General features: G+C 68.7%; 52 protein-coding genes, 1 other RNA gene, 1 pseudogene and 1 riboswitch (1 of these 55 running past the window's edge). Of the genes and pseudogenes, 26 read left to right on the forward strand and 28 right to left on the reverse strand.

Annotated elements, in window-relative coordinates; translation table 11 throughout:
* A pseudogene (locus tag E8D38_RS28865) lies at positions 1-121 on the forward strand (IS481 family transposase); the annotation flags it as partial.
* Here E8D38_RS28865 and E8D38_RS09605 read toward each other — a convergent pair.
* The 4 genes from E8D38_RS09605 to E8D38_RS09620 form a co-directional block, all read right to left on the reverse strand.
* Entirely contained in the window at positions 118-1,149 is a 1,032-nt protein-coding gene (locus E8D38_RS09605; protein WP_140628478.1) for a VWA domain-containing protein, read from the reverse strand. The pseudogene E8D38_RS28865 and the gene E8D38_RS09605 sit on opposite strands and share 4 nt — an antisense overlap.
* Positions 1,150-1,222: 73 nt before the next feature.
* Positions 1,223-2,185 (reverse strand): DUF58 domain-containing protein, encoded by a 963-nt coding sequence (locus E8D38_RS09610; RefSeq protein WP_140628483.1) that lies wholly within the window; start codon positions 2,183-2,185, stop codon positions 1,223-1,225.
* On the reverse strand, positions 2,157-3,185 hold the full coding sequence (locus tag E8D38_RS09615) for an AAA family ATPase (RefSeq protein WP_140628486.1): 1,029 nt from the start codon (positions 3,183-3,185) through the stop codon (positions 2,157-2,159). Before E8D38_RS09615 ends, E8D38_RS09610 begins: the two co-directional genes overlap by 29 nt.
* Positions 3,186-3,230: 45 nt before the next feature.
* A complete protein-coding gene (locus E8D38_RS09620) occupies positions 3,231-4,229 on the reverse strand; it encodes a S1C family serine protease (RefSeq protein WP_140628489.1) in 999 nt (332 codons plus the stop codon).
* A gap of 142 nt (positions 4,230-4,371) precedes the next feature.
* Here E8D38_RS09620 and E8D38_RS09625 point away from each other — a divergent pair, with 142 nt between their 5' ends.
* From E8D38_RS09625 to E8D38_RS09675, 11 genes are all read left to right on the forward strand, one after another.
* Positions 4,372-5,190, forward strand: coding sequence for a TatD family hydrolase (locus E8D38_RS09625; RefSeq protein ID WP_140628491.1), 819 nt, complete (start codon positions 4,372-4,374; stop codon positions 5,188-5,190).
* Positions 5,187-5,687, forward strand: coding sequence for a DNA-deoxyinosine glycosylase (locus E8D38_RS09630; protein WP_140628494.1), 501 nt, complete (start codon positions 5,187-5,189; stop codon positions 5,685-5,687). Before E8D38_RS09625 ends, E8D38_RS09630 begins: the two co-directional genes overlap by 4 nt.
* 65 nt (positions 5,688-5,752) lie before the next feature.
* On the forward strand, positions 5,753-6,553 hold the full coding sequence (locus E8D38_RS09635) for a spermine/spermidine synthase domain-containing protein (RefSeq protein ID WP_140628496.1): 801 nt from the start codon (positions 5,753-5,755) through the stop codon (positions 6,551-6,553).
* Positions 6,550-8,340, forward strand: coding sequence for a type IV pilus assembly ATPase TfpB (tfpB, locus tag E8D38_RS09640; protein WP_140628498.1), 1,791 nt, complete (start codon positions 6,550-6,552; stop codon positions 8,338-8,340). Before E8D38_RS09635 ends, tfpB begins: the two co-directional genes overlap by 4 nt.
* Positions 8,341-8,458: 118 nt before the next feature.
* Positions 8,459-8,938 carry a tripartite tricarboxylate transporter TctB family protein gene (locus E8D38_RS09645; protein ID WP_140628500.1) on the forward strand — a complete coding sequence of 160 codons (480 nt, stop codon included), beginning with the start codon at positions 8,459-8,461 and terminating at the stop codon, positions 8,936-8,938.
* Positions 8,939-8,957: 19 nt separating this feature from the next.
* Positions 8,958-10,466, forward strand: a complete 1,509-nt coding sequence (locus E8D38_RS09650) for a tripartite tricarboxylate transporter permease (protein ID WP_140628503.1) — start codon at positions 8,958-8,960, stop codon at positions 10,464-10,466.
* A gap of 70 nt (positions 10,467-10,536) precedes the next feature.
* Positions 10,537-12,120 (forward strand): MFS transporter, encoded by a 1,584-nt coding sequence (locus tag E8D38_RS09655; protein WP_140628505.1) that lies wholly within the window; start codon positions 10,537-10,539, stop codon positions 12,118-12,120.
* 88 nt (positions 12,121-12,208) lie between these two features.
* The gene (locus E8D38_RS09660; RefSeq protein ID WP_140628508.1) at positions 12,209-13,831 is read left to right on the forward strand and encodes a gamma-glutamyltransferase family protein; all 1,623 of its coding nucleotides are present in this window, start codon (positions 12,209-12,211) and stop codon (positions 13,829-13,831) included.
* Complete coding sequence (locus E8D38_RS09665) at positions 13,831-14,742, forward strand: DMT family transporter (RefSeq protein WP_140628510.1); 912 nt, start codon at positions 13,831-13,833, stop codon at positions 14,740-14,742. The genes E8D38_RS09660 and E8D38_RS09665 overlap by 1 nt, the downstream gene beginning before the upstream one ends.
* A gap of 2 nt (positions 14,743-14,744) precedes the next feature.
* The gene (locus tag E8D38_RS09670) at positions 14,745-15,524 is read left to right on the forward strand and encodes an SDR family oxidoreductase (protein ID WP_140628512.1); all 780 of its coding nucleotides are present in this window, start codon (positions 14,745-14,747) and stop codon (positions 15,522-15,524) included.
* 19 nt (positions 15,525-15,543) lie between these two features.
* A complete protein-coding gene (locus E8D38_RS09675; RefSeq protein WP_140628514.1) occupies positions 15,544-16,191 on the forward strand; it encodes a glutathione S-transferase family protein in 648 nt (215 codons plus the stop codon).
* 6 nt (positions 16,192-16,197) lie between these two features.
* On the opposite strand, the gene E8D38_RS28870 is transcribed toward E8D38_RS09675, so the two are convergent.
* The 3 genes from E8D38_RS28870 to E8D38_RS09690 form a co-directional block, all read right to left on the reverse strand.
* Positions 16,198-16,836 (reverse strand): PEP-CTERM sorting domain-containing protein, encoded by a 639-nt coding sequence (locus tag E8D38_RS28870; RefSeq protein WP_246099418.1) that lies wholly within the window; start codon positions 16,834-16,836, stop codon positions 16,198-16,200.
* 103 nt (positions 16,837-16,939) lie between these two features.
* Entirely contained in the window at positions 16,940-17,857 is a 918-nt protein-coding gene (locus tag E8D38_RS09685; protein ID WP_140628516.1) for a DMT family transporter, read from the reverse strand.
* Between the two features lie 10 nt (positions 17,858-17,867).
* Entirely contained in the window at positions 17,868-18,176 is a 309-nt protein-coding gene (locus tag E8D38_RS09690) for a putative signal transducing protein (RefSeq protein WP_140628519.1), read from the reverse strand.
* 66 nt (positions 18,177-18,242) lie between these two features.
* On the opposite strand from E8D38_RS09690, the gene E8D38_RS09695 reads away from it, so the two are divergent.
* Both E8D38_RS09695 and cysE read left to right on the forward strand, forming a co-directional pair.
* Positions 18,243-19,235 (forward strand): quinone oxidoreductase family protein, encoded by a 993-nt coding sequence (locus E8D38_RS09695; RefSeq protein WP_140628521.1) that lies wholly within the window; start codon positions 18,243-18,245, stop codon positions 19,233-19,235.
* A gap of 177 nt (positions 19,236-19,412) precedes the next feature.
* On the forward strand, positions 19,413-20,216 hold the full coding sequence (gene cysE, locus E8D38_RS09700) for a serine O-acetyltransferase (protein ID WP_281286097.1): 804 nt from the start codon (positions 19,413-19,415) through the stop codon (positions 20,214-20,216).
* A gap of 54 nt (positions 20,217-20,270) precedes the next feature.
* On the opposite strand, the gene mog is transcribed toward cysE, so the two are convergent.
* Together mog and yjgA are read right to left on the reverse strand one after the other, a co-directional pair.
* Positions 20,271-20,849, reverse strand: coding sequence for a molybdopterin adenylyltransferase (mog, locus tag E8D38_RS09705; RefSeq protein WP_140628525.1), 579 nt, complete (start codon positions 20,847-20,849; stop codon positions 20,271-20,273).
* Positions 20,842-21,396: a ribosome biogenesis factor YjgA gene (gene yjgA / locus E8D38_RS09710; RefSeq protein WP_246099419.1), complete on the reverse strand. Its 555-nt coding sequence runs from the start codon at positions 21,394-21,396 to the stop codon at positions 20,842-20,844. Before yjgA ends, mog begins: the two co-directional genes overlap by 8 nt.
* Positions 21,397-21,481: 85 nt before the next feature.
* On the opposite strand from yjgA, the gene pmbA reads away from it, so the two are divergent.
* Positions 21,482-22,849, forward strand: coding sequence for a metalloprotease PmbA (gene pmbA, locus E8D38_RS09715; RefSeq protein ID WP_140628527.1), 1,368 nt, complete (start codon positions 21,482-21,484; stop codon positions 22,847-22,849).
* A gap of 187 nt (positions 22,850-23,036) precedes the next feature.
* Positions 23,037-24,119: a TRAP transporter substrate-binding protein gene (locus E8D38_RS09720; RefSeq protein WP_140628530.1), complete on the forward strand. Its 1,083-nt coding sequence runs from the start codon at positions 23,037-23,039 to the stop codon at positions 24,117-24,119.
* Between the two features lie 133 nt (positions 24,120-24,252).
* Here E8D38_RS09720 and E8D38_RS09725 read toward each other — a convergent pair whose 3' ends face one another.
* The 7 genes from E8D38_RS09725 to E8D38_RS09755 form a co-directional block, all read right to left on the reverse strand.
* The gene (locus E8D38_RS09725) at positions 24,253-25,803 is read right to left on the reverse strand and encodes a TRAP transporter large permease (protein ID WP_140628845.1); all 1,551 of its coding nucleotides are present in this window, start codon (positions 25,801-25,803) and stop codon (positions 24,253-24,255) included.
* Positions 25,803-26,312 (reverse strand): TRAP transporter small permease subunit, encoded by a 510-nt coding sequence (locus E8D38_RS09730; RefSeq protein ID WP_140628848.1) that lies wholly within the window; start codon positions 26,310-26,312, stop codon positions 25,803-25,805. Before E8D38_RS09730 ends, E8D38_RS09725 begins: the two co-directional genes overlap by 1 nt.
* 195 nt (positions 26,313-26,507) lie before the next feature.
* Entirely contained in the window at positions 26,508-26,858 is a 351-nt protein-coding gene (locus E8D38_RS09735) for a protein tyrosine phosphatase family protein (protein WP_140628532.1), read from the reverse strand.
* A 17-nt stretch (positions 26,859-26,875) separates the two neighbouring features.
* Positions 26,876-27,322: a GatB/YqeY domain-containing protein gene (locus E8D38_RS09740; RefSeq protein ID WP_140628535.1), complete on the reverse strand. Its 447-nt coding sequence runs from the start codon at positions 27,320-27,322 to the stop codon at positions 26,876-26,878.
* Between the two features lie 104 nt (positions 27,323-27,426).
* On the reverse strand, positions 27,427-27,639 hold the full coding sequence (gene rpsU / locus E8D38_RS09745; RefSeq protein WP_104301834.1) for a 30S ribosomal protein S21: 213 nt from the start codon (positions 27,637-27,639) through the stop codon (positions 27,427-27,429).
* A gap of 136 nt (positions 27,640-27,775) precedes the next feature.
* Positions 27,776-29,002, reverse strand: a complete 1,227-nt coding sequence (locus tag E8D38_RS09750; RefSeq protein WP_140628537.1) for a BaiN/RdsA family NAD(P)/FAD-dependent oxidoreductase — start codon at positions 29,000-29,002, stop codon at positions 27,776-27,778.
* Positions 29,002-30,129: a sterol desaturase family protein gene (locus E8D38_RS09755; RefSeq protein ID WP_425462762.1), complete on the reverse strand. Its 1,128-nt coding sequence runs from the start codon at positions 30,127-30,129 to the stop codon at positions 29,002-29,004. The genes E8D38_RS09750 and E8D38_RS09755 overlap by 1 nt, the downstream gene beginning before the upstream one ends.
* A gap of 87 nt (positions 30,130-30,216) precedes the next feature.
* Here E8D38_RS09755 and E8D38_RS09760 point away from each other — a divergent pair, with 87 nt between their 5' ends.
* Both E8D38_RS09760 and E8D38_RS09765 read left to right on the forward strand, forming a co-directional pair.
* Positions 30,217-31,347 (forward strand): MFS transporter, encoded by a 1,131-nt coding sequence (locus E8D38_RS09760; protein WP_140628541.1) that lies wholly within the window; start codon positions 30,217-30,219, stop codon positions 31,345-31,347.
* 243 nt (positions 31,348-31,590) lie between these two features.
* Positions 31,591-34,191: an RICIN domain-containing protein gene (locus E8D38_RS09765; RefSeq protein WP_181179014.1), complete on the forward strand. Its 2,601-nt coding sequence runs from the start codon at positions 31,591-31,593 to the stop codon at positions 34,189-34,191.
* Positions 34,192-34,347: 156 nt separating this feature from the next.
* Here E8D38_RS09765 and ybiB read toward each other — a convergent pair whose 3' ends face one another.
* From ybiB to nirB, 6 genes are all read right to left on the reverse strand, one after another.
* Complete coding sequence (ybiB, locus tag E8D38_RS09770) at positions 34,348-35,322, reverse strand: DNA-binding protein YbiB (RefSeq protein WP_140628543.1); 975 nt, start codon at positions 35,320-35,322, stop codon at positions 34,348-34,350.
* Positions 35,323-35,398: 76 nt separating this feature from the next.
* Complete coding sequence (locus E8D38_RS09775; protein ID WP_140628545.1) at positions 35,399-36,520, reverse strand: glycoside hydrolase family 5 protein; 1,122 nt, start codon at positions 36,518-36,520, stop codon at positions 35,399-35,401.
* 47 nt (positions 36,521-36,567) lie between these two features.
* Positions 36,568-39,363 (reverse strand): nitrate reductase, encoded by a 2,796-nt coding sequence (locus E8D38_RS09780; RefSeq protein ID WP_140628548.1) that lies wholly within the window; start codon positions 39,361-39,363, stop codon positions 36,568-36,570.
* Between the two features lie 33 nt (positions 39,364-39,396).
* The gene (nirD, locus tag E8D38_RS09785) at positions 39,397-39,777 is read right to left on the reverse strand and encodes a nitrite reductase small subunit NirD (RefSeq protein WP_140628550.1); all 381 of its coding nucleotides are present in this window, start codon (positions 39,775-39,777) and stop codon (positions 39,397-39,399) included.
* A 27-nt stretch (positions 39,778-39,804) separates the two neighbouring features.
* Positions 39,805-40,629 carry a type IV pili methyl-accepting chemotaxis transducer N-terminal domain-containing protein gene (locus E8D38_RS09790; RefSeq protein ID WP_140628552.1) on the reverse strand — a complete coding sequence of 275 codons (825 nt, stop codon included), beginning with the start codon at positions 40,627-40,629 and terminating at the stop codon, positions 39,805-39,807.
* A gap of 6 nt (positions 40,630-40,635) precedes the next feature.
* Positions 40,636-43,098 (reverse strand): nitrite reductase large subunit NirB, encoded by a 2,463-nt coding sequence (gene nirB / locus E8D38_RS09795; RefSeq protein WP_140628554.1) that lies wholly within the window; start codon positions 43,096-43,098, stop codon positions 40,636-40,638.
* A 187-nt stretch (positions 43,099-43,285) separates the two neighbouring features.
* Between nirB and E8D38_RS09800 the strand changes: the two genes are divergently transcribed.
* Complete coding sequence (locus E8D38_RS09800; protein WP_140628556.1) at positions 43,286-45,046, forward strand: bifunctional protein-serine/threonine kinase/phosphatase; 1,761 nt, start codon at positions 43,286-43,288, stop codon at positions 45,044-45,046.
* A gap of 155 nt (positions 45,047-45,201) precedes the next feature.
* On the opposite strand, the gene E8D38_RS09805 is transcribed toward E8D38_RS09800, so the two are convergent.
* Positions 45,202-46,467, reverse strand: a complete 1,266-nt coding sequence (locus E8D38_RS09805; RefSeq protein WP_140628559.1) for an MFS transporter — start codon at positions 46,465-46,467, stop codon at positions 45,202-45,204.
* 251 nt (positions 46,468-46,718) lie between these two features.
* Here E8D38_RS09805 and E8D38_RS09810 point away from each other — a divergent pair, with 251 nt between their 5' ends.
* From E8D38_RS09810 to E8D38_RS09830, 5 genes are all read left to right on the forward strand, one after another.
* Entirely contained in the window at positions 46,719-47,993 is a 1,275-nt protein-coding gene (locus E8D38_RS09810; protein ID WP_140628561.1) for a type IV pili methyl-accepting chemotaxis transducer N-terminal domain-containing protein, read from the forward strand.
* A 175-nt stretch (positions 47,994-48,168) separates the two neighbouring features.
* A complete protein-coding gene (locus E8D38_RS09815) occupies positions 48,169-48,591 on the forward strand; it encodes a rubrerythrin family protein (protein ID WP_140628563.1) in 423 nt (140 codons plus the stop codon).
* A 140-nt stretch (positions 48,592-48,731) separates the two neighbouring features.
* Positions 48,732-50,096, forward strand: a complete 1,365-nt coding sequence (locus E8D38_RS09820) for a (Fe-S)-binding protein (RefSeq protein ID WP_140628565.1) — start codon at positions 48,732-48,734, stop codon at positions 50,094-50,096.
* Positions 50,097-50,111: 15 nt separating this feature from the next.
* On the forward strand, positions 50,112-50,696 hold the full coding sequence (locus tag E8D38_RS09825) for a DUF3501 family protein (protein WP_140628567.1): 585 nt from the start codon (positions 50,112-50,114) through the stop codon (positions 50,694-50,696).
* Between the two features lie 187 nt (positions 50,697-50,883).
* A complete protein-coding gene (locus E8D38_RS09830; protein WP_140628569.1) occupies positions 50,884-51,891 on the forward strand; it encodes a sensor domain-containing diguanylate cyclase in 1,008 nt (335 codons plus the stop codon).
* A 31-nt stretch (positions 51,892-51,922) separates the two neighbouring features.
* Here the strand turns inward: E8D38_RS09830 and E8D38_RS09835 are convergent, their stop codons facing one another.
* From E8D38_RS09835 to E8D38_RS09850, 5 genes are all read right to left on the reverse strand, one after another.
* Entirely contained in the window at positions 51,923-52,735 is an 813-nt protein-coding gene (locus E8D38_RS09835) for a sulfite exporter TauE/SafE family protein (RefSeq protein ID WP_246099420.1), read from the reverse strand.
* On the reverse strand, positions 52,732-53,202 hold the full coding sequence (locus E8D38_RS09840; protein WP_140628575.1) for an EVE domain-containing protein: 471 nt from the start codon (positions 53,200-53,202) through the stop codon (positions 52,732-52,734). Before E8D38_RS09840 ends, E8D38_RS09835 begins: the two co-directional genes overlap by 4 nt.
* Positions 53,203-53,240: 38 nt before the next feature.
* A non-coding RNA gene (gene ssrS, locus E8D38_RS29475) (6S RNA) lies at positions 53,241-53,424 on the reverse strand.
* A gap of 69 nt (positions 53,425-53,493) precedes the next feature.
* Positions 53,494-53,823, reverse strand: a complete 330-nt coding sequence (locus E8D38_RS09845) for a cell division protein ZapA (protein WP_140628578.1) — start codon at positions 53,821-53,823, stop codon at positions 53,494-53,496.
* An 18-nt stretch (positions 53,824-53,841) separates the two neighbouring features.
* Positions 53,842-54,054 carry a DUF904 domain-containing protein gene (locus E8D38_RS09850; RefSeq protein WP_140628581.1) on the reverse strand — a complete coding sequence of 71 codons (213 nt, stop codon included), beginning with the start codon at positions 54,052-54,054 and terminating at the stop codon, positions 53,842-53,844.
* Positions 54,055-54,111: 57 nt separating this feature from the next.
* Positions 54,112-54,347: riboswitch (cobalamin riboswitch) on the forward strand.
* Positions 54,348-54,419: 72 nt separating this feature from the next.
* Here E8D38_RS09850 and E8D38_RS09855 point away from each other — a divergent pair.
* Positions 54,420-56,336: a TonB-dependent receptor domain-containing protein gene (locus tag E8D38_RS09855; protein WP_181179015.1), complete on the forward strand. Its 1,917-nt coding sequence runs from the start codon at positions 54,420-54,422 to the stop codon at positions 56,334-56,336.
* A gap of 14 nt (positions 56,337-56,350) precedes the next feature.
* Positions 56,351-56,372 carry the 5' end (the start) of a FecCD family ABC transporter permease gene (locus E8D38_RS09860; RefSeq protein ID WP_140628586.1) on the forward strand. Its footprint extends 965 nt past the window's final position, so the window shows 22 of its 987 coding nt (coding positions 1-22); it begins with the start codon at positions 56,351-56,353; the stop codon falls past the right edge of the window.

Raw genomic sequence — 56,372 nt, forward strand, 5'->3', positions numbered from 1 at the left:
GGCCGCCTTGCAGCCCTTCCTGCATCGCTACAACTGGCATCGGCCACACTCCGCGCTCAACCGCCAGCCACCCATGAGCCGCATACCGGCTGTGACCAACCTCTTGGAACTCAACACCTAGGCCACCCGGCCGAACCACCACAGCGACAGGCCGGCGGCCAGCACCGCGAACAGTGCTCCGGCGGCCGCGAACAGCGCGGTGATCTCGGTCTCCTTGCGCTCGAACACGAGGCGCGAGGTGAGGGTGTCGTAGACCTTCTTCAGGTCGGTGGCGCTGCCGGCGTAGAAGTACTCGGCATGGGTGAGGTTGGCCACGTTCTTGAGCGTCTCCTCGTCGAGCCGCACCCGCATCGACCAGCCTTCGAAGCCGATGATCTCGCCGTTGGTGGTGCCGAAGCCGACGGTGTAGACCTTCACGCCGCGCTCCGAGGCCATCTTGGCCGCGTCCATCGGGTCGGGGCCGGTGGTGCGCTGCCCGTCGGTGAGCAGGATCACCGCAGCCGACGTGTAGGAACCTGGTGGCACCGGCGTGAAGGGTTTCGGATCCTTCTTCTCGCCCAGGGCCTGCGGCATGTTGCGCTGCCCGGTGATCTGCGACAGGTCGATGCCGGCGTCGGGAAAGAGCGTGGCCAGCGCCAGCACGATGCCGCTGCCGATGGCGGTGCCGCGCTGCAGCTGGAAGCGGTCGATCGCGGCCACCACGTCCTCGCGGCTGTGCGTGGGCGCCTGCACCACCGCAGCGGTGCCGGCGAACGACACCACGCCCACCCGCACGTGCCGCGGCAGCTCGCCGACGAAGGCCTTGGCGGCAATCTGGGAGGCGACCAGCCGGTTGGGCTGCACGTCTTCGGCGCGCATGCTGCCCGACACGTCCATGGCCAGGATGATGGTTTCCTGTTGCAGCGGCAGCGTGATGATGGCTGCCGGCCGCGAGATGGCCAGCAGCAGCGCCGCGATCGCGACCAGCAGCAGCAGCGGGGGCACGTGGCGGCGCCAGCCCGGACCGCCGCCCATGGCCGCCTTCACGAGGCCAAGGCTGGCATACCGCACCGCGCTCCTCTTGCGGCGACGCAGGAGCCACCAATACGTCAACACCAGCAGGGGCAGGAGCCCCAGCACCCAGAGAAACTGCGGCCACAGGAATGTCATGTGGACCCCCAACGCGCTTCACGCGAGCCCCGCGGAGGGGCGGAAACCGTCTCGAGGCGGCACGGCGACGGCTTCATGCGGCCTCCTTGCTGCTGTCACGCGATGCTTTCAGATGCTCCGGCAAACCGCCTCCGGCCGCAAGCCTGGCGCGCTGCTTTCGCAGGTCGGCAAACCGCAGGATGGCATCCACCAGGTCGTCATCGGTCGCCAGCTCCAGCGTGTCGACGCCGGCATTCGCCAGGCTGGCCAGCAGCGTCTGTTCCCGCTCTTCCGCGAGCCGGGCGAAGCGCCGCCGAAAGCCCTTGTCGTGCGTGTCCACCAGCAGCTGTTCGCCGGTCTCGGCATCGCGCATCAGGATGAGGCCGATGTCCGGCAGCACCCGCTCGAGCGGGTCGTGCAGCCGCACCGCCACCACCTCGTGCCGCTGCACCAGCCGGGCCAGCGGTGCGTCCCAGCCGGGCTGGCTGAAGAAGTCCGACACCACGAAAACGGTCGAGCGCCGCTTCACCATACGCTCCGCGGCGACCAGCAGCTCCGACAGGTCGGTGGGCTTGCTGCCGGCGGGCTCGGGCCGCTGCTGCATGCGCTGCAGCAGGTGCAGCACCTGGATGCGCCCGCCGCGCGCCGGGATCACCGCCTCGACACCGTCTCCGTACAGGATGGCGCCGACGCGGTTGCCGTGGCGAGTCAGCAGGCGTGCCAGCGCCGCGACGAATTCGGCGGCCACCTGCTGCTTCTTCACGTCTTCGGAGCCGAAATCGACCGACGGGCTCAGGTCGAGCAGGAACCACACGCTGATCTCGCGTTCCTCGTGGAACTCCCGCACGAAGGGCGTCTGCAGACGGGCGGTGACGTTCCAGTCGATGTGGCGCACGTCGTCGTGGTGCTGGTACTCGCGCAGGTCGGCCAGGTCGAGGCCGCTGCCGCGCATCAATGTGCGGTAGTCGCCCTGCAGCAGGCCGTCGAGCCGGCGGATCACCGTCCACTCGAGCCGGCGCAGGATGGCGTCAGGCGTTTGCTGCGGCTTGCGCGACATGATGGGCCATCGGTTTTTCGGGCGCCGGCACCTTCTGCACGATGCGCTGGATCAGCTGGTCGGCGGTCAGCCCGTCCGACAGGGCTTCGTAGGTCAGCACCAGGCGATGGCGCAGCACGTCGGGCACGAGGTCGAGCACGTCCTCGGGCAGCACATAGGGCCGCCCGCGCAGGAAGGCCAGGCCGCGCGCGCCCTCGATCAGGTGGATGGTGGCCCGCGGGCTGGCGCCGAAGTTGATGTACTTCTGGCTGTCGGCCAGGCCGTAGCGCGCCGGCTGCCGCGTGGCCGAGACCAGTCGCACCGCGTACTGCATCAGCGACGGGTCCACGTAGACCTTGCGGCATTCCTGCTGCAGTGCACCCAGCTGCTCTGTGGTGGCCACCGCGTTCACATGGACCGGCTCGCCGGTCACGCGCTCGACGATCACGAACTCCTCTTCCTCGGTCGGATAGCCCACCAGCACCTTCATCATGAAGCGGTCGACCTGGGCTTCCGGCAGCGCGTAGGTGCCTTCGGTCTCGATCGGGTTCTGCGTCGCCATCACCAGGAAGGGTTCGGGCACCACGTGGGTTTCGCCGGCGATGGTGACCTGGCGTTCCTGCATCACCTCCAGCAGTGCGCTCTGCACCTTGGCCGGCGCTCGGTTGATCTCGTCGGCCAGCAGCAGGTGGGTGAACACCGGCCCCAGCGAGGTGCTGAAGTCACCGGTCTTCTGGTTGTAGATGCGGGTGCCCACCAAATCGGCCGGCACCAGGTCGGGCGTGAACTGGATGCGCTTGAAGCTGCCGCGCATGGTGGCCGCCAGCGTCTTCACGGTGAGCGTCTTGGCCAGTCCGGGCACGCCTTCGACCAGCAGGTGGCCCTGCGCCAGCATGGCGATCAGCACGCGTTCGAGGAAGCGGTCCTGGCCGACCACCACCCGCTTGACCTCGTAGAGGATGCGTTCCATCAGCGAGGCGACCTCGCCGGGGTTGGATGCGCCGTTCGATCCGTTGAGCATGGCTTGCCTCGCCGAGTTTGTGTAATGGACGCCGCTGTGAGCCGGTCAGAACGGCGGCATGCCGACCGCCGTGGCCGCGTTCTCGATCGGCACGGCAAAACCGATGCCGATGAAGGTGCGCTGGTCCGACGGGTTGAGGATGGCGGTCACGATGCCCACCACCGCACCATCGTTGGTGACCAGCGGGCCGCCCGAGTTGCCGGGGTTGGCCGCGGCGTCGAACTGGATCAGGTTGGTCAGCACCCGCTGGCCTTCGTCGGAGCGGAACTCGCGCTTGAGGCCCGACACGACGCCCGACGACACCGAGGGGCCGATGCCGAACGGGTGGCCCACCGCGATCACCTCGTCGCCGGGCGCCAGGTCGCTGGTCGAGCGCAGGGTGGCGGCCACCATGTCGTCGGGCACCTTGGAGGCCTGCAGCACCGCGAGGTCGTTCTCGGGTTGCACCGAGATCACCGACGCGTCGGCCTCCATGCCGTTGAAGAACTCCACCTTGATCTGCTTGGCGCCCAGCACGACGTGCAGGTTGGTGAGGATGATGCCCTTGTCGACGATCACCACGCCGGTGCCCACGCCACGATGCACCTTCGGGTCGGCGGGCGCGCCGCCCTTGCCGGGCGAGCCGTCCCCGCCGGCGGGCGGGGCGGCCTTGCCGGCACGCGGCTTGGCGGCCGCGGGCTTCGGAGGCGCCTCGGTTTCGTCGCCCATGTAGCCCACCACGCGCACCACCGAGGGAGCAATGGCCTGGTAGGCCTTGGCCGCCTTCGAGGGCAGCGGCTTGGCTTCGAGCGAATGCCGCACGGCGGCGTCGATGTCCTGCTGCGTCAGCGACCTGGGCATCTGCGACGCCACGGCCCACAGAGCCGCTGCCAGGCCGGCCAGCAGGCCGAACATCAGCGACCAGCCGAGCCAGGGCCTGCGGGCCAGCATGTTCGCCGGGCGAGGGGCGACAGCGGCGCTTGCCTGCGCGGAACCTGCGGACGGGGCGGCGGGTTGCGGCGGCGGTACCCGGTGAGAGCGGCTGTACAGAGCGGTGCGTCGCATGGTGCGGCCCCTTACTGCTGAGGCCGCCTCCAATGACGGCCGACGGCGCAACGGTAACACCAAGCCGCGGCACCTGCCAACGAAGTTGGACCATGTCCCGCCGGAATTGGCGGCACTCGTTCACGGGGCATCATTGCGGCCGATGCAGACCTGCTGGACCGACACCCATTGCCACCTCGATGCCGGGGAGTTCGACGCCGACCGCGATGCGGTGGTCGAACGCTCGCGGGCGGCCGGGGTGGCGCGGGTGGTGATCCCCGGCGTGTGCAGCGCCAACCTGCAGACCGTGCGCGACATGGCCCACCGCTACGGCCTGCACTACGCGCTGGGGCTGCACCCCCTCTACGTGGAGCGCGACGCGCCCGACGCGCTGCAGCGCCTGCGGGCTGCGCTGGAAACACATGGCAACGATCCGCGCCTGGTGGCGGTGGGCGAGATCGGCCTGGACCTGTTCGTCAAAGGCCTCGATGTTTCCATCCAGGAGCGCTTTTACGTCGCGCAACTCGAGCTGGCGCAAGAGTTCGGACTGCCGGTGGTGCTGCATGTGCGGCGCTCGGCCGACCAGCTGCTCAAGCACCTGCGGCGCATCCGGGTGACCGGCATCGCCCATGCCTTCAACGGCAGCGAGCAGCAGGCGCAGACCTTCGTCGACCTGGGCTTCAGGCTCGGTTTCGGCGGCGCGATGACCTTCGACCGCGCGCTGCAGATCCGCCGGCTCGCGAAGGAGCTGCCCATCGAGGCCATCGTGCTGGAAACCGACGCGCCGGACATCCCGCCGCACTGGCTCTACAAGACCGCCGAGCAACGCGCCGCCGGCGAGCGCTCGCGCAACGAACCGGCCGAGCTGCCGCGCATCGCCCGGGAGCTGGCACAGTTGCGCGGCATGGACATCGACACCCTCGCGCGGCAGACCGAGCGCAATGCCCTGGCGGCGCTGCCCCGCCTCGCTTCCCAGCCATGAAGGCGCCGCCCTTGTCGGGGCTGGCGCCCGTCATCGGGCCGGCCACGCGGCTGGTCGTGCTCGGCAGCTTTCCGAGCGAGGCGTCGCTGGCGGCGCAGCAGTACTACGCGCATCCGCGCAACCATTTCTGGCCCATCCTGGGGGCGCTGTGGCAGGTGGACCTGCGGCAGCTGCCCTACGCCGAGCGCATCGAGCTGGTGCGCGAGCGCGGCCTGGGCATCTGGGACGTCTACGCGAGCTGCCGCCGCGAAGGCAGCCTCGACAGCGCCATCGAGGACGCGCTGCCCAATGACCTGGCCAGCCTGCTGCTGCGCGCGCCGCGGCTCGCCGCGATCGCCCACAACGGCGGTGAATCGGCCCGTTCGATGCGGGTGACGCGCGCACTCGGCCTGGCGGTGCACCGCCTGCCGTCCACCAGCCCGGCCAACGCGTCGTGGAGCTTCGAGCGCAAGCTCGCCGCCTGGCGCGAGGTGTTCGCGCTGTACGGCCTGGCCTGACACTTCCTTACCTCTGTTCGCACAAACGGCTTCGCGCCGGTGTTGCGGTGAAATCGGCAGCTTCCATGACCACCAAGAAAAGAAAGCCAGTACCGGTGCAGCAGACGCTCGAACCGGCCACCGTGTCCGAGGGCGGCGGCGTGCGCTACCTGCACCTGGGCACTCCCTGGATCCAGGGCGCGATGCGGGTGCGCAAGCCGCAGTCCATCGAGCTCGAGTACGTGCAGCGCATGATGGCCTGGATGCTCCTGCGGCCGAGCGATCAGCTCACCGAAGGCCACGCGGTTCAGCTCGGCCTGGGCGCGGCCGCCATCACCAAGTTCTGCCACGGGCAGTTGCGCATGCGGACCACCGCGGTCGAGCTCAACGACACGGTCATCAGCGCCTGTCGCCTGTGGTTCCACCTGCCGCCCGACGACGAGCGGCTGTCGGTGCTGCACGAGGATGCCGCGCGCTACGTGGAGGCGGTGCAGTACATCGGCACGGCCGACGTGCTGTGCGTGGACCTCTACGACCACGAGGCCGCGGCACCGGTGCTCGACGACGATGCCTTCTACCGGGGCTGCCACCGGCTGCTGGCCGACGGCGGCGTGATGTCGGTCAACCTGTTCGGCCGCGATGCGAGTTTCGAGCGCAGCGCGGCACGCATCGAGGCGGCGTTCGGCCCCGGGCGCTTGGCCACGCTCAAGCCCACCAAGGAGGGCAACACCATCGTGCTGGCCTGGAAGGGCTTCGACCTGCCCGAGCGCAGCGTGCTTGCCGCCCGTGCTGAAAACATCGACACTCGTTTCAAGCTGCCGGCCACCAAGTGGCTGCGCCTCCTGGCCCCCTTCGTCTCCTCCCCGTCCAAGTCCCCCAAGTCATGACCGCAGCTGCCGCCGCTTCGCCTTCACGTGCCAGCCCGTTCAAGGGGCGTCTCGAATGGCGGGTGCTGCTGCGGTGGCTGCGCGACGACGGTGTGCTCCCGGCGGCCGAGGCCGACAAGCTCGCGCAACGCTTTGCCGCGGGCGACAGCGCCCAGCATCCGCTGGTGCGACTGGGCGCCGCCGGCCTGGCCGACGCCAGGACCGGCGCCGTGCTCGACGTGGAGGCGCTCACCGAGTGGCTGGCGAAGCGCTGCAGCCTGCCCTACCTGCGCATCGACCCGCTGAAGGTCGACGTGGCGCGGGTGGCCGACGTCATGTCGATCAACTACGCCGAGCGCAGGCGCTCGCTGCCGGTGGGCGTGACGCCCGGCGAGGTGACGATCGCCACCTGCGAACCGTTCGACCTCGACTGGATCCCCGAGATCGAGGCGCACACCAAGCGGCGCATCAAGCTGGTGGTCGCGAGTCCCCTGGAGCTCGCGCACTACACGACCGAGTTCTACACGCTGGCCCGCTCGGTGCGGCAGGCGCAGAAGAACGGCCAGGTCAGCGCGCCGGCCAACTTCGAGCAGCTGGTCGAGCTGGGCAAGGCCAAGCAGCTCGATGCCAACGACCAGGGCGTGGTGCAGGTGGTCGACTGGTTGTGGCAGTACGCCTTCGACCAGCGCGCCTCCGACATCCATCTCGAGCCGCGGCGCGACATGGGCGCCATCCGCTTCCGCATCGACGGCGTGATGCACACCGTCTACCAGCTGCCGCTCACCGTGATGGGCGCCATGACCGCCCGCATCAAGCTGCTGGGCCGCATGGACGTCGTCGAGAAGCGCCGCCCGCTCGACGGGCGCATCAAGGTGCGAAACCCGAGCGGCGACGAAGTCGAGATGCGCCTGTCCACGCTGCCCACCGCCTTCGGCGAAAAGATGGTGATGCGCATCTTCGACCCGGACACCACGGTGAAGAACCTCGATGCGCTGGGCTTCGCTGCGCATGACGCGCAGCGCTGGGAAACGCTCACCGGCCAGGCGCACGGCATCATCCTGGTGACCGGCCCCACCGGCTCGGGCAAGACCACCACGCTGTATTCCACGCTGCGGCGCCTGGCCACCGACGAGGTGAACGTCTGCACGATCGAGGACCCGATCGAGATGATCCAGCCGGCCTTCAACCAGACGCAGGTGCAGCAGGCCATCGACCTCGGGTTTGCCGAGGGCCTGCGCGCCCTGATGCGCCAGGACCCGGACATCATCATGGTGGGTGAGATCCGCGACCTCGAAACCGCCGAGATGGCGATCCAGGCAGCGCTCACCGGCCACCTGGTGTTCAGCACCCTGCACACCAACGATGCGGCCTCCGCCGTCACGCGGCTCACCGACATCGGCGTGCCGCCGTACCTCATCGGCGCCACGCTGATCGGCGTGCTGGCGCAACGGCTGGTGCGCACGCTGTGCCCTGCCTGCAAGCAGCCCGACGAGCACATGTCGCGCGACACGCTGGCAGAAGCGATCAAGCCTTGGCGCATGTCCGGCAGCTTCAAGCCCTACAAGCCGGTGGGCTGCCTCGAATGCCGCATGACCGGCTACCGCGGCCGCAGCGGCCTGTACGAGCTGCTCACCATCAGCGAAGCCCTGCAGCCGGCCATCCACCCAACGCCCGACATCTCCCGGCTGCGCCAGCTGGCGCTCCAGGAAAACCTGCGCCCCCTGCGCCTGTCGGGGGCGATGAAGGTCGCCGAAGGCCTGACGACCCTCGACGAAGTCCTGCGCTCGACGCCGCGCTGGGAGGGCTGATCCCTGATCCCCGCGTGCGTGTGTGCGCGTGGCGCGCGGCGCTACGTGTAATCCACAGAACTTGGCAGGGTGGGGCCTTCCTAGAATCCTGCCCAGTCACAAGAACGAGGAGTCAAGCGTGAATATCAAGAGTCAGAAGGACTTCTGGTCCGGGCTGATGTTCGTGGTCGTGGGCATCGTCTTCGCCTGGGGCGCCACCAGCTACAGCTTCGGCGAGTCGGCCCGCCCCGGTCCCGGCTACTTTCCGTTCGGCCTGGGCGTCCTGCTGGCCATCCTGGGCGCCGTCGTGCTGTTCAAGGCGCTCACCATCGAAACCGAGGGCGGCGACAAGATCGGCGCCATCGCCTGGAAGCCGCTGCTCATCATCACCGCTGCCGTGCTCGTCTTCGGCCTGGCGCTGCCCCGCCTGGGCATGGTGATCTCGCTGCCGCTGCTGATCGTCATCAGCTGCACCGCCAGCGACGAGTTCCACTGGAAGGACGCCCTGATCAGCTGCGTGGTGCTCACCCTCGGGTCGTGGGCCATCTTCATCAAGGGCCTGAACCTGGTGATCCCGATGTGGCCCACGTTCATGACCGCCACCCAGGCCGCCGGCTGATCCCAGGAGCAACAACAACATGGACCTGATCACCAACCTCAGCCTGGGCTTCCAGACGGCGCTCACGCTGCAGAACCTGGCCTATGGCTTCCTCGGCTGCCTGCTGGGCACCCTGATCGGCGTGCTGCCGGGCCTGGGCCCGGTGGCCACCATCGCGATGCTGCTGCCGTCTATCTATGCGCTCGACGCGGTGCCGGCCCTCATCATGCTGGCCGGCATCTACTACGGCGCGCAGTACGGCGGCTCCACCACCGCCATCCTGATCAACGTGCCGGGCGAGTCCTCGTCGGTGGTGACCGCCATCGACGGCTATGCGATGGCTCGTCAGGGCCGCGCCGGTCCGGCGCTGGCGGCTGCCGGCCTGGGCTCCTTCTTCGCCGGCTGCGTGGGCACCGTCGTGATCGCCGCGTTCGCGCCGCCGCTCACCGAAATGGCCTTCAAGTTCGGCCCGGCCGAATATTTCTCGCTGATGGTGCTGGGCCTGATCGGCGCCGTGGTGCTGGCCTCGGGCTCGCTGGTCAAGGCCATCGCGATGATCATCCTGGGCCTGCTGCTGGGCCAGGTCAACACCGACGTCATCTCCGGCGTGCCGCGCTACAGCTTCGACATCCCGGAGCTGACCGACGGCATCCAGTTCGTCACCATCGCCATGGGTGTCTTCGGCTTCGGCGAGATCATCGCCAACCTGGGCCGTCCATCCGAGCATCGGGAGGTGTTCACCAAGGAAGTGCACGGCCTGTGGCCGACCAAGGACGACTTCAAGAAGGCCGCGCCCGCAGTGCTGCGCGGTACGGCGCTGGGTTCCATCCTGGGTGTGCTGCCCGGCGGCGGTGCGCTGCTTTCGGCCTTTGCCGCCTACACGCTCGAGAAGAAGGTCGCCAAGGACCCGAGCAAGTTCGGCAAGGGCGACATCCGCGGCGTGGCGGGCCCCGAGTCGGCCAACAACGCCGGTGCGCAGACCAGCTTCATCCCGATGCTCACGCTGGGCATTCCGCCCAATGCGGTGATGGCGCTGATGGTGGGTGCCATGACCATCAAGGGCATCCAGCCCGGCCCGCAGGTGATGACCAGCAACCCCGAGCTCTTCTGGGGCCTGATCGCCTCGATGTGGATCGGCAACCTGATGCTGATCATCCTGAACCTGCCGCTCATCGGCATCTGGATCAAGCTGCTCACGGTGCCGTACCGCTTCCTGTACCCCGCCATCCTGACCTTCTGCTGCATCGGCCTGTACACGCTGAACAACAACAACTTCGACGTCTACATGGCGGCGGCATTCGGCATCGTCGGCTACGCCTTCTACAAGCTGGGCTGCGAACCCGCGCCGCTGCTGCTGGGCTTCATCCTGGGGCCGATGATGGAAGAGAACCTGCGCCGCGCGCTGCTGCTGTCGCGCGGCGACTGGAGCACCTTCGTCACCCGGCCGCTGTCGGCCAGCCTGCTGGCCGCCGCGGCGCTGATGGTCATCATCGTGCTGCTGCCCTCGGTGAAGGCGCGCCGCGAAGAAGCCTTCCAGGACGCTGACTGAGCGATCTCGGCACCACCCGGAACAAGCCCCGCCTCCCGCGGGGCTTTGTTCTTCAGGCAACGTGAGCCCGATGAAAGAAACGCCCACCGCATTGCTGCCGCTGCAGGGCCCGGTGTTCCGCATGCTGTGGCTGGCCTGGCTGGCCGCCAACGTCAGCATGTGGATGAACGACGTGGCCGCGGCCTGGCTGATGACCTCGCTGACCGACAGCCCGGTGATGGTGGCGCTGGTGCAGGCCGCGGCCACGCTGCCGGTGTTCCTGCTCGGGCTGCCCAGCGGGGCCATGGCCGACATCGTGGACCGCCGCAAGTATTTCGCCGCCACGCAGCTGTGGGTGGCGGTCAACGCGGTGATGCTGTGCCTGTGCGCCCTGGCCGACGTGCTGAGCGCGCAGCTGCTGCTCACGCTGACCTTCGTCAACGGCATCGGCCTGGCGATGCGCTGGCCGGTGTTCGCCGCCATCGTGCCCGACATCGTGCCCAAGCCGCAGCTGCCGGCGGCCCTGGCGCTCAACGGCGTGGCAATGAACATGTCGCGCGTCATCGGCCCCATCGTCGCGGGCGCGCTGCTGGCCAGCGTGGGCAGCGCCTGGGTGTTCGCGCTCAATGCCGTGCTGTCGGTGGCGGCCTTCGTGCTGATCGTGCGCTGGCGCAGCGAGCAGAAGGCCAGCGCGCTGCCGGGCGAGCGGTTCGTCGGCGCCATGCGGGTCGGCCTGCAGCACGTGCTGCAGTCGCCGCGCATGAAGGCGGTGCTGGTGCGCATCTTCATGTTCTTCCTGCAGTCCACCTCGCTCACCGCCTTGCTGCCGCTGATGGCCAAGCGCATGGACGGCGGCGGTGCCGGCACCTTCACCGTGCTGCTGGCGGCGGTGGGGGCAGGGGCCATCGTCGCGGCGCTGTTCCTGCCGGGCCTGCGCGAGCGCTTCGGGCGCGACGAGTTCGTGCGCTACGGCACGCTCACCCATGCCGCCATGTCGGTGGCCGTGGCCTTCTCGCCCAACGTGTGGCTGGCGCTGCCGGCCATGTTCGTGGCCGGCATGGCCTGGATCTCCACCGCCAATTCGCTCACCGTGGCGGCCCAGATGTCGCTGCCCAACTGGGTGCGGGCACGCGGCATGGCGGTCTACCAGATGGCGCTGATGGGCGGCAGCGCGGCCGGCGCCGCGCTGTGGGGCCAGGTGGCCGGCTGGACCGACGTGCCCACCAGCATCGTGATCGCATCGATCGCCGGCCCGCTGGTGCTGCTGCTGACGCGCGGCCTCACCCTGCAGGGCGGCGCCGACGAAGACTTCAGCCCGGCAAGGCCGGCCAACGACCCCATGCCGGCCATCGACGTGCGCGCCGACGACGGGCCGGTGCTCATCACCATCGAATACCGCATCGACCCGGCCAATGCCGAAGCCTTTGCCGCGGTGATGCAGGAGACCCGCCGTGCGCGGCTGCGCCAGGGCGCGCTGTCATGGGGGTTGTTCCACGACACCGAAGTGCCGGGCCGCTACGTCGAGACGCTGGTCGACGAGTCCTGGGTCGAGCACCTGCGCCGGCTCGAGCGCTTCACCGCGGCCGACGTGGGCCTGCGCGAGCGCCGCTGGGCTTTCCACGTCGGCGACGGGCCGCCGATGGTCAAGCGCTACGTGTCCCAGGCCATGGGCTGAGGTGGCGCGGAGGGGCGCGGCAATCCCGCTTCGCGGCACGCGAAAGCGGCGCGGCACACAATGCGCCTCTCACCCGAGAGGCCTCCCGATGACGCAAGCCTTGTTCGACTACACCGCCCCCTACACCAGCACGCGACTGCCGCTGTTCGCGCGCAACGTCGTCTCCACCTCGCACCCGCTGGCCGCGCAGGCCGGCTTGCGCATGCTGCTGGCCGGCGGCAATGCGGTCGATGCCGCCATCGCGGCGGCCGCCGCCATCACCGTCACAGAGCCGGTCAGCAACGGCCTGGGGTCGGACGCCTTCTGCATCCTCTGGGACGGCAAGGCCCTGCACGGCCTCAATGCTTCGGGCCGTGCCCCGGCCGCCTGGACCACTTCCTACTTCCGCGCCCGCTACGGCGCCGATGCCAAGACGCCGCCCAAGCGCGGCTGGGATGCGGTCACCGTGCCGGGCGCGGTGGCCGGCTGGGTCGCCTTGAGCGAACGTTTCGGCAAGCTGCCCTTCGGTGACCTCATGCAGCCGGCCATCGAGATCGCCGAGCGGGGCTATGCGGTGCCGGTGGTGGTGCAGCAGAAGTGGGCCGCGGCGGCCGGCGAACTGGCCGGCCAGCCGGGTTTTCGCGAGACCTTCCTGCCCTGGGGCCGTGCGCCGCAGGTCGGCGAACGTTTCGTGTTCGCCGGCGCGGCACGCGCGTTGCGAGCCATTGCTGCGAGCAAGGGGGAGGCCTACTACCGCGGCGAGATTGCGGCGGCCGCGGTGAAACACGCGCAGGCGCATGGCGGCGCCGTCACGCTCGACGACTTCGCCGCGTACCAGCCCGAGTGGGTGCAGCCCATCGGCCAAGCCTACCGGGGCTACACGCTGCACGAGATCCCGCCCAATGGCCAGGGCATCGCGGCCCTCATCGCATTGGGCATCCTGTCGAACTTCGACCTGGCCTCGCTGCCGGCCGACGGCGTGGAGTCGCAGCACCTGCAGATCGAGGCGATGAAGCTCGCCTTCGCCGACGTGTACCGCTACGTGGCCGAGCCGGCCAGCATGGAAGTCACGCCGGCCCAGATGCTCGATGCGGCCTACCTGAAGAGCCGCGCGGCGCTCATCGATCCGAAGCGGGCGCAGGACTTCGGCGCCGGCAATCCGGTGAAGGGCGGCACCATCTACCTCACCGCGGCCGACGAGAGCGGCATGATGGTGAGCTTCATCCAGAGCAACTACATGGGCTTCGGCTCCGGCGTCGTGGTGCCCGAATACGGCCTGTCGATGCAGAACCGCGGCCACGCGTTTTCGCTCGACGCGAGGAACCCCAACGTGGTGGCGCCGCGCAAGCGCCCGTTCCACACCATCATCCCGGCCTTCCTCACGAAAGACGGGCAGCCGGTCATGAGCTACGGCGTCATGGGCGCCAACATGCAGCCGCAGGGCCACATGCAGACGCTGGTGCGCATGCTCGACTATCGCCAGAACCCGCAGGCGGCCTGCGACGCGCCGCGCTGGCGCTACAACGCCGGCCTCGAGATCAACGTCGAGAGCGCGATGAACCCGGCGCTGGTACAGGGCCTGCTCGAGCGCGGCCACCGTACCGAGGTCATCCGCGACAGCTACCAGGACTTCGGTGCCGGCCAGTTCATCTGGCGCCTGGGCGACCCGGCGGTGGAGGGCTACGTGGCGGCCAGCGACCCGCGGCGCGACGGCCAGGCCGTGGGCTTCTGATGACGGCAGTCTCCACGGCCGGCGCCGGCGCGCGCCCCTCGGTGCTGCCCGGCCTCGCGCTCGCGCTGGCCGGCTCGATCGCCTTCTCCGGCAAGGCCATCATCGTGAAGCTGGCCTACCGCTACGGGGTCGATGCGGTCACGCTCATCATGTACCGCATGCTGTTCGCGGCGCCGCTGTTCGCGTTGATCGCATGGTGGTCCGGCCGCGGCAAGCCGGCGCTCTCGAAGCGCGACTGGCTGGGCATCCTGGGCCTGGGCGTGAGCGGCTACTACCTGGCGAGCTTCCTCGACTTCCTGGGCCTGCAGTACGTCACCGCCAGCCTCGAGCGGCTCATCCTCTACCTCAACCCGACCATCGTGCTGGTGCTCGGCATGCTGTTCTTCAAGAAGAAGGTCACGCTGCGCCAGCTGCTGGCCATCGGGGTCAGCTATGCGGGCGTGCTGGTGGTGTTCGGCCATGAGGTGAGCTTCGAGAGCCGCAACGTGCCGCTGGGCACGGCGCTGGTGTTCGCAAGCGCGGTGTCGTATGCGGTCTACCTCGTCTACAGCGGCGAACTCGTGCAGCGGCTGGGCTCGTTGCGGCTGGTGGGCTGGGCCAGCCTCGTGGCGTGCGCCTTCTGCATCGGCCAGTTCCTCGTGCTGCGGCCGGTGTCGGCGGCGGTGGTGGCCCCGGAGGTGATCTGGCTGTCGGTGCTCAACGCCACCTTGTGCACGGTGGCACCGGTGCTGATGGTCATGATGGCGATCGAGCGCGTCGGCGCCACCCTGGCCGCGCAGACCGGCATGGTGGGGCCCTTGTCCACGCTGCTGATGGGGGTGGCGATCCTGGGCGAGCCTTTCACCCCCTGGATCGCCGCCGGCACGGCGCTGGTGCTGGCAGGTGTGTGGCTTCTGGCCAAGTGGAGATGACGATGGATCTGGGTATTGAAGGCAAGTGGGCGCTGGTGTGCGCCGCCAGCAAGGGGCTGGGCAAGGGCTGCGCGCAGGCGCTGGTGGCCGAAGGCGTGAACGTGGTGGTCACCGCGCGCGGGGCCGAGGCGCTGGAGGCCACGGCGGCCGAGCTGCGCGCGCTGAGGCGCGCGCAGGTGCTGGCGGTGGCGGGCGACATCACCACGCCCGAGGGCCGGGCCGCCGCGCTGGCCGCCTGCCCGCAGGTGGACATCCTCGTCAACAACGCCGGCGGCCCGCCGCCGGGCGATTTCCGCGACTGGGATCGCGACGCGTGGATCAAGGCGCTGGACGCCAACATGCTCACCCCCATCGAGCTGATGAAGGCGGTGGTGGACCCGATGATGTCGCGCGGCTTCGGGCGCATTGTGAACATCACCTCCGGCGCTGTGAAGGCGCCGATCGACGTGCTGGGCCTGTCCAACGGCGCCCGTTCGGGCCTCACCGGCTTCGTGGCGGGCCTCGCCCGCAAGACGGTGGCGAAGAACGTGACCATCAACAACCTGCTGCCCGGCCCGTTCGACACCGACCGCCTGGCCGCCACGATGGCCGGCGCGGCCAAGGCAAGCGGCCAGCCGCTGGAGGCGGTGATGGAGCAGCGCCGCAAGCAGAACCCGGCCGGCCGCTTCGGCACCGCGGCCGAGTTCGGCGCCGCCTGCGCCTTCCTGTGCAGCGTGCATGCGGGTTTCATCACCGGCCAGAACCTGCTGATGGACGGCGGTGCCTACCCGGGCACCTTCTGAACGAACAAGGCGGCGGGCGATGGCTGGCGGCGGCTACATCCTCTACGGCGCGCAGGGTTCGGGCTCCGCGGCCGTCGAGGTGGCGCTCTGCTGGTGCGGCCTGCCGTTCCGGGTGGTCGAGGCGGCCACCTGGGAGCCGGGCTCGGCGCTCGACGAGCTGCGCGGCGTCAACCCGCTGTGCCAGATCCCCACGCTGGTGCTGCCCGACGGCACCGTGCTGACCGAAAGCGCCGCCATCCTCATCCACCTGGGGCTCGCCCACCCGCGCAGCGGCCTGCTGCCCGAGGAGGCCTCGGCACGGGCGCGCGTGGTGCGCGGCCTCGTCTACGTGGCGGCCAACTGCTATGCGGCCGTGGGCATCAGCGACTATCCGGAGCGCTGGCTTCAGCAGCCCGACGAGGCGGCAGTGGAGAACCTGCGCAAGGGGACCCGGCAGCGGCTGGCCGCGTTGTGGAACGTGTTCGCCGACAGCTTCGAGGCCGCGCCGTGGCTCGGCGGCGCCGAGCCGGATGCGCTCGACCTCCATGCCGCCACCATCTCGAAGTGGTCAGGCGCGCGGGCGCATCTCAAGAAAGCCCGGCCGGCGTTTCATGCGCTGATGCTGAAGGTCGAGGCGCATCCGAAGGTGGCGCCGGTGTTCGAGCGGCACTGGCCTTCGCAGCCTTGAGCCGGGTCAAGCGGCGGGGGCGATCTGCCTGGCGGCCTTGCGGCGCCGTGCGGCCCAGCCCACCGCTCCGAGGCCGAGCGCCATCATGGCGTAGGTTTCGGGTTCCGGCACGGCTGCTGCAACGGTGAGCGAGCCATAGGCGGCGGTGCGGCCGTCGTAGGCGAGGAAGCTGTTGCGCGGCACCGAGATGCTGTTGTGCATGTCGATGAACGGAATGTCGGCGCTGCCGTACACGCCGCCCACCAGGTCGACCACCTGGCCGCCTTGGATCAGGAAGCCGGGGGCCGAGGCGAAGCCGGAGCCGTTGCGAAAGCCGGCCAGGGTGACGTTTTCGGTGCCGGTGGCGTATTGCGACCGGCCGAAGGGCAGGAAGAAGTCGAAGATGCTCGCGGTGTTGTTGAGGCCGTCGGTGGCGAGGATGGCGCTGTCGACCGAGAAGCCGCCGGTGAAGGTGTCGCCCACGCTCAGGCAGCCGAAGGTGTAGTAGCCGCTGAGGGCGTTGTTGCAGGCCGAGTACTGCTCGATGCGGTCGATGGTGAGCGTGATGCTGTAGGCGGTGGTCTGCGACGCTGCCTGGGCCGCGCCGGCCAGCACCGAGCCGACCATGATCGCGATGGCGGCCAGTGCCTTTGTGATCGGGGACATGAACCTCTCCTGTGTTCGGGCGGCCGTGGATGTGCGGCCTGCCGCTGGGCACTGTCTGGCGTCGGCCGTCAAGCCTCAACCCCCGAGACAGGTGCCTTACACCTTATGGAGCGGAACGTCGCGACGACACCACGATGCCCGCCACGATCAGCGCGAACGCGGCGCCGTGGTACCAGCGCGGCGGCTCGCCCAGCAGCGCGGCCGACAGTACCGCCGCGAACACCGGCGTGAGGTTGCCGAAGAAGGCGGCCACCGTCGGCCCGGCGGTGGCCACGCCCAGGCCCCAGCAGCGGTAGGCCACGATGGAGGGGCCGACCGCCACGTACACCAGCGCTGCCACCACCCAGCCGTTCCAGCGGATGGGCGCGGCCCCGGCCAGCCCTTCGCCGAGGGCCGCGCCGCCCGCCCCGAGCAGCCCGAAGATCACCTGCACCAGCAGCACCTCGGCCCAGCCCCACGGCGGCCTCCGGTCGCCCTGCATGTGCGCCGGCGGGCGCGCCAGCAGCCAGCTGTAGACCGCCCAGGCGATGATGGCCGCGACGATGTAGAAGTCGCCCGCGACCAGCTGCACGCGCGCCAGCGCCGTGAAGTCGCCGCGGGCGATCACCAGCAGCACCCCCGCACCGGAGAGCACCGCGCCCACCAGTTGGCGGCGTGTTGGGTGCACGCCATAGAAGAGCGAGCCCACCACCAGCATCCACAAGGGCATGCTGGCCGCGATGAGGGTCACGTTGATCGGCGTGGACGTGACCAGCGCCAGGTACTGCAGCGCGTTGTAGCTGCCCACGCCGAGCAGCCCCAGCCACAGCAGGTAGGGCCAGCGCGACGCGATGTCGCCGGGCGCGCGCAAGGCGCGCCAGCCCAGTGCCAGCAGCAGCGCACCCGCCAGCACCCAGCGCAGGAAGTTCAGCATCAGCGGCGGCACGCTGCCCACCAGCAGCCGGCCGACCACCGCGTTGCCCGCCCACAGCAGCGGCGGCAGGCTCATGAGCAGGGCGGTCCTGGGAGTGATCTTGTGCATCGGCAGGGGGTCAGGTCGCGGGCATCAGCGTGCCGCAGTTCCAGCATTGCTCGAAGGGGCCGTCGATGCGCTCGTGGCAGGCCGGGCACACCCAGTGGCGCACCGGCGCATGGCGCAGCTCGTCGAGCAGCAGCCGCGCACGCTCGAGCTGGTCGTCGTCCTCGACCCAGATCTCGGGCAGGCACTGGTCGGGCGGCATCTCGCCGGCAATGCTGCTGGCGTAGGCGCGTTGCACGCGCGCTTCGATGCCGGCCTGCGTGAGCATGTCGGCCCACAGCGTGGCAATGGCGAGGTTCGGGGCAGGGATGAGGCGGCGCATCGGGCGGTCAACGGCTGAGGCTGGCACGATAGCGGACTTCCAAGGCAGTCGAGGACGGAGCAGAACATGACCGAGACGGTGAAGGCCATCCAGGCCAAGGCAGCTGGTGGCCCCGAGGTGCTGCAGCTCGTGCAGTTGCAGGTGGGCGAGCCGGGTCCGGGCGAGATCCGCATCCGGCACCATGCGGTGGGCCTGAACTACATCGACGTGTACCACCGCACCGGGCTGTATGCCTTGCCCTTCCCGCTGACGCTCGGCATGGAAGGCGCGGGCATCGTCGAGGCGGTAGGCGAGGGCGTCACCCACCTGAAGCCGGGCGACCGCGCCGCCTATGCGAGCCAGCCGCCCGGCGCCTACAGCGAGGCGCGCGTGATGCCGGCCCGCTGCGTGGTGAAGCTGCCGCAATCCGTGAGCTTCGAACAGGGCGCCGCGATGATGCTCAAGGGGCTGACGGCGCAGTACCTGCTGCGCAAGACCCTGCCCCAGGGCGGATTGAACCCGGGCGACTTCGTGCTGTTCCATGCCGCCGCCGGCGGCGTGGGCCTGATTGCCTGCCAATGGGCGCGGGCGCTCGGGCTGCAGCTGATCGGCACGGCCGGCAGCGACGAGAAGTGCGTGCTGGCGAAGGCCAACGGGGCCGCCTTCGCGATCAACTACAACCGCGAGGACTTCGTCGCCCGCGTGAAGGAGATCACGGCCGGCCGCGGCGTGAAGGCGGTGTACGACTCGGTGGGCAAGGACACCTTCGAGCGCTCGCTCGACTGCCTGCAGCCCTTCGGCCTGCTCGCGAGTTTCGGCAATGCGTCGGGCCCGGTGTCGCCCATCAACATCGGCCTTCTGGCGGCCAAGGGTTCGCTCTACGTGAGCCGGCCGACGCTGTTCACCCACCTGGCCACCCGTGAATCGACCCAGGCCATGGCCGACGAGCTGTTCGCGGTCGTGGAGAGCGGGCAGGTCAGGATCGCGGTGGAGCAGCGCTACGGCCTGGCCGATGCGGCGCAGGCGCACCGCGACCTCGAAGCCCGCAAGACCATCGGGTCCAGCGTGCTGCTGCCCTGAGCGGCACAATGGCGGGGTTTTCATCGCCCGACACCATGTCGCCATTGAGTCAAGTCAAGGACCGTCCGCACGACAAGCACGCCGCCTGGCGCTGTTGCTGTTGTCGCTGACGACTTCGCCTGCCGGGCGGACGCACAGCCCTTGCCACAGCCCTTGCAAGTGCGCCGCCCCACGTCCTTGACTTCGGGAAGACCCACCATGTTCGAGCGCATCAAAGAAGACATCGCCTGCATCCTGGAACGCGACCCCGCCGCGCGGTCGCGCTGGGAGGTGGTGACCTGCTACCCCGGCTTCCATGCCCTGGTGATGCACCGCTGGGCGCATGCCTGCTGGCACAACGGCTGGCATGTCACCGCCCGCTTCATCTCGCACGTGGCCCGCTTCCTCACCGGCATCGAGATCCACCCGGGCGCGGTGATCGGCCGGCGGGTGTTCATCGACCATGGCATGGGCATCGTCATCGGCGAGACGGCCGAGGTGGGCGACGAATGCACCATCTACCAGGGCGTCACGCTGGGCGGCACCTCGCTGCACCGGGGGGCCAAGCGCCACCCGACACTGGGTCGCGGCGTCATCGTCGGAGCCAACTCCCAGGTGCTGGGCGGGTTCACCGTAGGCGACGGTGCGCGCATCGGCTCGGGGGCGGTGGTGGTGAAGCCGGTGCCGCCGGGGGCCACCGCAGTGGGCAACCCGGCCCGCATCATCGTGGCCGACAGCGATGCCAGCCGCGAAGAGGCCGCCGCCCGCATGGGCTTCTCGGCCTATGGCGTGACGCAGGGCGACGACCCGGTGGCCCAGGCGATGAAGGGCCTGATCGACAACGCCTCCAGCCACGAGCACCAGATTGCGTTGCTGTGGCAGGCCATCGAGAAGCTCTCGTCCGGCGGCGCACGGGAGATCCCGGCCTCCGACTGCGTGCCGCAGGACGCGCAGAAGGACGAGCACTTCGACGCCGAACGCCTCAACAGGCTTGTGAAGTAGTGACTGGTGATTGGTGACTGGTGAATTCACAAGTCACCGGTCACGGGTCACAAGTCACTTCTTGCGGGGCCGGAAGGCGGCGCAGACCGCGGGGTCCGTCTCGATGTACGGGCCGCCGATGAGGTCGATGCAGTAGGGCACTGCGGCGAAGATGCCGTGCACGCGGGGCTTGCCGTCGTCGCCTTTCAGGCCTTCGAGGGTTTCGGCGATCGACTTCGGCTGCCCTGGCAGGTTGATGATGAGCGCCTTGCCGCGGATCACCGCCACCTGTCGCGACAGGATGGCGGTGGGCACGAAATTGAGGCTGATCTGGCGCATCTGCTCGCCGAAGCCGGGCATCACCTTGTCGGCCACGGCCAGCGTGGCCTCGGGGGTCACGTCGCGCGGCGCCGGGCCGGTGCCGCCGGTGGTGAGCACGAGGTCGCAGCGTTCGGCATCGACCAGCTCGCGCAGCGTGGCGCTGATGCCGGCCTCTTCATCGGGGATGAGCCGGGTGACCCAGTCGATCGGGTTGCGCACCGCGCGCTGCAGCCAGTCCTGCAGCGAGGGCAGGCCCTTGTCTTCATAGACACCGGCCGAGGCGCGGTCGCTCACCGAAACGAGGCCGATCCTCACGCGGTCGAGTTCACTCATGGTCCTGCGGCTCCTGGTCTTCCGGGCTGCCGTCGTCGAGCGCCTGTCGCACGAACTGGAACAGCTCGCGGTAGGCCCGGCCGCTGCGCTGCTCGGGCACGGCGGCTGCGTCCTTGCGGGCCGCGCGGATCAGGCTGCGCAAGGCCTGCACGTCGGTGCCGGCATGCTGGTCCATCCAGCGGGTGAGCGCCTCGTCGCTTTCGATCAGCTCGGCGCGCCAGCGCTCGGCTCGGTGCAGCGTGAGCGTGTCCCGCGCGCGGCCGAGCTGGGCGGCGGCGACGGCTTCACGGATCGGCTCGACCTCGGCATTGCGCATCAGCTTGCCCACGTACTGCAGCTGGCGCCGCCGGCCCTCGTGCGAGCGGGTGCGCTTGAGCTCACGCACCGCCTCGCGCAGCGATTCCGGCATCGGGATGCCATCGAGCCGGTCGTCGGGCAGGGCGACCAGCGCCTCGCCGAGATCCTGCAGCTCGTGCATCTGCTTCTTGAGCTGGGTCTTGCTCGGGCGCTGTTGCTGCGGGTCGTCGTCTTCGCGGTCGTGGGCCAAGGTGATGCAGCCGGGTTCGAAAAAGGGCAACTATCATAAGCCGGCCCCTACCCGCGGCCTCCCTCAGCCAACCCACCGAGCCAACATGCCCCAAGACAACCACGGCTTTGCCTATTCGCGCGAACAGTTCCAGCAACTGGTGGAAGACACGCTGTCCATCGCGAGGCAGCTCGGCGGCAGCGACGCCGCGGTCGAGGTGTCCGAAGGCGCGGGCCTTTCGGTGTCGGTGCGCAAGGGCCAGGTCGAGAACGTCGAGCGCAACCGCGACAAGTCCATCGGCGTCACCGTCTACATCGGCCAGCGCCGCGGCAATGCCAGCACCTCCGACTTCTCCCGCACGGCACTGGAACAGACGGTGCGCGCCGCCTACGACATCGCGCGCTTCACCGCCGAAGACCCGGCGGCCGGCCTGCCCGACGACGCCGACATCGCGCGGGGCGACGAGGTGACCCGCGACCTCGACCTGTTCCACCCGTGGGACATCGACGCCGAGCGCGCGGTGGAACTCGCGAAGGTGTGCGAAGCCGCGGCGCTGTCCACCGACCGCCGCATCACCAATTCCGAGGGCGCCGGCGTGTCGGCGCAGCAGTCGCACTTCTGGGCCGGCAACAGCCGCGGCTTCCGCGGCGGCTATGCGAGCTCGCGCCATTCGTTGTCGGTCGCGCCCATCGCAGGCAAGGGCGACGACATGCAGCGCGACGCGTGGTATTCGTCGATGCGCGACCCGAACGAACTCGCGGCACCCGAGGCGGTGGGCCGCTATGCCGCCGAACGGGCGCTGTCACGCCTGCGCAGCCGCAAGATCGCCACCTGCGAGGTGCCGGTGCTGTTCGAGTCCACGCTCGCCGCCGGGCTCGTGGGCGCCTATGTGCAGGCCACCAGCGGCGGCGCGCTGTACCGCAAGGCCAGCTTCCTGCCCGACAGCCTGGGCCAGCAGGTCTTTCCCGAGCACATCGACCTCGTGGAGGACCCGCACCAGCCCAAGGGCAAGGGCAGCGCCCCGTTCGACGACGAGGGCGTGGTGACGCGTGCGCGGCACGTGGTGCAAGGCGGGCGGGTGCAGGGCTACTTCCTGTCGAGCTATTCCGCACGCAAGCTCGGCATGCGCACCACCGGCCACGCCGGCGGCTCCCAGAACCTCACGCTGAAGAGCGCGCTCACGCAAGCCGGCGACGACCTCGAGGCGATGCTGCGCAAGCTGGGGCGGGGCCTGTTCGTCATCGAGCTGATGGGCCAAGGCGTGAACTACGTGACCGGCGACTACTCGCGCGGCGCGGCCGGCTTCTGGGTCGAGGGCGGGCGCATGGTGCATCCGGTGCACGAGATCACCATCGCGGGCAACCTGCGCGATATGTTCCGCAACATTGCCGCCGTGGGCGCCGATGCCTACACGCTGGGCACCAAGACGGTGGGCTCGGTGCTGATCGAGCGCATGAAGATCGCAGGCCTCTAGGGTTCTCGATAGGGCCTGCGGGCCACATCGTTCAGGGACTTTTCAGCAGGCGCCTGTCTACTCGTCGAGCCTCGCTGCGAACGTCTTGGCAGCGGGTTTGCGCACGGGGAAAACCCCTGTGAGACCCCTGAGGTGGACTCCTAGAATCCGCCCGACTCAACCCCTTGTTTCCTGCAGGAGAGAGACCATGGAACGTCGTTCATTCATACAGCACGCCGGCATTGCCGGCGTGCTCGCCGCAGGTGCTGCCCCCGCGGTGGTGCATGCGCAGGCCAACATCCGCTGGCGCCTGGCGTCCAGCTTCCCGAAGTCGCTCGACACCATCTACGGCGCAGCCGAAGTCTTCTCCAAGAAGGTCAAGGAGATGTCGGGTGGCAAGTTCGAGATCTCGGTGCATGCCGCCGGCGAACTGATGCCCGCCTTCGGCGTGGTGGACGGCGTGCAGAACGCCACCGTCGAGATGGCCCACACCGCCCCGTACTACTTCTTCGGCAAGGACGAGACCTTCGCGCTGGGTTGCGCCATTCCCTTCGGCCTCAACTCGCGCCAGATGACCGCCTGGCAGTACGAAGGCAACGGCCTGAAGCTGATGCGCGAGTTCTATGCCAAGTTCAACATCATCCACTTCCCGATGGGCAACACCGGGGCGCAGATGGGCGGCTGGTATCGCAAGGAGATCAAGACGGTCGCCGACGTGAAGGGCCTGAAGATGCGCATCGGCGGCTTCGCCGGCAAGGTGCTCGAGCGCATGGGCGGCGTGCCGCAGAACATCCCCGGCGGCGAGATCTACCAGTCGCTCGAGAAGGGCACCATCGACGCGGCCGAATGGGTGGGACCCTACGACGACCAGAAGCTGGGCTTCAACAAGGTGGCGCCGTTCTACCACTACCCCGGCTGGTGGGAAGGCGGCCCGCAGCTCGACCTGTACGTCAACACCAAGGCCTATGAAGGCCTGTCGGCCGAGTACAAGGCCATCATCGAGTGCGCCGCGGCCTTTGCGCACACCGAGATGCAGTCGAAGTACGACGCCAAGAACCCCGCCGCGCTGAAGCAGCTGGTGGCCAGCAAGACGAAGCTGGTGGCCTTCCCGAAGCCCGTGCTCGACCTGGCCTTCAAGGAATCCATGGCCGTGTACAGCGAACTGTCGGCCAAGAATCCGAACTGGAAGAAGGTCTACGACGACTACGCCAAGTTCCGCGCCGAACAGAACCTGTGGTTCCGCTTCACCGAAGCCCGCTTCGACAGCTACATGCAGACTGCCAAGCTCTGACGCGCTGAACGATCCGAACGAGAGCGGCAGGCCGAAAGGCCTGCCGCTTTTTTGTTGTCGTTGGCGCTTCTCAGGCACCAAAATGCAAAGGCCCCGCATCGCGGGGCCTTTGCATTCGAGCGAGTGCAGGAGGCTATTTCTTCTCGGCTTCCTGCTTCACTGCTTCTTCAAGCGCCTTCATTGCGTCGTCTTCTTCTTCTGTGGAAGCCGCTTCCGGCTCCGAGGCGGCGTCGTCGGGCATGGGGGCCGCCTCGTCGGGCGCGCTGGCTGCGTCAGGCATCTCCTGCATCTGGTTGATCATCTCGGCGGCCTTGTCGAGATCGAGCGCCTCTTCCTTCTCGAGCCAGTAGGTCACCGACTCGGGCCAGAAGATCACCACAGCCACCAGGATCAGCTGCATCACGACCCACGGAATGGCGCCGAGATAGATGTCCTTCGACAGGATGGGCCGCTCGATCGACTTGTTCTTGTAGATCTGGTCGGCGATGCCGCGCAGGTAGAACAGTGCAAAGCCGAACGGCGGGTGCATGAACGAGGTCTGCATGTTCACGCACAGCAGCACGCCGAACCAGATGAGGTCGATGCCCATCTTGTCGGCCACCGGCGCCAGCAGCGGCACGATGATGAACGCGATCTCGAAGAAGTCGAGGAAGAACGCGAGGAAGAACACGAAGATGTTCACCGCGATCAGGAAGCCCACCTGCCCGCCCGGCAGGCCGGCCAGCATGTGCTCGACCCACTTGTGGCCGTCCACGCCCTGGAACACCAGCGAGAAGACGGTGGAGCCGATGAGGATGAAGAGCACCATCGCCGACACGCGCATGGTGGAGTCCATGCCTTGCCACACGAGCTTCCACGTGAGGCGGCGATGCAGCGCCGCGAGGATCACCGCACCCATCGCGCCCAGCGCGCCGGCTTCGGTGGGGGTGGCCAGGCCCATGAAGATGGTGCCCAGCACCAGGAAGATCAGCACGATCGAGGGCACCATGCCCCACAGCACCTTCTTCCACAGCTCCCAGCCGCGCTGCATGCGGGCCTCGGGCGGCAGCGGCGGCACCCACTGCGGGCGCAGCAGCGCCACGCCGAGCGTGAAGAGCAGGAAGATGCCGACCTGCATCAGCGAGGGGCCGATGGCGCCACGGTACATGTCGCCCACCGAGCGGCCCATCTGGTCGGCCAGCACCACGAGCACCAGCGACGGCGGGATGAGCTGCGTGATGGTGCCCGAAGCCGCGATCACGCCGGTGGCGTAACGCATGTTGTAGCCGTAGCGCATCATGATGGGCAGCGAGATCACGCCCATCGCGATGACCGACGCGGCCACCGTGCCGGTGATGGCGCCCAGGATGGCGCCGACGATGATGACCGCGAAGCCCAGGCCGCCGGGCACGCCGCCGAACAGCTGGCCGGTGCCTTCGAGCAGGTCCTCAGCCAGGCCGCAGCGTTCGAGGATCGCGCCCATGAAGGTGAAAAACGGGATCGCGAGCAGCAGCTCGTTCGACATGATCCCGAAGATGCGCAAGGGCAGGTTGGCCATGAAGGCTTCGGGAAAGAAGCCCAGCCAGATCGACAGGTAGCCGAAGCCCAGACCCAGGGCCGCCAGCGAGAAGGCGACCGGAAAACCGACCAGCATCACCACCACAAGGGAGGCGAACATGACCGGTGCCATGTACTCCATCTGGATCATTGCAGCGGCCTTTCGTAGTGCGTATCCATGTTGTAGGTGCCCGTGAGGAATCCGATGCGCTTGGCGATCTCGGCCACGCCCTGCAGCGTGAGCAGGCCGAAGCCCAGCGGGATGAGCAGCTTGACCGGCCAGCGCAGCAGGCCGCCTGCGCTGTAGGACATCTCGTTCTGCACGTAGGAGTCGTGCACGAAGGTCAGCGACAGCAGCACCATCGCAATGCACACCGGCATGTAGAAGACGATGAAGCCGAAGAGGTCGATCCAGGCCTTGGTCTTGCCCGAGCGGCCGCCGTAGATCACGTCCACGCGAACGTGCTCGTTGAGCTTGAGTAGCATGGGCGCGCCGAAGAACACCGTCACGGCGAACAGGTACCACTGCGCTTCGAGCCAGGCGTTCGAGCCGATGTTGAACGCATAACGCACGAGTGCGTTCACGGCACTGATGGTGCAGGCGAACAGCACCATCCAGCTGGCGATCTTGCCCAGCCTGTCCGATATCCAGTCCATCCCGTGGATGAACCCGAGAACTGCTTTGTTCACGAATTTGTCTCCATCACGCTTGTGAGATGCCTTGTGCCATGGCTGCGTGCAGGCATGTGCGTGCGGCCCATTGCAGGCTGCCTCGGCAGTGTAGAAAGCCTGCCCTGAGAAACCGCTGAAACTAGGGTATCTCCCAGGGCCGGCCGGTGGGTCCGCTCGCACTCAGCGAGAGCTGACGGCCGCGTTGTAGAGCTTGGTGCTGCGTGCGCCGCTGCGGCAGAACGCCAGCACCGGGCGCGGCAACTCTTCGAGGAGTTTTGCGAAGGCGGCGATCTCTTCGGGTGACTGGTACGCGCCGCTCACGGGCAGGAACCGGTACTCGAGACCTGCTGCGCGCGCCGCGGCTTCGATCTGTGCGCTGGTGGGCTGGTCCGGCCCGCCTTCGAAGTCGGGCCGGTTGTTGACCACGCTGCGGAATCCCGCGCGCGCGGCCTCGGCCATGGCGGCCGGCTCGAGCTGCGGGGCCACGCACACATCGGGTGCGATCTGCTTCAGGGGAAGGGAGGCGCTCATGGCGGCAGCTTACTGCTTCACTTGGCGAGTGCCTGCTTGACCGCGCTAGACACCAGTCCCATGTCGGCTTGGCCGCCGAGGCGCTGCTTGGCCGCGCCCATGACCTTGCCCATGTCGCCCGGGCCGCTGGCGCCCAGCTCGGCCACGATCTTGGCCACCTCGGCGGCAACCGCTTCCGCGCTCAGTCGAGCCGGCAGATAGGCCTCGAGCACGGCGAGTTCGGCGGTTTCCTTGTCGGCGAGATCGGTGCGGCCGGCCTGCGTGAACTGCGCAATCGAATCCTTGCGCTGCTTGATCAGCTTGTCGACGATGCCGATGACGGCGGTGTCGTCGAGCTCGACGCGCTCGTCCACTTCCTTCTGCTTCATGGCGGCCAGCAGCATGCGAATGGTCGACAGGCGCTCGGCTTCCTTCGCACGCATCGCGGCCTTCATGTCTTCGGTGATCTTGTCTTTCAGGCTCATCTTTCTTCCTCCAGAAACGCACAAGCCCGCAGCGGCGTCCCGTGCGGGCTTGTTCTTGAACCGTTGCGACCCCCTGCAACCATGGCGCAGGGCGATCAGCGGAATCAGTACAGCTTCTTCGGCAGCTGCATGCTGCGGACGCGCTTGAAGTGGCGCTTCACGGCGGCGGCCTTCTTGCGCTTGCGCTCGGCGGTCGGCTTTTCGTAGAACTCGCGGGCGCGCAGTTCGGTCAGCAAGCCCAGCTTTTCGATGGTGCGCTTGAAACGGCGCAGGGCCACGTCGAAGGGCTCGTTTTCTTTGACACGAATGGTGGTCATGTAGATCAGGATCCTGGTTTGTTTGCGCTCGGTGTTCGCAGGCGGCGTTTCCGGTCAACCGGCCGCGAATCGACACGCGGGTTGCTAGCAAAGACCGCGATTATAGCCAGCTGCGGCCGGCTTGCAATGTGTGCCGTTAGTGGCTGCTCACCGGGGCCGTGTCGGCGGCCATGCTGCGGGCGCAGGCCGAGGCGCTGGCCCAGGCCCACTGGAAGTTGTAGCCGCCCAGCCAGCCGGTCACGTCGACCACCTCGCCGATGAAGTGCAGCCCCGGCATCCGGCGGCTCTCCAGGCTCTGGGAGCTGAGCTCGCGGGTGTCCACGCCGCCGGCGGTGACTTCAGCCTTTTTCCAGCCTTCGGTGCCGGTGGGCACGAGCGACCAGCGCTGCAGGCTGGCGGCCAGGCCGGCCAGGTCCTTGTCCTTGACCTCGGGCACGGGTCGCTCGGCCAGGGTGCCCAGGGCGCCGGACCATGCTTCGGCCAGGCGGGCAGGAAGCCAGGCGGCCAGTTCGTTTGCGAGCTTCTTCTTCGAGTGCGCCTTGGCTTCGCGCAGCGCTTCGTCCAGGTCGTGGCCGGGCGCGAGGTCGAGGGTGATGGCCGTGCCCGGCTTCCAGTAGCTCGAGATCTGCAGGATGGCCGGGCCGCTCAGGCCCCGGTGGGTGAACAGCAGGTCTTCGAGGAAACGCCCGCGCGCGCGGCCCTCGCCGGTGCGGACGTCCACCTCCAGCGACACGCCGGACAGCTGAGCGAAGGGCGCCCATTGGCCGGCATCGAAGGTCAGCGGCACCAGCGCCGGGCGCGGTTCGACCACCCGGTGGCCGAACTGCTTCGCCAGCCGGTAGCCCCAGTCGGTGGCGCCGATCTTGGGAATCGACAGTCCACCGGTGGCCACGACGAGCCGGCCGGCCCGCACCGGGCCGTTCGACGTGTCGAGCTCGAAACCCGGCGCCGAAGACCGCACGGCGGCCACGCTGCACGGCTGCCAGCGCGTCACGCCGCCGGCTTCGCATTCGCGCACCAGCATGCCGATGATGTCGTCGCTCGACTCGTCGCAGAACAACTGGCCCTTGTGCTTCTCGTGCCAGGCGATGCGGTGGCGCTGGACCAGGCCGATGAAGTCGCGCGGCGTGTAGCGCGCCAGCGCCGAGCGGCAGAAGGCCGGGTTCTCGGACAGGAAGTTGGCCGGCCCGGCCTCGCGGTTGGTGAAGTTGCAGCGGCCGCCGCCCGAGATGCGGACCTTCTCGGCCAGCTTGTCGGCATGGTCGATGAGCAGCACCGAAAGGCCGAGCTGTCCGGCCACCCCCGCGCAGAACAGGCCGGCCGCCCCGGCGCCCACGATGGCGACATCGAAACGCTGCGCCATCAGCCCTTCCAGGTGAACGGGAACTTCAGCTGCCGGAAGAAGCCGTTGGGCACGTAGTCGCCCACCACGCCGTACTGCTTGGGCCATTCGCGGTCGGACTGCACCGCGGTGCCGAACAGGTGGTCGAGGAAGGCGAAATGCGCCGCGTAGTTCTTGTCGATGGCCTCGTCGTCCTGCGAGTGGTGCCAGTGGTGGAAGTTGGGCGTGACGATGATGTAGCGCAGCGGACCCAGCCGCACGCTCACGTTGGCATGGTTGAACACCGCCTGGAAGCCGACGATCACGATGTAGGTGTCGATGACTTCCTTGCTGAAGCCCAGCACGAAGATGGGCGCCAGCACCAGGGTGCGGGTGAGGATGAGCTCCAGGATGTGCTGCCGCGAGCCCGCCAGCCAGTCCATGCTCTTCACGCTGTGGTGCACCGCATGCAGGCGCCACAGCACCGGCACCTCGTGGTAGGCGCGATGCGTCCAGTACTGCACCAGGTCGGCCACCAGGACGATCAGGAACAGCGCGATCGGGAACGGCAGGCCCTGCACCCAGCCGCGCACGCCGTCATGGGCCGCCCAGCCGAACAGCTTGTGCACCAGCAGGTTGGTGGCCAGCAGCACGAAGCCGACCACCATGTGGTTGACCAGGAAGTGGTGGAAGTCGGTCTGCCACTCGGCGCGGAATACCGGCTGGTCGCGCCGCAGCGCGAACAGCTTCTCGATGAACACGAAGATCAGCGTCGAGCCCAGCAGGTCGAGGATGAACCAGTCGAGACCGATGTAGGGCGTGTGGTCGGGGAAGTTCGGGTCCACCTCGACCTTGTGGCCGCCCAGCACCAGCGTGAGCGCCACCAGCGTGAAGGCCCAGAACGACAGCCAGCGCACGCGGCCGAACACCACGTTGAACAGCGCGATCGAGCCGGACACCACCATGGCCCAGTACATGACCAGCCGCAGCACCTCGACGTCGTAGCTCTTGCGCAGCTGCGGCGTGGTGAGGTACTCGGGGAAGTGGAAGGCCAGCACGCCCAGGAAGCACAGCACCGCCAGCAGCAGCGACACCACGCCGGACACCAGCCCCTTTCCGCTGCGCAGCTCGCCGTGCGACCCGCTCAGCCGGTTCAGCTTGTCGAACATGCCCATCTGTCTTGCCCCTTTCCCTGCGAATGGCTGCGGATTATCCGTACCATCCGCCACTCCCGACCGCCCCGCCCCCTCAACTCGATGACCCCTATCCGAGCCGCCGCCTGGGCCACACGCGCCAACTTCTTCTACAGCGGGTTCCTGTTCGCCACCTGGGGGGTTCACGTGCCCACGGTGCGCGAGCACTACGGTCTCGGGGAGCAGGCGCTGGCCATGGCCATGCTGGCTGCCGGCGCGGGCGCGCTGGCCGGGCTGACCCAGGCCGGCCGCGCCATCGGGCGCCTGGGCGCCAAGCCGGTCACCCTGGCCAGCGGGCTGGTGGTGGCGGTGTGTGTCGCAGCGTTGCTGCTGACGAAGGACTACACGGTGCTGGTGGCCACCATGGTGGCCTTCGGCGTGGCCTCCGGCCTGCTCGACGTGGCCATCAATGCCGAGGCGACCGAGCTGGAGCATGTGGCGCAGCGCAAGCTGATGAGCGGCTTCCACGGCATGTTCAGCCTGGGCGGCATGGCCGGTGCGGCCGCGGGCAGCGCCCTGCTGGCCGCCGGCGTGGCGCCGCAGGCGCACCTGTGGGGCGTGGCGCTCGCCGGCGTGCTGGCCCTGGGGGTGGCCACCGCGCTGATGCTGCCGTTCAAGCCCGAAGCCGGCGGCGAATCTGCCGGCTTCAGCCTGCCACGCGGCAGCCTGCTGCTGCTGGGCGTGCTGGCCGCGCTGGGCCTCATCGCCGAGGGCGCGATGTACGACTGGAGCGTGCTCTACATGCACCGCGAGCTGGGCAGCCCGCAGCAGCAGGCGGCCTTGGCCTACGCCAGCTTCTCGGCCGCGATGGCGGCGGCGCGCTTCGGCGGCGACTGGGTGCGCGAGCGCACCGAGCCCGCGGGGTTGATGCGCTGGAGCGCGTTGCTGTCGGCTGCCGCCATGGCCGCCACGCTGCTGATCGGCGAGCCCTGGGTGGCGCTCGTCGGTTTCGCGCTGGTGGGCGTGGGCATGGCCAACGTGGTGCCGGTGCTCTTCAGCGCTGCGGCCCGGGTGCCGGGCACCACGCCGGCCCACGGCATTGCGGCAGTCTCCTCCGTCGGCTACCTGGGCTTCATGGTGGGCCCGCCGCTGATCGGCGTGGTGGCGCAGCGCAGCTCGCTGGCCGTGGCGCTGTCGCTGGTGGTGATGTTCGCAGCGACCCTGGCCGTGGCCGCGCGGCGGGCCTTGCGTTGATGGCTGACGCGACGCTGCAAGCCCTGTCGCAGCTGGTTGCACTTGGTCGGCACTCGGTCGGTCTTTCGTCATGACGGCAGGGGCCAAGGCCATTTAGGGTGCGTGCTGTATCGGATTCGAGGCCGACTCGTCCCGATGCGTTGGCCATGTGCGGCATCAGCCGGTTGCCGATCGGATTCAATCCGGCTGGAGCGGTGTCGTTGCCCGCACCGTTTGCAAACGAAGAAATCCGAAAGCTGCAACGTGAAAACGACTGTTTGGCGACTGCTGGGCGCGGTCCTGTCGATAGCGGCGGCAGCCGGCGCGCACGCGCAGGCCTATCGCTGGGGCAATGTGGCATTCGGAGGCGGCGGCTACGTCTCCGGCGTCGTGGCGAGCAAGACGGAGCGCAACCTCTTCTACGCGCGAACCGACGTCGGCGGCGTGTACCGCTGGGACGCTGCGAACTCCACGTGGATCCCGCTGATGGACGGCGTGTCGCAGGCCGACGTCGGCCTGCTCGGCATCGAGGCGCTCGCGCTCGATCCGAGGGACAGCAAGGTGCTGTACGTCCTTGCTGGCACCTCGTACTTCAGCAACGGCAAGACCGTCGTGATGCGCTCGAGCAACTACGGCGCGAGCTTCGATCGCATTACCGACGTGTCGAACCTGTTCCGCGCGCACGGCAACGGCCATGGTCGCGGCAACGGCGAGAGGATGCAGGTCGACCCGGGCAACAGCAACGTGCTGTGGGTCGGCTCGCGCGGCCACGGGCTGTTCAAGAGCACCGACGCGGGCGCGAGCTTCAAGCGCGTCGAGTCGCTGCCCGTGACCACGACGAAGAACGAGGCCGGCATCAGCTTCGTGCTGCTCGATCCGGGCAGCGTCAGCAACGGCGCCGCGCAGCGCATCTTCATCGGCGTGTCGCGCTTCGGCTCGGCGGGCGCCAACCTCTACCGCAGCGACAACGGCGGTGCGAGCTTCACGGCGGTCGCCCATGCGCCGGGCGACTACATGCCGCAGCGCGCCGCCCTTGCAAGCGACGGCAACCTGTACGTGACCTACGGCAACGGCTCCGGCCCGCACGGGGACCGGCGCGACGAGCTGAGGAAGATCGAGCCCATGGACAAGGGCGCGGTCTGGAAATACAACGTCTCGAACGGCACGTGGACCAACGTGACGCCCGCCAACGTGACCCGGGCCTTCTCCGGCGTGTCGATCGATCCGTCGAACGCGCAGCGCGTGATCGTGTCCACCGTCAACGCGTGGATGCAGCAGGGCGACGGCTGGGCTGACCACTTCTTCCTCTCGGTCAACGGCGGCGCGACCTGGACCGACGTGGTGCAGCGCGGCTTCGTGCAGGACCCGAACGGCTTCAGCTGGGCCAAGGGCGCGGGCATTCACTGGGCGAGCGCGATCGAGTTCGATCCGTTCAACACGAAATCGGCCTGGGTCGTCTCGGGCAACGGGATCTTCCGCACGAGCGACATCGACGCGACCCCGACGACCTGGAAGTTCACAGTCAAGGGCATGGAAGAGACGGTGCCGGAGGTCGCGATCAGCGTGCCCGGCGGGCCGCTGCTCACGGCGATCGGCGACTTCGACGGCGCCCGCTACACGGATGTCACCGCGTACGCGCCGATCCACGCTCCGGCTATCGGGACGACGACGGGCCTGACCGTCGCGCCGGCGAAGACCAACATCGTCGTGCGGGTTGGCGGCGGGTATCAGATGTACCGCTCGACCGACACCGGCGCGACCTGGAGCAAGGTCAACGGGGTCTGGGGAAACAAGGGCCACGTCGTGCTGTCGGCCGACGGTGCGAGCCTGCTGCACAACTTCCAGAACGCCGACAAGTCCTATTCGACCTTCCGCAGCACCAACTACGCGAGCAGCGAAGCCAAGTGGACGTGGGTGAGCGGCCTGAGCACCAGCTCCGCGCTGCATCCGGTCGCCGACCCGGTCAACGCGATGAAGTTCTATGCCTACGACAACGGCGTGCTGAAGGTCAGCACCGATGGGGGCGCGAGCTTCACCAACGCCGCGACGCTGGCCACCGGCGGCTCGACCAGGCTGCGCGCCGCGCCGGGCCGTGAGGGCGATGTCTGGGTTGCGCTGGGGGGCAACGGACTGGTTCGTTCGACGAACTCGGGCGCGAGCTTCACGACGATCGCGAACGTGACGGAGGCGCAGGCAGTCGGCTTTGGAAAGGCGGCGTCGGGCGCCAGCTACCCGACCGTGTTCATCTGGGGCAAGGTGGGCAGCGGCCCGACCGGGGCCTACCGATCCACTGACGCCGGTGCCAACTGGGTCCGCATCAACGACGACGCGCACCAGTACGGCGGCCCGGGCAACGGCAACTTCATCGTCGGCGACATGAACACCGAGGGCGTGGTCTACATCAGCACGGCCGGCCGCGGCCTTGTCTACGGGGCTCCCGCCGGGGCGCCGGCTGGAGGGCGGCTGCAGGCTCGCCACAGCGGCAAGTGTCTCGACGTCAACGGCGCCAGCACGGCATCCGGCGCCGCGGTGATCCAGTGGGCCTGCCACGGCGGTGCGAACCAGCAGTGGAACCTCGAAGACGCAGGCGGCGGCTACTGGCGCGTGAAGGCCGGCCACAGCGGCATGTGCCTGGACCTTGCGAGCCAGAGTACCGCCAACGCAGTGGGTCTCGTGCAGGCGAAGTGCGAGAGCCGCAGCAGCCAGCAATGGGCCACCGAAGACGCGGGCGGCGGCGTGCTGCGCCTGAAGTCGCGCTACAGCGGCCTGTGCGTGGACGTCAGTGGGGCCAGGACCGACGACAGCGCGCCGATCATCCAGTACACGTGTTCGACGTCGGGCAACCAGCTGTGGACGCGCAACTGAACGCGGCGCAAGCCGCGTCCCCCGCTGCCTGAGATGTAGGTTCGGCAGCGCGGGTGCTGCTGAACCCGCCGCGCCGGCAACCCAGCCGGTAGGGCCCGTGTGCCAGGCATGGGCCGCCTGGCCAGCCGCTCCGTTCGGCCTGGCCGGCGTTTCGCGTCAGGCGGTTCTCTCGTGCACGCCGCCTTGCGCCTCGGGCAGCGCCCGCAGCGCCTGCAGGATGCATTCGACCTGCCGCAGGAGCGGCGCGGGCGCCGGCTTCTCGCCGCTGATCACGCTCTGGATGTAGTGGGCGGTGGTGGCCGCGTCGTTCTCGCGCGGCAGCACCGGCAGCTCGGTCAGCACGCCTTCATGCGCCGGCATCGACAGGTCGTCGCGCCACTGGCCGCCGATGCAGACCTCCAGCTTCGGTGAACGGCGCGGGTCGGCCACCGGCTCGCCTTCGGTGCCGCGCAGCAGCATCGCGTTGGCCCGGGTGTGCGCGAGAAACTCCTGGTGCGCGCTGCCGTATTCCGGGTGTGTGTAGTTCACCAGCCGCAGCGTGGGCAGCGGGTGGCCGCCGGCCGACCGGCAGGGGTCGAGCAGCTTGGCCACCGTGTGGCCCGGGTTGCGCAGGCCGACGGTCCAGCGCACGTCGAGCAGCTTGGCCAGCGGTGGGCTCAGTTGCTCGACGCGCATGAAAGCCGGCTCGTGGCGCGACCAGGCCGCTTCGACGTCACCCGATTCGCGGGCCAGCGGCAGCCCCAGGTCATGAAAGATCGACGCGGTGGTGATGCGCCCGGGGTCGTGCGCCGGGCCGTGCACCAGCACCGGCACGCCTTCTTGAGCCAGCAGCAGCGCCAGCAGCGGCGTGAGGTTGGGCAGCTTGCGTGCGCCGTTGTACGAGGCGAGCAGCACGGCAGGCTTGGTGGGGCGCACCGGCATGCAGCGTTCGTTGGCCGCCTCCAGAAAGCCGGCCAGTTCGTCTGTGGTTTCGCCCTTGATGCGCATCGCCAGCGCGAATGCGCCCACCTCGAGATCGGTGACACGGCCGTCGAGCACCTGGCTCATCAGGTCGTAGGCCTGAGGCTGCGTCAATGAACGCGCACCTTCCTTGCCGCGGCCAATTTCCTTGATGTAGTGGCTGATGCTCATGTGTGTGAACTCCCCAGGATCGTTTCGCAAGTACCGGGCCAGCCGGTGGGTGCGGCGCAGGCTGCGTCCACGCCGATCATGAGCCGAGCAGGGCGTCCCTGAGAGGCGTTCGCCAAGTGCGGGTCTGTGGGTCATAGAGCCCGAAACCGGAGGCGAATTCCCAGTAGGCCCAGCTCATGCCGCGCTTTTCGGCTTCGTCTCTCATGAGTCGTGTGTAGGCCACGCGTGCCGGCATCGCCGCCTTGCTGTAGCTGCCGAATTCACCCAGATAGATCGGGTAGCGGTGCCGTGCCGACCAGGCGGCTGCCACGTCCAACGGTGCGCGCAACTGCGCCTGCTGCGCTGCCGAGCAACACGGCGTGCCCAGCCACGAGGCGCTGCGACTTTCCCACTCCGCGCCCTGGTGGCTGAACTCGAAGGGCTGGTAGTTGTGCACGGTCACGATCAGGTGCGGGTCGTTGGGCAACACCAGCTTGTCGAGTGCGTCGGCGCTGTTCCAGTGCGTCGGGCCGATGACCACCACACGCGTCTGGTTGGTCTGCCGCACCGCGTTCAACGCTCGCGCAGCCAGATCGTTCCAGCGCTCGTTCTGCTCGCCGTGGGGCTCGTTGTACAGCTCGAACACCAGGTTCGCCGGCTTGTCGCGGTAGCGCTGTGCAATCTGCTTCCACAGGTTGAGGAAGCGCAGCCGCACCACGCTCGGCTGCACCTCGAGTTCGGCCGGGTCGAGCCGATCGCCGTCGAGTTGGCGGTAGTGGTGCATGTTGAGCACCACCACCAGTCCGCGCCCAAGCAGCAGGTCGACGGCGTGGTCCACGCGCCGGGCGAAGGCCTCGTCGATGGTGGCGTCGCCGGTCAAGGCTGCATGGTTGCTCCACCGCACAGGCAGGCGCACGCTCTGGAAGCCGGCCTCGACGGCCTTGTCGGCGAACTCGTCCTGCAGGTGGATGCCCCATGCGCCTTCGGTCGGGGCCTCGAGCATGTTGCCGAAGTTCACGCCGCGGCCCAGCGACTTGGCCAGGGCCAGCGCCTGTGGCGACGCACCTGGAGGCGAGCCGCTAGGCATCGGCGCAAACGCTTCCAAGGCCGCCGCCGCAGCGCGGCTGTCGGCCGTCGCGCAACTCGCCAGGCAGGCACACAACAGGACCGCAGCCAAGCTGGCGGCGGCCAGGCGGCACGCACGACTCCAGGTTTTCATCAGCGTCTCCGAGGGATGGTGCCGACGATTCTAGGAAGCCCAGTGCTTCAGGCCGCGCTGAGCTGCAGGCGCAGCATCCGCTTGAGCTCCGGCACGCAGGAGCCGCAGTTGGTGCCGCACTTGAGCTCGCCCTGCAGCTGCGCCAGCTGCGCATCGGCCGGGCCGCTGCAGTGTGCCAGCGCGGCCAGGATCTGCGGTTCGGCCACGTTGAAGCAGGTGCACACCTGCCGCCCCCTGGCCTGCAGCGCCACGGGCGGTTTCGCGCCGGGCACCAGCAGCAGGCGACCGTAGGCCTGGGCCGGCACTTCCTCCTGCAGCAGCGTCTTGATCCAGGCTTCGGCGCTGGTGTCGCCCGCCAGCACGAAGCCGTCGAGCCGCGCATCGCCGCCGGCCTGGCGCACCAGCCGCATCGCGCGGCGCTGGCCGCGGCGCTTGTCGGCATAGCGCAGCACCTCGGCGCCGCGCAGGCCCAGCATGCCCTCGACCTGCGTGACCAGATCTTCCGGCGCCGCCTCGTAGGCGGCCGCGCGGAACAGCACGCCGACCAGGCCGCGCTCGTGCGGCTCGCGGCCGAAGGGCACGCAGCTCGCGTAGGCGAACGAAGGCATGAGCGCCCGCAGTTGCTGCTGCGCCAGCAGGGCCTTGTCCTGCGGCAGCCAGGCCATGGCGAGCAGGCGCCACGGCAGCTCGGCCTTCAGCAGCTTCACGGCGCAGTGCTTGAGTTCGGGCTGCTTGGACTTGGGGCAGAAGGCCGGCGTGGTGAGCGCGTTGACGCCGGGCAGGCGCTCCCCGGTGGACGACACGCCGGAGACGAATTCCTCGCCCCAGTGCATGGCCACGAAGGCCTGTGTCAGCCCCACCGCCTCGTTGGCCATCACCGGCAGCACCAGCGAGCCGCGGCGCGAGGTCACGTGCAGCAGCTCGCCGCTGGCCCAGCCGCGGCGCGACAGCTCCTGCGGGTGCAGCTCGATGCACGGTTCGGGTACGTGGCCGAACAGGCGGCCGAGCACGCCGGTGCGGCTCATGCCGTGCCACTGGTCGCGCAGCCGCCCGGTGGTGAGCGAGAACGGGTAGCGCGCGTCGCGCGGCTCGGCGACCGGCTTGTACTTCATCGCCACGAAACGGGCGCGGCCGTCGGGCGTGGGGAACACGCCGTCTTCGTAGAGCCGCGCCTTGCCTTGCGCCGCGCCCTCCGGCAGGGGCCATTGCTGCGGGCCGGCCGACTCGAGCAGCGCATAGCTCAGGCCGGTGATGTCGAGGTCGCGTCCGCGGGTGGACTCGCGGTGTTCGTTCCACACCGACTCGGCGCTGTCGTACGGGAAGAGGGTGGTGCGCCCGGGCGGCACGCGCTCGGGCAGGCGCTGCTCGAGCCGGCGCGCGAAGTCGACCACCATGTCCCAGTCGTCGCGGGTCTGGCCGGGCCGGGCCACCGCCGCGCGCACGCGGCTGATGCGGCGCTCGCTGTTGGTGACCGTGCCTTCCTTTTCGCCCCAGGTGGTGGCCGGCAGCAGCAGGTCGGCGAAGGCGCAGGTGGCGGTGGTGGAGAAGGCCTCCTGCACCACCACGAACTCGGCGGTCTGCAGGGCGCGGCGCACGGTGGCCTGGTCGGGCAGCGACTGGGCCGGGTTGGTGCAGGCGATCCACAGCGCCTTGATCTCGCCGCGCGCGGCGGCTTCGAACATCTCCACTGCCGTCTTGCCCGGCGCGGCCGGCACCTCGGGCACGCCCCAGAGCGCAGCCACTTCCGCGCGGTGCTCGGGGTTGGCCAGGTCGCGGTGGGCCGAGAGCAGGTTGGCCAGCCCGCCCACTTCGCGCCCGCCCATCGCATTGGGCTGGCCGGTGAGCGAAAACGGGCCGGCGCCGGGCTTGCCGATCTGGCCGGTGGCCAGGTGCAGGTTGATGAGCGCGGCATTCTTGTCGGTGCCCGACGAGCTCTGGTTCAGGCCCTGGCAGTACAGCGACAGCGTGGCCGGCGATTCGCCGAACCACTTGGCGGCCTGCACCAGGTCGGCCTCGGCAATGCCGCACAGCTTCGCCACTTCCTTGGGCGTGAAGTCGCGCACGATGGCCTTGAGCCCGTCGAAGCCGGTGGTGTGGGCGCGGATGTAGGCGTTGTCGACGAGGCCCTCCCACATCAGCAGGTGCAGCATGCCGTGGAACAGCGCCACGTCGGTGCCGGGCTGGATGGGCAGGTACAGGTCGGCGACCTCGGCCGTTTCGGTGCGGCGCGGGTCGGCGACGATGAGCTTCATCGCCGGGTTGTCGCGCCGCGCGTCTTCGATGCGGCGGAACAGGATGGGGTGCGCGTAGGCGGTGTTGGAGCCGACGATGAACAGCGTCTGCGCGAACTTCAGGTCGTCGTAGCAGGCCGGCGGCGCGTCGGCGCCCAGCGTGGCCTTGTAGCCGGCCACCGCGCTGCTCATGCACAGGCGCGAGTTGGTGTCGACGTTGTTGGTGCCGATGAGGCCCTTGGCCAGCTTGTTGAAGACGTAGTAGTCCTCGGTGAGCAGCTGGCCCGAGATGTAGAAGCCCACCGCGTCGGGGCCGTGCCTGCGCACGATGTCGGCGAAGCGGTCGGCGGCGTCGTCGAGCGCGGCCTCCCAGCTCACCACCTGCGGCGTTTCGCCGCGCGATGCACGGCGCTGCGGCTGCAGCAGCCGCGTCTGCAGGGTCACCGGCGCGCTGGCGGTGAGGTGCAAGGTGCTGCCCTTGCTGCACAGCCGGCCGAAGTTGGCCGGGTGCGACGGATCACCGCGCACGCCGGTGATCTGATCGCCCTCGCTCTCGATGATCACGCCGCAGCCGACGCCGCAGTAGGGGCAGGTGGACTTGGTCTCGCGCATGGACTCAGTGCCCGTCGAAGCTGGAGTGCTCCATCACGCCGCACGGCGGATCGCCGCAGGCGAGTCCGCCTTGACCTCGTCGAGGGCCAGCGAGTTCAGCTCGTCCACGTCGAGCGAAACCATGCCGCTTTCCACCCTGACGCTGAACTTGGTGGTGCAGCCTTCGTCAGGCGACTTGGCGCAGCCGTCGTTCAGGCCGATGGTCCAGTTGTGCAGCGGGCAGGCCACGCTCTCGCCGAACACGATGCCCTGGCTCAGTGGGCCGCCCTTGTGCGGGCAGCGGTCGAGCAGCGCGAACACCTTGTCTTCGGCATTGCGGAACACGGCCACGTCGCAGCCGGCCGGGCGGGCCACACGTCGGGCGCCCAGCACGGGGATGTCTTCGACGCGGCAGATGGTTTTCCATTCACTCATGGGAGGCTCCGTATTCGTTCTGTCGTTTCAGGCGGCGGACAGGCGGGCGTACAGGCCCGTGATCTGGTCCATCAACTGAAGGATGTTTTCGCTGCTGGCAAAGACCTGTGCGGCGCGCTGCGAGGACTTGCCGACTTCGATGCCGCGCTCCAGCGCGTTCTGGAAGAACACCCACTGCTGCTGCGCGAGTTCGAGCTGCTGGTGGATGGCGGGCGTGGCCTCGGGAGCATCGCGCAGCGTCTTCAGGCCGGCGATGAATTCCTCGCGCGCCTTGTCGAGTTCCTTGCCGGCATCGGGCAAGTCGATCTTCCAGCTCTGCGCCAGGTAGAACTTCGCCATGCGCTGGGACAGCATGCGCTGGCGGCCCGCCACGTTGACGAGGCGGCCGACCGGCCGGGCCGAATGCTTCTCGAGCTGCACAGTGCCCTGGTGGGCCAGCTGCAGCACACGGGCATCGAGCGAGATCAGCTGCGGTGCGAGCGGCTTGCCGGGCGCAGCGCCCACCAGCGCCGCCTTGAATTCGCTCCACACCGCCTCGAGCGACACGTAGGTGGCGCGGATGTCGCTCGTGGGCGCATAGGCCTTCAGCTCGACGAACTGGCGGTCGAACAGCGCCATCGAATCGCCCAGGATACGCTGGGCGCGGGCGGGTTCGATCTCCAGGCCGACGGCCAGCCAGGCCTTGGCCATGCGCTGCGACAGCATGCGCTGGCGGCCTGCCTTGTTGATGGCGTCGTTGATGTCGCCCACCTGCGCCTGCGCGGCGCGGTAAGACGCCGCGAGCGGAGCGCCGGCCAGCGCGACGAGCACGGCGCGGCGGCGCAGCGGGGAGAGTTGTACTGCCGTGTGCATGCTGCCTCAGACCGTGGCCACGGTGTCGAACTGCCGGGTGTCGACCGACGCCTTGTCGAACTCGAACCACGGGTCGGGTTCGCCGTCGAGCGAGAACTGCAGCCGCTCCCACAGGGCCTTGCGATTGGCGGTGTCCTCGAGCACCTTCTTCTTCACGTAGTCGAGGCCGACACGGCTCACGTAGTGGCAGGTGCGCTCGAGGTACCAGCCCTCCTCGCGGTAGAGCTGCAGGAAGGCGCCGCTGTACTCGAGCACCTCCTCGGGCGTCTTCACCTTCACGAAGAAGTGGGCCACCTCGGTCTTGATGCCGCCGTTGCCGGCCACGTACAGCTCCCAGCCGGAGTCGACGCCGATCACGCCCACGTCCTTGATGCCCGACTCGGCGCAGTTGCGCGGGCAGCCGCTCACCGCCAGCTTGACCTTGTGCGGCGCGTACATGCGCCACAGCGCCCGCTCGAGGTCCTTGCCCATCTGCGTGCTGTCCTGCGTGCCGAAGCGGCACCATTCGCTGCCCACGCAGGTCTTCACCGTGCGCAATGCCTTGGCATAGGCATGGCCCGAGGGCATGCCGATGTCCTTCCAGACGTTGACCAGGTCTTCCTTCTTGACGCCCAGCAGGTCGATGCGCTGGCCGCCGGTGACCTTGACGGTGGGGATCTTGTACTTGTCGACCACGTCGGCGATGCGGCGCAGTTCGTCGGCGGTGGTTTCGCCGCCCCACATGCGCGGCACCACCGAGTAGGTGCCGTCCTTCTGGATGTTGGCGTGGCTGCGTTCGTTGATGAAGCGCGACTGCGGATCGTCCTTGGCTTCCTTGGGCCAGGTGGAGATCAGGTAGTAGTTGATGGCCGGGCGGCAGGACGAGCAGCCGTTGGGCGTGCGCCATTCGAGGTGGCGGTACACGCCATCGATCGTCAGCAGCCTGGAGCCGTCGGGCAGCGGCGTGCGGATGGCCTGGCGCACCTCTTCATGGCTGCGGTCGGTGCAGCCGCACATGGCCTTCTTCTTGGGCGTGGCGGAATAGTCGCCGCCGGCGGTGAACATGATGAGCTGCTCGACCAGCCCGGTGCAGGAGCCGCACGACGCGCTGGCCTTGGTGTGCTTGCGCACCTCCTCCAGCGTGAACAGGCCCTTTTCCTTGATGGCCTTGCAGACCGCACCCTTGGTCACGCCGTTGCAGCCGCAGACCTCGTCGCTGTCGGCCATGGCGGCGGCCTTGTTGTGGCCTTCATGGCCGGTGTCGCCGATGTTCGACTCGCCGAACATCAGCTTGTCGCGGATGTCGCTCACCGAGCGGCCTTCGCGCAGCAGCTTGAAGTACCAGGAGCCGTCGACCGTGTCGCCGTAGAGGCAGGCGCCGACCAGCTTGTCGTCCTTGATGACGAGCTTCTTGTAGACGCCGCCGAAGGGGTCGCTCATCACGATCTCCTCGGTGCCTTCGCCGCCCATGAAGTCGCCGGCCGAGAACAGGTCGATGCCGGTGACCTTGAGCTTGGTGCTCACCTGCGAGCCGGTGTAGCGGCCGATGCCGAACTCGGCCAGGTGCGTCGCGCACACCTTGCCCTGCTCGAACAGCGGCGCCACCAGGCCGTAGGCGATGCCGCGGTGCGCGGCGCACTCGCCCACCGAATAGATGCGCGGGTCGGTCACGGTCTGCATCGTGTCGGTGACGACGATGCCACCGCGGTTTTGTGGTCCGCAATGCAGGCCGATCTTCAGGGCCAGCTCGGTGTTGGGGCGGATGCCCGCGGCCATCACCACCAGGTCGGCCGGCACCTCGGTGCCGTCCTTGAACTGCACTGCCATCACGCGGCCGTCCTTGTCGCCGATGAGGGCCTGGGTCTGCGCGCCGATCATGAACTTCAGGCCACGGTCCTCGAGCGACTTGCGCAGCAGGCCGCCGGCCACGTCGTCGAGCTGGCGCTCCATCAGCCACGGCATGATGTGCACCACCGTGGTCTGCATGCCGCGCAGCATCAGGCCGTTGGCGGCTTCCAGGCCGAGCAGGCCGCCGCCGATGACCACCGCATGCTTGTACCGGGCTGCCGCCTCGATCATGGTGTTGGTGTCGGCGATGTCGCGGTAGGCGATCACGCCCTTCAGGTCCTTGCCGGGCACCGGCAGGATGAACGGGTTGGAGCCGGTGGCCAGCAGCAGCCGGTCGTATTCGGCCTCGGTGCCGTCCTCGGCGCGCACGATGCGGCGCTTGCGGTCCACGCTCACCACCTTCTTGCCCAGGTGCAGCGTGATGTTGTTCTCCTCGTACCAGCTCACCGGGTTGAGGATGATCTCGTCGATCGTCTGCTCGCCGGCGAGCACCGGGCTCAGCAGGATGCGGTTGTAGTTCGGGTGCGGCTCGGCGCCGAACACCGTGATGTCGTACAGATCGGGAGCGATCTTCAACAGCTCTTCGAGCGTGCGCACGCCGGCCATGCCGTTGCCCACCATCACCAACTTCATCTTCTTCATCGCTTTCGCTCCTGACCTATCACTCGTGGAACTCGTGGAGAGGGCACGTCGCCTGGGATAGCAAGCTGGGTGCCAAAAAAGGGGATGCACCAGAATCGGCGTGCACCGTTTCTGGGGTCGCTTCTTGCTTCCTCGTGCGCTCGCTCAGCGCAGGAGCCCCGTTCTGGGGCTGAACGACAAGGAAAACATGAGCTTTGATGTCGATATCGGCTGGTTCAGTGCACGCGGCCCGCGTGAAGACAACGAGGACTTCGCCGCGGCGGTGCGCCCCGCGCCCCACGATGAGGCGCGCGGCCTGATCGCCGCCATGGCGGATGGCGTGTCGATGGGCGGCGGCGGCAAGGAAGCCGCGCAGACCACCGTGATGAGCCTGGTGCAGGACTACTTCGGCGCGCCCGAGACCTGGGACACGAGCGTGGTGCTCGACCGCCTCATCGGCGCGCAGAACGCCTGGCTGGCCGACCACAACCGGCGCCGCCAGCAGCTGGGCGCTGCGCGGGGCGGCGGCAGTGCGATGACGACGCTGACTGCGCTGGTGCTGCGCGGTCACAGCTACACGCTGGCCCATGTGGGCGACACGCGCGCGTGGCTGGTACGCGGCGACGCGCAGGCCTGCACGCAGCTCAGCCAGGACCACAGCTTCGACCATCCCGACATGCGCAGCCGCCTGACGCGCGCCATCGGCCTGGACGACCACGTGCGGGTCGACTACCTCCAGGGCGAGCTGCACAGCGGCGACGTCTTCATGCTCACCAGCGACGGCGTGCACGGCATGCTCAAGCGCCGCGTGCTCGCGCAGCATGCCGCGGCGGCTCGCGAAGGTTCCGCGCAGGCCGCGGCCGAGGCGCTGGTGCAGGCCGCGCTGGCCGCCGGCAGCCGCGACAACAGCAGCGCGCTGGTCATCCATGTGCGCGGCCTCGCGCCGCTGCGGCTGGACGATGCGCTGATGCACGCCCGCCAGCTGCCGGTGCCGCAGCGCCTGAAGGTGGGCGACACGATCGACCGCTACACCGTCACCGCGCTGGTGGCCGACACCGGCGTGCACCGCCTCTACCAGGTGCGCGACCTCGAGACCCGCGAGCTGCTGGCGATGAAGACGCTGCACGAAAGCCGCGCCAGCGACCCGGAAGAACGCGCCATGCTGGCGCACGAGGCCTGGCTGGGCCTGCGGCTCACCCAGCGCTACGGCGAGCACGAGGCCAGCGGCTTCGTGAGGGTGCGCGAGCCGCGGGAGCCGGGTGCCTTCTACACGTTGTTCGACTGGCATGCCGGCCATACCCTCGAACAGCTGCTGGCCCAGGGCCGCCGGTTCGAGGTGCACGAGGTCATTGCCGGCGCGCTGGCCGCGGCACGCGCGCTGGGCCGGCTGCACCGGCAGGGCGTGATCCACCGCGACATCAAGCCGGCCAACCTGCACCTGGGCGACGACGGCCAATGGCGCGTGCTCGACCTGGGTGTGGCCATCTCCGGCAGCGAGCCGGCAGCGCAGCGCGAGCTGCATGCCGGCACGCCCAGCTACATGAATCCCGAGCAATGGTCGGCCGAGGAGGGCGCCCGCACCGGCGCCACCGCGCAGAGCGACCTGTACGCGCTGGGCGTCACGCTCTACCAATGGCTGACCGGCAAGCTGCCCTACGGCGAGATCGAGCCCTACCAGCTGGCGCGCTTTCGCCAGGACCCGCGCGCGCCGTCGCGACTGCGGCCCGACGTGCCCATCTGGCTCGACAACGTGGTGCAGAAGGCGGTGGCCCGCGACCCGAAGCAGCGCTTCGAGACAGCCGAGGAGATGGTGCTCGCGCTGGAGCGCGGCGCCTCGCGCCCGCTCGCCGCGCCCGGCGCCACGCCGCTGGCCGTGCGCGACCCGCGCGCACTGTGGCAGATCGCACTGGCGATTTCGTTGATGTTCAACGCGCTGCTGGTCGTGTGGCTGCTGTTCCTGCCCCGATGAGCCCACCCCCGTAGCGCCTGCGGCGCTCCCCCTCGAGGGGGCGACGCCGGCGGACCGGCGCAGCCGGATCCGCGGCGTCTGCGCGGGTTGCCGCGGGGCCGCTGCGCGGCCTGCGGCTCCATGCTGAAACGGGGCGGCGGGCTTCATGGCGGGGCTCAGGCGCTGCGTTCCATGCCCTGCACGGCGGGCTTCTGAGCAACGTCGTGTGCGGCGGCTCTCGCCCGGCCACCCTTTTCGGCCCAGGTGCGCGTCCAGCGGATCTGCATCACCCGCATCATCAACAGCACTGCGACCGCGAGCACGGCAAAGAACACGAAGCCCCAGGCGTAGCTGCCGGTGTATTGCTTCGACAGGCCCATCGCGTTGGGCACGAGGCCGCCGCCCAGCGCGCCGATCTCGCCGATCATGGAGCCGGCCACCGCGGTGGTGAGCGGCCAGCGCAGCGGCACCAGCTGGAAGAGCGCGCCGTTGCCGGCGCCCAGCGCCGAGAAGCAGACCATGAACAGCAGCGTGGTGGCGGCCAGCGAGGCTGAGGCGAAGCCGCACAGCACCAGCGTCCCCGCCACGATGACCAGCACCGCGGTGAGGGTGTTGATGCCGCCCAGCCGGTCGGAGATCCAGCCGCCGAACACCCGCACGGCCGCGGCCATGAAGGCGGCCAGCATCGTCAGCTGCCCCGCCTGCACCTTGCTGACGCCGAACTGGTCGTAGTAGTAGGTGGGCAGGAAGGTGGTGAGGCCGATGAAGCCGCCGAAGGTGACGCCGTAGATGAGGCTGAAGGCCCAGCCGTCCTTTTCGAACAGGCAGGCGATGTGTTCGCGGAAGCTGGCGTGGGCGTCGAGGTCGGGCGGCTCCTTGGCGAACACGATCATCACCAGCATCGGCAGCAGGATGGCGGCGGCCGCGAAGCCGTAGACCGTCTGCCAGCCGAAGGCCTGGGCCAGCGGCGGGGCCACCAGCACCGACACCGCGGTGCCGACGTTGCCGGCGCCGACCAGGCCCATGGCGAGTCCCTTGTGGCGCGGCGGGAACCAGCCGGAGCCCAGCGACAGCGCCACGCCGAAGCTGGCGCCGGCGATGCCCAGCAGCACGCCCATGGCCAGCAGGTCGTTGAAGCTCTTCACCATGAAGAAGCCGTACAGCATGGCGACCGCGATGAGGCCCATCTCGACCAGCGTGGCGTTCTTGCGGCCGATGTACTGCGCGAGCACGCCGAGCGGAAAGCGCATCAGCGCGCCGGCGATGATCGGGATCGACAGCATCAGCCCCTTCTGCGCAGGCGTGAGCTGGTAGGTCTCTGTGATGAACGGCGCCATCGCACCGTTGAGCACCCAGATGCAGCAGGAGAACGCGAAGTACAGGAACGCCGCGAACAGCGTCGGCGCGTGGCCGGAGCGGAGAAAACTTCTGAAGCCGGACATGAGTGGGCTCGCCATGGAGTTGGGCCCCGCACCGGAAGGCGGCGGGGCTTGACGGCACATGGCTGCGCACGGCGGTGTGCGCATGACCGGCGGTGCTGTTGCACGGTCCGGGTGCAGCGGTACACCCGAGTGCGTGGTGCGACGCAACAACCGTGCCAAGCGGGGTGGCTGCTGGCCGTCGTCTTGCTCTATGCTTGCCGCCCCCCGGCCGCGAAAGCGGGCCCCTTCCTCTGTAGAAAGGCCGCAGTTCCGTGACTTCCGTTCTTGTCGCCCAGGACCCCGCACCCGGCTCGCCGGTGCTGGCCGACGACCTCGCGGCCGCCGGATTTCACGTCCTTGGTGCCAGCGCCTGCGACAACCTGGTGCGCGACGCCCTGCGTAGCAACCCCGACGTGCTGGTGTGCTGGCAGCCGCGGCCGGCGGAGCCTTTTTTCACGGCCCTTGCCACCGTGCAGGCCAACGCGCCCCTGCCGGTGGTGGTGTTCACCGCCGATCCGGAAGTCGAGGCCATGGAGAAGGCGCTGGAAGCGGGCGTGCAGTGCTGGGAAGTGCAGGGCTACCAGCCGCAGCGCCTGCGCGCGGTGGTACAGCTGGCGCAGGCGCGCTTCCGGCATGAACGCACGCAGCGCGAGGCCCTGGCCGACCTCAGCAGCCGCTTCGAGGAGCGCAAGCTGGTCGATCGCGCCAAGGGCATCCTGATGCGCTCGCAGCAGCTGTCGGAGGAGGAGGCCTTCCGCCTGCTGCGCAATGCCTCGATGCACGGCAACCAGCGGGTCGGCCAGGTGTCGCAGCAGATCATCGACATGGCCCGCTATGCCGACGCCATCAACCGCGCGGGCCAGCTGCGCATGCTGTCGCAGCGGCTCGTGAAGCTGTATGCGCTGGGCTGCGCCGGCACCGATGCACAGGCCACCCGCGCGCTGCTGCTGCAGTCGGTGGAGCGGGTGGATGCGAACCTCGCGGCGCTTGCCAAGCTGCTGTCGCGCCCGACCTTCGGCGATCTGCTCGATGCGGCGCTGGAGCCCTGGGGCGAGTTGCGCACCGTGCTGGCGGCGCCCGCCGAAGCGGCCCGGCTGCAGTCGCTCGATGAACGGGCCGAACGCCTGCTCACCCAGGCCGAGCGCCTGACCGCAGCACTGGAGACCGGCGGCCTGGCCAGCACGCTGCACGTGATCAACGTCTGCGGCCGCCAGCGCATGCTGTCGCAGCGGCTGGCCAAGCAGGCGCTGCTGTCGCACCTGCTGCAGGGCACGGCCGCGCGGGGTGCCGAAGCCGAGGCGCGCCGCATCGTCGCCGAGTTCGACCAGGCGCTGCAGTACCTGGGCGGCGTGCCGCTGTCCACCCGAGACATCCGCGAGGGCCTGGCCACGGCGGCGCGCACCTGGGGCGCCATGCTGGCGGCGGTGCAGCGTGTGCACGAGGCCGACGGCCGGCTGTCGCTGGCCGGCAGCAGCGAAGCGCTGCTGGAACTGTTCGACCGGCTCACCGGCCAGTACGAGCACAGCATGCAGGGCCTGATCGGCTGACGGCCGGCACTCTGTCGCCCAGGCTACCGGCTCCTAGGGTGAACCCGAGGCAATGCCCCATATAGCGCCGTGCAATTGGACTGTTGCCTCGCCGCAGGAGTAGTGTCGCTTCCGCATCCCGCGTCACGGGATGGGCTGTTCCCTGTTCCCTGTTCCCCCACGTCAGGAGATCGTTATGCAGCTCAAGGGCTCGAAGACCGAACAGAACCTGAAGGACGCATTTGCGGGTGAATCACAGGCCAACCGGCGCTACCTCTACTTCGCCAACAAGGCCGATGTGGAAGGGCAGAACGATGTGGCGGCGCTGTTCCGCTCCACCGCCGAAGGCGAGACCGGCCATGCGCACGGCCACCTCGAATTCCTGGAGCACGGCTCCGGCGACCCGGCCACCGGCCTGCCCATCGGCGCCACGCGCGACAACCTGAAGGCCGCCGTGGCCGGCGAGACCCACGAGTACACCGACATGTACCCGGGCATGGCCAGGCAGGCTCGCGAAGAGGGCTTCGACGAGATCGCCGACTGGTTCGAGACGCTGGCCAAGGCCGAGCGTTCGCACGCCAACCGCTACCAGAAGGCGCTGGACGCGCTGGTGGATTAGCCCACCCCCCGGAGCGGCGTTGCCGCTCCCCCCTCAAGGGGGGCGACGCTGGCGGACCGGCGTAGCCGGATCCGCGGCGTCTGCTCTGATCGCCCCATGCCGCTTTGCGGCATGGGGCTCCAGTGGTGGTGGAGGTGTTGGTGAGCCATCGTGAGGGAAATCTCGAGGCGCCTACGCGGCATGCGGTGGACTGGAAGCATGCCGACTACTACGACGAGGACAAGTGCTTCCACGAGCTGGAGCGCATCTTCGACATCTGCCATGGCTGCCGGCGCTGCGTGAGCCTGTGCCATTCGTTCCCGACGCTGTTCGACCTGGTGGATGGGGGCAAGTCGGGCGAGGTCGACGGGGTGGACCGCCAGGACTACTGGAAGGTCGTGGACCAGTGCTACCTGTGCGACCTCTGCTACATGACCAAGTGCCCCTACGTGCCGCCGCACCAGTGGAACCTGGACTTCCCTCACGCCATGCTGCGGGCCAAGGCCATCAAGTTCAGGAAAGGCGAGGTCAAGGCCAGCGAGCGCTTCCTCGCCTCGACCGACGTGCACGGCCAGTTCGCCGGCATTCCGGTGGTGGTGCAGGCGGTCAACGCGGTCAACCGGACCGCCTTCGCACGCAAGGCGATGGAGTCGCACCTGGGCGTGGACAGCAAGGCATGGATGCCGGAGCTGGCCGGCCATCGCTTTCGCTGGAGTGCGAAGAAGAGCGGCAGCCAGGATGTGAAGGAGGGCGAACGCACGCCGGGCAAGGTGGCCATCTTCGCGACCTGCTACGTCAACTACAACGAGCCCGGCATCGGCCATGACCTGCTGAAGATCCTGGAGCACAACGCGATCCCCTACGTGCTCGTCGAGAAGGAGAAGTGCTGCGGCATGCCGAAGCTGGAGCTGGGCGACCTGGAGTCGGTCGAGCGGCACAAGGACGCCAACATCCCGGTGCTGGCGAAGTACGCGAAGGACGGCTTCGCGATCGTCTCGGCCGTGCCTTCCTGCACGCTGATGTTCAAGCAGGAGCTGCCGCTGCTGTTCCCGCAGGACGAGGACGTGCGGCTCGTCAGGGAGGCGATGTGGGACCCGTTCGAGTACCTGGTGGCGCGCCACCGGGACGGCCTGCTGAAGACCGACTTCTCCCAGGCCCTGGGCCGGGTGAGCTACCACGTGCCGTGCCACGGCCGCGTGCAGAACATCGGCCGCAAGACTGAAGAGATGCTCAAGCTCATCGGCCAGCATGTGACGGTGTCGCTCAACACGGTGGAGCGCTGCTCGGGCCATGCCGGCACCTATGGGGTGAAGAAGCCTTACCACGACATCGCGATGAAGATCGGCAAGCCGGTGTTCAAGGCCATGGGCAGGGGCGGCGCCGAGGGCGCCGGGCCGGATGTCATCAGCTCCGACTGCGCGCTGGCCGGCCACCACATCGCGCAGGGCATGGCCGAAAACGGCCTGCCCGCGGCCGCGCTGCAGCACCCGCTCACGCTGGTGCGACGCGCCTACGGATTGAGCTGAAGAGGACTGCCACCGATGAGCATCACCCGCGACAGCCTGCTGAGCCTGGAAGCCTATGCCCGCGTGCGCAAGGACATGAAGGCCCGAGTGATCCCGCACCGGCGCCTGCGTACCGTCTCGCTGGGTGAGCACATGACGGTGCAGTTCGAGGACGAGACCACCATCCGCTACCAGATCCAGGAGATGCTGCGGGTGGAGAAGATCTTCGAGGAGGAGGGCATCCTGCAGGAACTCGAGGCCTACAACCCGCTGGTGCCCGACGGCAGCAACTGGAAGGCCACGCTGCTGCTGGAGTATCCCGACATGCACGAACGCAAGCGCGAACTGGCGCGGCTGATCGGCGTGGAAGACCGCATGTTCGTCGAGGTGGAAGGCCAGCCGCGGGTGTATGCGATCGCCGACGAGGACCTCGACCGCGAGAACGCCGAAAAGACCTCCTCGGTGCACTTCCTCCGGTTCGAATTCCCGCCGGCACTGGCAGCCGCGGTGCGGGCCGGCGCGGCCGTCAAGCTGGGCTGCGACCATCGCAACTACCCGGCGCATGTGAACATCGCCCCCGACACGCTGGCCAGTCTGGCCGGCGACCTGCGCGAGCCGTAGCAGCCGCGCTGCGGCCGGCGCCCGACCCGCCGGCGCCCCATTGATCGCGGGATACACCGGTGCATGGCAGCGGCTATGATCCGCCGTTACATACTCCCGCCCAATCCAGACCCTCGAGTCTTCCGAGGCGGCAGCCGTACGACCAAAACCCCGGGGCGAGAGCCCGAATGCCGAGGAAGCCAACGAGATGACCCAGCACGATGCCCAGGGTCTGCCCACGAGCAATGCCGCTGCCGCGTCCGTGCCGGGCGCGGTGGCACTTTCGCTGCTCGATGCGCTGGGCATCGGCGTCACGCTGAAGGACGTTGCGTCCGGCGCTTATGTTCATGTCAACCGCGTGGCCGAGGAGCTGTTCGGCCGGCCGGCCGCGGAGCTGATCGGCCGCACCGACGCCGAGCTGTTCGAAGCCTCGCTGGCCGCTGCACTGCGCGCCGCCGAGCAGCAGGCGCTCAGCCTGGACGGCACCGCCACCACCGTGCACCGCCTCGACCTCGGCGCCGGCCGCCGCGACCTGCAGGCCACCCGCCGCTACCTGTTCGCCGCCGACGGCAAGCCGGTGCAGTTGCTGTGCGGCTGGCTCGACACCACAGAGCGGCACCGCCGCGAAGCCCAGCTGCAGGCCGCGCTCGAGCAGCTGGAGCAGCAGCAGGGTGCCAACGAGATGCTGCGCCGCGAGCTGCAGGACGAACGGGTGCGCGACAGCACCACGGGCCTCTACCACCGCGCCCACTTCGAGGACCAGCTGCGTCGCGAGGTCGACCTGTCCTCCCGCGAGCACCGCGAGTTCGCGCTGGTGTTCGTGGCGATCGATGCGCTCGACGAGACGGCGAAGCAGCACGGGCCCGAAGGCCGCCAGCGGGTGCTCGAGGCGCTGGGACGGCTGCTGCGCAGCAATACCCGCGCGATGGACGCGCCGTGCCGGCTCGAGAACGAGAACTTCGCGGTGCTGCTGTCCGGTGTGGGCCTTGCCACCGCCCATGCCCGCATGGAGGGCCTGCGCCGGCAATGCGCGACGCAGATCGTCGCGCTGGCAGGCCGGGAGCTGCACTTCAGCGTGTCGATGGGCGTGGCGAGCTTCCCGCACACCGCCAGCACGCTCGAAGGCCTGATGGAAGCCTCCGAGGCCGCTCTGGCCGAAGCCCGCCGCCGCGGCGGCAACCGCGTGGCCCTGGCCAGCATCCGCTTCGACCAATAGGCCGGCTACCGCCCACCGGGGCCGCCGGTCGCTACCAGAAAGCCTTGTAGAGCATGTAGGCCGCCAGGCCGTAGAGCAGCAGGGCGAACACCCGCTTGAGCTGCCGAACGTTCATCGCGTGGGCCGCCCTCGCGCCCAGCGGCGCGAGCAGCACGCTGGCCGCGGCGATGACCAGCAGCCCGGCCACCCACAGGTAGCCGAAGGCGCCCGGCATCGGATTGACGATCGACCGGCCACCCACCACGTACCCCACGGTATTGGCCAGCGCGATCGGGAAGCCCAGCGCGGCACTCGTGGCCACCGCGTTGTGCATGCTGACGTTGCACCACGTCATGAAGGGCACCGAGACGAAACCGCCGCCCGCGCCCACGAGGCCCGAAACGAAGCCGATGACGCCGCCCGCGGCCAGCCGCCCCGGCGTGCCGGGCAGCTGCCGCGTCGGCTTGGGCTTCTTGTCGAGCAGCATCTGCGTCGCGGAAAAGCCGACGAACAAGGCGAACACGAGCGCGAGCACCGTGCCCTTGAGCAGCGCGAACACGCCGGCCCCCGCGAGCAGGCCGCCCGCGACGATGCCGGGGGCGAGCGTGCGGACGATGTCCCAGCGCACCGCGCCCCGCCGGTGATGGGCACGCACGCTGGAGATGGAGGTGAACAGGATGGTCGCCATCGACGTGGCGATGGCCATCTTCACGGCCAGTGCCGAATCGACACCGCTGCGCGACAGGATGAAGGTCATGAACGGCACCAGCAGCATGCCGCCGCCGATGCCGAGAAGACCTGCCAGGAACCCGGAGAAACAGCCGAGCAGCAGCAGCTCGGCCACCAGCTGCCATTCGAGGATCAAGCGCTCTCCAGCAGCTGCATCACGGCCTTCCATTCGGCGGGCGTGACCGGCGTGATCGACAGCCGGTTGCCCGGCTGCAGCGTGCGCAGGGTGGCCAGCGCCGGCGCCGCGCGCATTTCCTTCAGGCTGAGCAGGCGCGTCTTGCGCACCAGCTTCACGTCGACGTGCTGCCAGCGCGGCGACTCTCGCGTGGACTTCGGGTCGTGGTACTTGCTCTTCGCGTCGAACTGGGTCTCGTCCGGATACGCGGTGGAGGCCACCTCGGCGATGCCGGCAATGCCCGGCTCGGGGCAGGACGAGTGATAGAACAGCACGCCGTCGCCGACACGCATCATGTCGCGCATGAAGTTGCGCGCCTGGTAGTTGCGCACGCCGGTCCACGGCACGGTCTGCTTGGGGGCCGCGGCGAGGTCGTCGATCGATACCTCATCGGGCTCGCTCTTCATCAACCAGTACTGGACGGCCATCGCTGTGTTGTTCTTGTGTGCTCGCGGTGCGTGCAGGGAAGGTGTCCGCCGCGAGCCGAGAGCCGCATTCCTGAACCCAGGGGATTCAGGTGGGCGAGGTCAGAAAGGCTTCGGGTTCATCTGACGCGAGACGATCGCACCAGCCAGTCGATGTTCCAGGCCCTTGCTCGAGGAGCATCGGTTCAAGGAAATATAAAACTCCCGCGAACGCGACGGACGAATCCATTCTAGAGCGTGAGCGTGGCCATCAAGCGCCCTACCCGTGCGCCGAAAGGGCCAAGTTCTTCACGTTCACAACAGGCGCCCGTCTTCGTTTAGGGCGCTGTCGAGCCTGCGGATCAGCAGGTCGATGTCGGCCGTGCCCTCGGAGCCTGCGCCGTTGGCCAACGCAGGCTCGTGGGGCGGGGCCGGCGACGGCGCGGGGCGCTCGGCCAGCGCATAGGCAAGGTTCAATGCGGCCAGCACCGCGATGCGTTCACGCGCCTTGACTTTGCCGGCGTCGCGGATCGCGCACATCTCGCGGTCCACGTTGCCTACCGCTTCGAGCAGCGACGTCTCGCCGCCTTCGGGGCAGCCGAGGATGTAGCTCTGGCCCATGATCGTCACTTCGATCTGCTTCATGGCGTCTCCGGCTGCGGCTCAGGCACGGTCTTCGACCGGCGGGTCGGCGGGCAGGCGTTCGAGCAATGCGTCGATGCGGGTGCGAGCGGCGCCCAGCCGCGCGCGCAGCGAATCGCGCTCGGCTTTCACCGCCTCGAGCTCCTGCTGCAGCAGCGTGTTGGTGCGCTTGAGCTCCTCGTGCCGCAACAGCAGGCGTTCCACGCGTTCGGCTAGCTCGTCCATCCTCGACATCGGTCCTCCGGCCTCGCCTACAACCTTGCGGCATTGTAGGGGGCCGTTCGGGCGGCCTTTACAATTTGCCGCGTTGGTGCTCGTGCCGGTGTTCACGCCGGCACGGTTAAACGGGAAGCAGGAAGGTCGTGCCGTCGCCACGACACCACCCAACCTGCGCTGCCCCCGCAACGGTAAGCGGACGGGATCTCACCTCCCACCCTGCGCACAAGCCACTGGAGGGCCCGCCCCTCTGGGAAGGTCGCACGGGTTGTTCCGCCAGCCCGGATACCGGCCAACCGGGGGTGCCGCGCGTTTCGCACGCGGCGCCGTATCGCATGTGCCTGCGGGGAAGCTGGCGCGTGCATCGTTGTCCTTCCTTCGTCATGTCTTTCACTTCCGTGGTGCTGCATGCACCCTTTGCGCCTGCCGCACTTGCGCTGGCGTCGCTGTTCGCCTGCTCGTCGGCTGCCCGGGCCCAGGACACAACCATGGCCGCGCTGTCGCCGGTGGTTGTGACGGCCACGCGCACGCCCGCGCCGCTCGACCGGGTCGTTGCCGACGTCGTGGTCATCGACGAGGACCAGTTGCGCAACGCAGCCGGCAGCACTGTCGAAGACCTCCTTCGTGAACACGCCGGCCTGCAGATCCTGCGCAACGGCGGCCCCGGCCAGAGCGTCGGCTTCTTCGTGCGTGGCACCTCGACGAACAGCACCGTGGTGCTGATCGACGGCGTGCGGGTCGGCTCGGCCACGCTGGGCCAGGCCCAGCTCGAAAGCCTGAGCGTTGCCCAGATCGAACGCATTGAAGTGCTGCGCGGCCCGGGTAGCAGCCTCTACGGCGCCGACGCGATGGGCGGCGTGATCCAGATCTTCACCAGGCGCGGCGCGAGCCTGGCGCCTCGCGTGCAGGCGACCGTGGCGGCGGGGCGCTACGGCTCCAGCGAAGCCTCGGGCGGCGTCAGTGGCGCGGTCGGCGGCTTCGACTATGCCGTGTCATTGGCTCGCGAGAAGAGCGACGGCATATCGGCCATCGCCAATGCAGGAGACACCTTCGGCAACTACAACCCCGATGCCGACGGCTTCACCCGGCGCAGCGGCTCGGCTCAACTGGGCTACACCCCCACCGAGGGGCACCGTTTCGGCCTGCGCTGGGCCGAGAGCAAGCTTGAATCGCAATACGACGGGGCGGAGTTTCTTCCGCCCGACTTCTCGCCCGACGCGTCTGCAGACTTCAGCAACAAGCTGGACACCCGCGTGCTGGCGCTCGACTATGCCGCGCGTCTGGGCAACACCTGGCGCAGCGAGCTGACGCTTGCGCAGAACGATGACGAGCTCGTTTCAGGCGGTACCCAACTCAGCCGTTTCGAGACCCAACGCCGCCAGGCCTCATGGCAGAACACCTGGGAGGTTGCTCAGGGCCACACCCTCGTCGGGCTGCTCGAACGCCTCGAGGAGACGGTGCAGTCACTTTCGTTCAGCCCGAGCGAGCGCAGCCGCGACAACGACGCACTGGTGCTGAGCTATACCGGCAACAGTGAAGCCCATCGCTGGCAAGCGGACCTGCGCCACGACCGCAACAGCGTCTACGGTGGGCACACCACCGCCAAGCTTGGCTATGCGCTTCAGCTGAGCAAGCCCTTGTCGGTCCGTGCCTCGGCGGGCACTGCCTTCCGCGCGCCGAGCTTCAACGAGCTGTACTTCCCCGGTTTCGGCGTCGAGACCGTGCAACCGGAGAAGTCGCGCAGCATGGAGATCGGCGCCGCCTGGCGCGAGGAGTCGTGGAGCGTGCAGACCACGGCCTACCGCAACCGCATTCGCGATCTCATCGTCTACGAACCCGACCGCGCCTTCTGCCCGCCGCAGCCCGAATACAACTTCGGCTGCGCACGCAACGTCGCACGGGCGCGCCTGAAAGGCGCTTCCCTGTCGGCGCAAGGGGTGCAAGGCGTCTGGCACTGGGGCGCCGGCGTCGAGCTCCTCGATGCGACCGACGCTCGTGACGGCACGCGCCTGCTGCGGCGCGCCGCCCACACGGCGACGGCCAGCCTGGCCTACCGAGCGTCGAGCTGGGGGGCGCGTGCCGCCGTGCAAGGTGTCGGAAAGCGGCCCGACGCGGGCGGGACCGTGCTGCCGTCGTACGAATTGCTCGACCTCGGCGCGCACTACGTCTTCGCCCGGCAGTGGCGGGTGGAGGCCAAGCTCTTCAACGCGCTCGACAAGCGCTACGAGCCGGTCAAAGATTACGGGGCGCCGGGCCGTGCGTTCTGGCTCGTGTTGAGCTACGACAGCCAGGCACTTTGATCCCACACGCACGCATGCTGGCCGCGCCTCCCGTTC

Source organism: Methylibium rhizosphaerae, assembly GCF_006386545.1.
GTDB lineage: Bacteria > Pseudomonadota > Gammaproteobacteria > Burkholderiales > Burkholderiaceae_C > Pseudorivibacter > Pseudorivibacter rhizosphaerae.

Bases quoted from the DNA above. Each gene is read 5' to 3' on its own strand.
- E8D38_RS09605 (WP_140628478.1), bottom strand. From the start codon at position 1,149: ATGACATTCCTGTGGCCGCAGTTTCTCTGGGTGCTGGGGCTCCTGCCC.
- E8D38_RS09610 (WP_140628483.1), bottom strand. From the start codon at position 2,185: ATGTCGCGCAAGCCGCAGCAAACGCCTGACGCCATCCTGCGCCGGCTC.
- E8D38_RS09615 (WP_140628486.1), bottom strand. From the start codon at position 3,185: ATGCTCAACGGATCGAACGGCGCATCCAACCCCGGCGAGGTCGCCTCG.
- E8D38_RS09620 (WP_140628489.1), bottom strand. From the start codon at position 4,229: ATGCGACGCACCGCTCTGTACAGCCGCTCTCACCGGGTACCGCCGCCG.
- E8D38_RS09625 (WP_140628491.1), top strand. From the start codon at position 4,372: ATGCAGACCTGCTGGACCGACACCCATTGCCACCTCGATGCCGGGGAG.
- E8D38_RS09630 (WP_140628494.1), top strand. From the start codon at position 5,187: ATGAAGGCGCCGCCCTTGTCGGGGCTGGCGCCCGTCATCGGGCCGGCC.
- E8D38_RS09635 (WP_140628496.1), top strand. From the start codon at position 5,753: ATGACCACCAAGAAAAGAAAGCCAGTACCGGTGCAGCAGACGCTCGAA.
- tfpB (WP_140628498.1), top strand. From the start codon at position 6,550: ATGACCGCAGCTGCCGCCGCTTCGCCTTCACGTGCCAGCCCGTTCAAG.
- E8D38_RS09650 (WP_140628503.1), top strand. From the start codon at position 8,958: ATGGACCTGATCACCAACCTCAGCCTGGGCTTCCAGACGGCGCTCACG.
- E8D38_RS09655 (WP_140628505.1), top strand. From the start codon at position 10,537: ATGAAAGAAACGCCCACCGCATTGCTGCCGCTGCAGGGCCCGGTGTTC.
- E8D38_RS09660 (WP_140628508.1), top strand. From the start codon at position 12,209: ATGACGCAAGCCTTGTTCGACTACACCGCCCCCTACACCAGCACGCGA.
- E8D38_RS09665 (WP_140628510.1), top strand. From the start codon at position 13,831: ATGACGGCAGTCTCCACGGCCGGCGCCGGCGCGCGCCCCTCGGTGCTG.
- E8D38_RS09670 (WP_140628512.1), top strand. From the start codon at position 14,745: ATGGATCTGGGTATTGAAGGCAAGTGGGCGCTGGTGTGCGCCGCCAGC.
- E8D38_RS09675 (WP_140628514.1), top strand. From the start codon at position 15,544: ATGGCTGGCGGCGGCTACATCCTCTACGGCGCGCAGGGTTCGGGCTCC.
- E8D38_RS28870 (WP_246099418.1), bottom strand. From the start codon at position 16,836: ATGTCCCCGATCACAAAGGCACTGGCCGCCATCGCGATCATGGTCGGC.
- E8D38_RS09685 (WP_140628516.1), bottom strand. From the start codon at position 17,857: ATGCACAAGATCACTCCCAGGACCGCCCTGCTCATGAGCCTGCCGCCG.
- E8D38_RS09690 (WP_140628519.1), bottom strand. From the start codon at position 18,176: ATGCGCCGCCTCATCCCTGCCCCGAACCTCGCCATTGCCACGCTGTGG.
- E8D38_RS09695 (WP_140628521.1), top strand. From the start codon at position 18,243: ATGACCGAGACGGTGAAGGCCATCCAGGCCAAGGCAGCTGGTGGCCCC.
- mog (WP_140628525.1), bottom strand. From the start codon at position 20,849: ATGAGTGAACTCGACCGCGTGAGGATCGGCCTCGTTTCGGTGAGCGAC.
- pmbA (WP_140628527.1), top strand. From the start codon at position 21,482: ATGCCCCAAGACAACCACGGCTTTGCCTATTCGCGCGAACAGTTCCAG.
- E8D38_RS09720 (WP_140628530.1), top strand. From the start codon at position 23,037: ATGGAACGTCGTTCATTCATACAGCACGCCGGCATTGCCGGCGTGCTC.
- E8D38_RS09730 (WP_140628848.1), bottom strand. From the start codon at position 26,312: ATGGACTGGATATCGGACAGGCTGGGCAAGATCGCCAGCTGGATGGTG.
- E8D38_RS09735 (WP_140628532.1), bottom strand. From the start codon at position 26,858: ATGAGCGCCTCCCTTCCCCTGAAGCAGATCGCACCCGATGTGTGCGTG.
- E8D38_RS09740 (WP_140628535.1), bottom strand. From the start codon at position 27,322: ATGAGCCTGAAAGACAAGATCACCGAAGACATGAAGGCCGCGATGCGT.
- rpsU (WP_104301834.1), bottom strand. From the start codon at position 27,639: ATGACCACCATTCGTGTCAAAGAAAACGAGCCCTTCGACGTGGCCCTG.
- E8D38_RS09750 (WP_140628537.1), bottom strand. From the start codon at position 29,002: ATGGCGCAGCGTTTCGATGTCGCCATCGTGGGCGCCGGGGCGGCCGGC.
- E8D38_RS09755 (WP_425462762.1), bottom strand. From the start codon at position 30,129: ATGTTCGACAAGCTGAACCGGCTGAGCGGGTCGCACGGCGAGCTGCGC.
- E8D38_RS09760 (WP_140628541.1), top strand. From the start codon at position 30,217: ATGACCCCTATCCGAGCCGCCGCCTGGGCCACACGCGCCAACTTCTTC.
- ybiB (WP_140628543.1), bottom strand. From the start codon at position 35,322: ATGAGCATCAGCCACTACATCAAGGAAATTGGCCGCGGCAAGGAAGGT.
- E8D38_RS09775 (WP_140628545.1), bottom strand. From the start codon at position 36,520: ATGAAAACCTGGAGTCGTGCGTGCCGCCTGGCCGCCGCCAGCTTGGCT.
- E8D38_RS09780 (WP_140628548.1), bottom strand. From the start codon at position 39,363: ATGCGCGAGACCAAGTCCACCTGCCCCTACTGCGGCGTCGGCTGCGGC.
- nirD (WP_140628550.1), bottom strand. From the start codon at position 39,777: ATGAGTGAATGGAAAACCATCTGCCGCGTCGAAGACATCCCCGTGCTG.
- E8D38_RS09790 (WP_140628552.1), bottom strand. From the start codon at position 40,629: ATGCACACGGCAGTACAACTCTCCCCGCTGCGCCGCCGCGCCGTGCTC.
- nirB (WP_140628554.1), bottom strand. From the start codon at position 43,098: ATGAAGAAGATGAAGTTGGTGATGGTGGGCAACGGCATGGCCGGCGTG.
- E8D38_RS09800 (WP_140628556.1), top strand. From the start codon at position 43,286: ATGAGCTTTGATGTCGATATCGGCTGGTTCAGTGCACGCGGCCCGCGT.
- E8D38_RS09805 (WP_140628559.1), bottom strand. From the start codon at position 46,467: ATGTCCGGCTTCAGAAGTTTTCTCCGCTCCGGCCACGCGCCGACGCTG.
- E8D38_RS09815 (WP_140628563.1), top strand. From the start codon at position 48,169: ATGCAGCTCAAGGGCTCGAAGACCGAACAGAACCTGAAGGACGCATTT.
- E8D38_RS09825 (WP_140628567.1), top strand. From the start codon at position 50,112: ATGAGCATCACCCGCGACAGCCTGCTGAGCCTGGAAGCCTATGCCCGC.
- E8D38_RS09830 (WP_140628569.1), top strand. From the start codon at position 50,884: ATGACCCAGCACGATGCCCAGGGTCTGCCCACGAGCAATGCCGCTGCC.
- E8D38_RS09840 (WP_140628575.1), bottom strand. From the start codon at position 53,202: ATGGCCGTCCAGTACTGGTTGATGAAGAGCGAGCCCGATGAGGTATCG.
- E8D38_RS09845 (WP_140628578.1), bottom strand. From the start codon at position 53,823: ATGAAGCAGATCGAAGTGACGATCATGGGCCAGAGCTACATCCTCGGC.
- E8D38_RS09850 (WP_140628581.1), bottom strand. From the start codon at position 54,054: ATGTCGAGGATGGACGAGCTAGCCGAACGCGTGGAACGCCTGCTGTTG.
- E8D38_RS09855 (WP_181179015.1), top strand. From the start codon at position 54,420: ATGTCTTTCACTTCCGTGGTGCTGCATGCACCCTTTGCGCCTGCCGCA.